The organism is Kluyvera sp. (assembly GCF_965301105.1).
In genome coordinates this window covers 1-57265 of the sequence record NZ_CBDKZX010000009.1, presented here as the reverse complement: position 1 = coordinate 57265, position 57265 = coordinate 1, and the positions used below count along the sequence as shown (strand labels likewise).

Below are 57265 nucleotides of genomic sequence, written 5' to 3'. Positions count from 1 at the left end.
ATTAAGTACAAGGGCAAGACCATCCACGAAGTGCTGGATATGACCATTGAAGAGGCGCGTGAGTTCTTCGATGCCGTGCCGGCGCTGGCGCGTAAGCTGCAAACCCTGATGGACGTGGGCCTGACCTACATTCGTCTCGGCCAGTCGGCAACCACCCTCTCCGGCGGTGAGGCCCAGCGCGTGAAGCTGGCGCGCGAGCTATCAAAACGTGGTACCGGTCAGACGCTCTATATTCTCGACGAGCCGACCACCGGCCTGCACTTTGCCGACATCCAGCAGCTGCTGGAAGTGCTGCATCAGCTGCGCGACCAGGGCAACACCATCGTGGTGATTGAACACAACCTGGACGTCATTAAGACCGCGGACTGGATTGTCGATCTCGGTCCGGAAGGCGGCAGCGGCGGCGGTGAAATCCTCGTTTCCGGTACGCCGGAAACAGTGGCGAACTGCGAAGCCTCGCATACCGCGCGTTTCCTGAAACCGCTGTTGCAGTAATTACGAGTACATCTGCTGCCGGACGGCTTCCGGCAGCAGATCCACCGCCAGCTGATAGGACGCGTCCACCAGATAGTAAATTTGCGAATTCGGCAACGAGCCGTCGAGATAAACGGTGCTCCAGTGCGCTTTATTGAGATGACGACTTGGGCGCACGTCTTTATGCTGCTGGCGCAGCAGTTCTGCCAGTTCGGGGCTGGTTTTCAGCGCCACCGCCGGGCGGTCTTCCACATCCTTTACCATTGCAAAAAGCACATCAGCGACTTTAATCTGCGTCGCTTTCCAGTCACTGTGCACGCTCTGTTCCGCGCCACGTTTAGCCATGCAGTACAGCAGAAGATCCGAACTGGTCATTGTTATACCCCTTAGTCTCGCGAGCCACCTTGTGCAGAAAAGCATCATCTCAGTGTGCAACAAGACGCCGAAAGGATAAACCTCTCAGCGCCTGATTTTGACTAAAAAAGCATCATTTATTGGTGCAAATGGTAGGCCGGATAAGCGAAGCGCCATCCGGCAGCATAGAGCAGATTGCCGGATGGCGGCGTAAACGCCTTATCCGGCCTACAACGGTTTGCCGTTAGTACTCGGAGTTAACGATCACTTCTTCGTTAAACGCACCGGCCTGCGGTAGAGGGCGGTATGTCGAGTTAGACGCGCGCAGGACGCGGATACCACGGGCGCCGACTTCACGCGCGGCGGTGATGTCGTTATCGGAATCACCGTAGAACACCCTGATATTCTTCTCTTTTAGCCACTGGGTCTTGGTGTTCTGGCCCGGTTGGTCGCCGGCAAAAATCACCGGATTCATGTTAACGCCCGGGATCAGGAAATCATCCTGCAGCGTTTTCGACACGGTTTCGGTTTTAGTCTGGCTGCGACCGGTCACGAAGTAAATGCTGTCGCCGCGCTTAACGTGCATGGCAATCAGCGAACGAGCGACCTCTTTCGGGATGCTGAATGCGTCCCAGCCGTTGTTCATTTTTTCCCAGAACTCTGGGTTTTTCAGGTAATCCTGGCTGTCCGGGGAGTAGGTTCTTTGCCCACGCCAGAAGCCAGGGCTTGAGAACAGCACGGTGTCATCGATATCAAAACCGACCGCCATTGGCGGATGCCCCATCAGGCTATTTTCAATCTGCGCCACGGAGACCCAGTGAATCGGCGCCTGTTCGGCCAGCTTCGCAACATCGGTTCCGGGGTAAAGTGGAGAAGGCGACGACGCATGGGCCGTCACCGTAGAATTCAGTGCAAATAACAAGCAGACGGCACTGAGAGCTTGCGTGATCTTGCGCATATTTTCCCTTAATTCGTCGAGTCGTTATTGTAATAAAGTGGGCGGTACTTCAAAGAAAGCCACTGGCGACCTTACCGTCTGAGGGGTACGAATGAAAGGGATTTCTAAGATTAATCCTGAAAAAACCAGGGGGATCACACTTTGCGTTGAAGAGTGACTCTGGCCCGGAATCGGCCTCCAGACCAGAGTGAGTGCTCGCTTACATTACAGCAGCAAAGGCTTTTGCCACGCGCTGAACATTGCGACTGTTCAGCCCTGCCGCACACATACGACCGCTGGCTATCAGGTAAACGCCAAACTCGTCGCGCAGGCGATCAACCTGTGCAGCGCTCAGGCCGGTGTAGCTAAACATCCCGCGCTGTTTGAGCAGATAATCGAAATTGCCGTCTGGCATCTCTTCTTTCAGCACATTCACCAGCGCATGACGCATCTCCAGAATACGCGTACGCATCCCTTCGACTTCCGCCAGCCACATCGCCTTCAGCTCAGCATCGCCGAGGACTGCCGCCACAATCTGCGCGCCAAAGTTTGGCGGGCTGGAGTAGTTACGGCGTACCGTCGCCTTCAGCTGACCCAGCACGCGCAGCGCGGTTTCATGATCTTCACAGATAATCGACAGGCCGCCGACGCGTTCGCCGTACAGTGAGAAGATTTTGGAGAATGAGTTGCTGACCAGTGCGGGCAGGCCCGCGTCGGCAATCGCGCGGATCGCATAGGCGTCTTCTTCCATGCCCGCGCCAAAGCCCTGATAGGCGATGTCGAGGAACGGAATCAGGTCGCGCGCTTTCAGCACCTCAACCACGCCGTCCCACTGGGCATTGGTCAGATCGGCACCCGTTGGGTTATGGCAGCACGGGTGCAACAGCACGATGCTGCGCGCCGGCAGCGTGTTCAGTTTCTCCAGCAGCGCTGCGTAACGCACGCCGTTGGTTTCGCTATCAAACCATGGATAGGTGTCGACGGTAAAACCTGCGCCTTCAAAGATCGCAATATGGTTTTCCCAGGTCGGGTCGCTGACCCAGACGCCGGAATCCGGGAAGTAGCGCTTGAGGAAATCCGCGCCCACTTTCAGCGCGCCGGAGCCGCCAAGCGTTTGGATGGTGGCCACGCGCTGCTGCTGGAGAACCGGGTGGTCCGCGCCAAACAGCAGCGGCGCCACGGTATGACGGTAGCTGTTCAGCCCTTCCATCGGCAGGTACAACGACGCGCCGTGCGGCTGCGCATTAAAGCGCGCTTCCGCTTCAGCGACCGATTTCAGCTGTGGAACAATGCCGTTTTCGTCATAGAACAGGCCGATGCTGAGGTTTACTTTGTCGCTGCGCGGATCTTCTTTGAAACGTTCCATTAATGAAAGAATGGGGTCGCCCGCATAGGCGTCAACTTTTTGAAACACGCGATGGTTCTCCGGGTTTACAGAAGGCAGGAAATAACACAATAAACCGGATGGGAAGGAAGATCGAGCGGTTGTTGCGGTTGGTGAAAAGATTGCCGGATGGCGGGGTAAACGCCTTATCCGGCACGCTACAGGCTTAATCGATATACTTCATCGCCACCCGCGAGGTCAGGCGCGTAATAAGTTCGTAAGCACTTACTTTCGTAATTTCCGCGATGCGTTCCACCGGCAGACCTTCGCCCCACAGAATGACCGTATCACCGGTTTTGTCCTGTGCCTGCGGGCCTAAATCGACGCAGATCATGTCCATCGCCACGCGGCCAACAATCGGCACTTCGCGGCCATTCACCAACACCGGCGTACCGGACGGCGCGGCTCGCGGGTAGCCGTCACCGTAGCCCATCGCCACCACGCCCAGACGGGTATCGCGTTCGCTGACCCAGGTGCCGCCGTAGCCAACCGGCTCACCCGCTTTGTGTTCGCGCACAGCAATCAGGCTGGAAGTGAGCGACATGACTGGCTGCATGCCGAAATCCGGCCCCCACGGTTTCTGCTCCAGCGGCGATACGCCGTAGAGGATAATGCCGGGGCGCGCCCAGTCGAAATGCGACTGCGGCCACAGCAGAATGCCGCCCGACGCTGCGATAGAGCGCAACCCCGGCTTGCCTTCGGTAAAGGTGGCGAAAATATCCAGCTGTCGCTCGGTGGCGCCACAGTCCGGCTCATCGGCGCGGGCAAAGTGGCTGACAATATTCACCGGCTGACGAACGTTTTTGCAGGCGCTCAGGCGCTGATAGAAGGCTTCCGCCTGTTCCGGGCGCACGCCCAGGCGGTGCATGCCGGTATCGAGCTTCATCCAGACGGTCACCGGCTCGCTCAACACGGCGGTTTCCAGCGCTTCAAGCTGTTCGATGTTATGCACGGCGGTGTGCAGGTGCTGCCCGGCAATCGTCGGCAGGTCGGTCGCGTTGAAGAAGCCTTCCAGCAGCAGGATCGGCTGAGTAATGCCGCCCTCACGCAGGCGCAGCGCCTCTTCAAGACGGGCAACGCCAAAAGCATCGGCGTCGGGGAGCGTTCGCGCGGTCTCGAGGAGGCCGTGTCCGTAAGCGTTCGCTTTCACCACCGCAACCAGCTTGCTGGCAGGCGCCAGTTCACGCAGACGTTGCAGGTTGTGTCGCAGAGCGCGGCGGTTAATGACTACAGTTGCCGCTTGCATTTGTGTTCCTTGATAAGTGTTTGCTTAATCGATGTTGTTATTCGTCGTCGTACTGCGGGCCCGCGTAATTATCGAAGCGCGACCATTGACCGTTAAACGTCAGGCGCACCGTGCCGATTGGGCCGTTACGCTGTTTACCGATAATGATCTCGGCGATGCCTTTTAAGTCACTGTTTTCGTGATAAACCTCATCACGGTAGATGAACATGATTAAGTCGGCATCCTGCTCGATGGAGCCGGATTCACGCAGGTCGGAGTTGACCGGACGCTTGTCGGCACGTTGTTCCAGAGAGCGGTTAAGCTGCGACAGCGCCACCACCGGCACGTGCAGCTCTTTAGCTAACGCCTTGAGCGAGCGGGAAATCTCTGCAATTTCCAGCGTACGGTTGTCGGAGAGCGACGGAACGCGCATCAGCTGAAGGTAGTCGATCATGATGAGACCGATGCCACCGTGTTCACGAGCGATACGGCGCGCGCGGGAGCGCACTTCCGTCGGCGTCAGGCCGGAGGAGTCATCAATGTAGATGTTTCGCTTTTCCAGCAGAATCCCCATGGTGCCGGAGATGCGCGCCCAGTCTTCGTCGTCGAGCTGGCCGGTACGGATGCGGGTCTGGTCCACGCGCGACAGCGACGCCAGGGAACGCATCATAATCTGTTCGGATGGCATCTCGAGACTGAAGATCAGAACCGGTTTATCCTGCAACATCGCCGCGTTTTCGACGAGGTTCATCGCAAATGTCGTTTTACCCATCGACGGACGCGCAGCGACGATAATCAGATCCGACGGCTGGAGCCCGGCGGTTTTCTTGTTGAGATCGTCATAGCCGGTGTTCACACCGGTCACACCGTCGTGCGGCTGCTGGAACAATTGCTCGATACGCGCGACGGTGGCGTCGAGCACTTCAGTAATGTTTTTCGGGCCTTCGTCTTTATTCGCGCGGCTTTCGGCAATTTTAAAAACGCGAGACTCCGCGAGATCCAGCAGGTCTTCGCTGGTACGCCCCTGCGGATCGAACCCCGCTTCGGCGATTTCGTTGGCCACGGCGATCATTTCGCGGACAACGGCACGTTCGCGCACGATATCGGCGTAGGCACTGATGTTCGCCGCACTTGGCGTGTTTTTTGACAGTTCTGCCAGATAGGCGAATCCGCCCACGCTGTCCAGTTGCCCCTGCCGCTCCAGCGATTCCGCGAGCGTAATCAGGTCAATTGGGCTGCCGCCCTCCTGCAAACGCCCCATCTCCGTAAAGATATGGCGGTGCGGGCGGGTATAAAAATCTTCTGCGACAACGCGTTCGGCGACATCGTCCCAGCGCTCGTTATCCAGCATCAAACCGCCCAACACCGATTGTTCCGCTTCAATCGAGTGCGGCGGTACTTTCAGCCCGTCTACCTGAAAATCGCGGACGCGAGGTTCGGCTTGCGGTTTGTTGAAGGGTTTATTTGCTGCCATAGTGAATGGTATTACCGAGATAAAGAGTGGGTCGAAAGATTACCACATAATTGTTCAGGAGGAAGCATGGCAACCCGTATTGAGTTTAGCAAACATGGCGGCCCGGAAGTGCTGAACGCCGTCGAATTCACCCCCAATGCACCTGCCGAGAACGAAGTGCAGGTGGAAAACAAAGCGATTGGCATCAACTACATCGATACCTACATCCGCAGCGGACTCTACCCGCCGCCGTCGCTGCCAAGCGGCCTGGGCACCGAAGCCGCGGGCGTGGTCAGCCAGGTAGGCAGCAACGTTAAACACGTTAAAGCGGGCGATCGCGTGGTGTATGCGCAGTCCGGCCTTGGCGCTTATAGCTCGGTGCACAACGTCGCGGCGGATAAAGTGGCCCTGCTCCCGGCGGCTATCTCCTTTGAGCAGGCCGCCGCCTCCTTCCTCAAGGGGTTAACCGTCTACTATCTGCTGCGCAAAACCTACGAAATCAAACCCGGCGAACCGTTCCTGTTCCACGCGGCAGCGGGCGGCGTAGGGCTGATTGCCTGCCAGTGGGCCAAGGCGCTGGGTGCGAAGCTCATTGGCACCGTCGGTAGCGCAGAAAAAGCGCAGCGTGCCCTACAGGCAGGTGCATGGCAGGTGATTAACTATCGCGAAGAGAACATCGCCGAACGGGTGAAAGAGATAACCGGTGGGAAAAAGCTGCCGGTGGTGTACGACTCGGTAGGCAAAGATACCTGGGAAGCGTCGCTGGACTGCCTGCAACGCCGTGGGCTGATGGTGAGCTTCGGTAACTCGTCTGGCCCGGTGACCGGCGTGAATTTGGGGATCCTCAACCAGAAAGGATCGTTGTTCGTCACGCGCCCTTCCCTCTACGGCTACATCACCACCTACGACGAGCTGAAGGAGGCCAGTCACGAGCTGTTCTCGCTGATCGCCAGCGGCATTATCAAGGTGGACGTCGCGGAGAGTCAGAAGTATCCGCTGAAGGAGGCGCGTCGCGCGCATGAGATTCTGGAGAGCCGGGCTACGCAGGGTTCAAGCCTGCTGATTCCATAACGTTCCGGTCGCACAAAAGACTAGGGCTTCCCGTAGGAAGCCCTTTCTTTTTTTAGTTCGGCTGTATGTAGGGTACAGCTCGATGAATTCGTTATCGGCGGCAATAGTGACAGATTTATTACGCGAATCCTACGGAGATTTATGCAAAATTATTGAGGTTGTGACACACCCCTCAATACCTCCGGTAATTGCCGCGGTACGGCGGATTTTTTGGCGCATTAATCGCCCGGATGATCCACACCGCCGCCACCGCCAGGATAAGCCAGGGCAGTAGTTTAAGCATAATAGCAAACAGGCCACCGACGAACATCAATACCGTCGCCACCACCAGCGCGGCGATAATGCCGAGCAGGGAAATCCCCGTCACCAACAGCATCACGAAAAATCCAATCACAAATAACAGTTCCAGCATGGTTGCTCTCTCCCGGAAATCACTTTTTCTCTGAGCAGACTATTACAAGAAACGTGCCAAAGTTAACTTATTGATTATCAATAAAAACGCCCCGCTACAATGAGCGAGGCGTGGTGAATTTGACCAGGTTTTAGCGAAATAATTAGCGCTTATCGGCCACCAGCTTGAGCGCGTGCTCCAGCACGTTGATATCAGCGCCCGCCTTATGGGCGTTTTCACTCAGGTAGCGACGCCACTGGCGCGCTCCTGGAATGCCCTGGAACAGCCCCAGCATATGGCGGGTGATATGGCCCAGATAGGTGCCGTTGCTCAGCTCGCGCTCGATGTACGGGTACATTGCCCGCACCACCGCCACCGGGTCGGCATCCACGTCGGTAGCGCCAAAGATCTCGCGATCCACGGAGGCCAGAATACCCGGGTTCTGATAGGCTTCGCGGCCCACCATCACGCCATCCATATGTTGCAAATGCCCTTTCGCTTCTTCCAGCGATTTAATGCCGCCGTTGATGGACATCGTCAGATGCGGGAAGTCTTTTTTCAGCTGATAAACGCGCGGATAGTCCAGCGGCGGAATTTCACGGTTCTCTTTCGGGCTCAGGCCGGAAAGCCAGGCTTTGCGGGCGTGGATAATAAACATCTCGCACTCGCCGCGGCCAGAGACCGTATTGATGAAATCGCAGAGGAATTCGTAGCTGTCCTGGTCGTCAATACCGATACGGGTTTTGACCGTGACCGGGATAGAGACCACGTCACGCATCGCCTTTACGCAATCAGCAACCAGTTGGGCGTTGCCCATCAGGCAAGCGCCAAACATGCCGTTCTGCACGCGGTCAGACGGGCAACCCACGTTCAGGTTGATCTCGTCATAGCCGCGTTCCTGTGCCAGCTTCGCGCAGTGCGCCAGCGCCGCCGGGTCGCTGCCGCCCAGCTGCAACGCCACCGGATGCTCCTCTTCGCTATACGCCAGATAGTCGCCCTTGCCATGAATAATCGCCCCGGTCGTGACCATTTCGGTATACAGCAGCGTGTGCTGAGACAGCAGTCGCAGGAAGTAGCGACAGTGCCTGTCGGTCCAGTCGAGCATCGGCGCGATGGAGAAACGGTGAGCAGCAAAAGCGGGAGTCGAAGATTCTGACAGCATGGCGATTATTTAAGCATCCGAAAAAAGGGCGGCCACTATAGCACAGACAAAGAGGGGATACGATCCACCTTGCCGTGATATCAAAAAATGATATCATCACCTTGTCCGGTGGCCAACATGACAAAGGATTAATTGGCATGAAATCACTTAATGCCAGGCACCAAAGAACGTTACGGATGATCTTCTCAATGCCCACACCAGCCACGCTGGAGTGGCGAAAAATTGAAGCATTATTTATTGCTTTAGGTGCAAAAGTTTCAGAAGGACAGGGATCCCGGGTACGATTCGAAATCAATCAGGTGGTGGCCTCGTTCCATCGCCCTCATCCTGACAAGGAAGCCAAGGTTTATCAGGTTCGCGATGCAATGGCATTTCTTATCGCAGTAGGAGTGACTCCATGATGAATACCATGACGTATAAAGGCTATGCCGCAAAAATCGATTACAGTGACGAAGACATGTGCTTTATCGGTCGCGTTGCGGGGATCAGAGATGTCATTGGTTTCCACGCCGATAACGTAGCAGATCTGCGTAAAGCCTTCGAAGAAGCGGTGGATGATTATATTGCTTACTGCAAAGAGCAAGGGCGTGAACCCTTACGTCCGGCCAGTGGCAAAATCAGCCTGCGCATCTCTCCCGAAGTGCATTCGGCCATCAATATCGCCGCAGAAGTTTCTGGCAAGAGCGTCAATCAGTGGATTAACGATACGCTTTCCAGAGCGGCCCACGGTTAGCCGATGTAGGCCTGATACGCGCAGCGCCATCAGGCCTACAAGGTCGAAGATTAGAACGTGACGCTGAGCTGCGCCCCTGCGCCCCAGGTTTGGTCTTCGCCGTACAGCCCCATCAGGTCGACGTGCACCCGGTTAAAGGGCGCAAAGCCGACGCCGCCGGTAAAGACGTTGCTGTCGTTATTTTTTACATCAGCACGGTAACCCGCGCGCACCGCCAGCCAGTCCAGCGGACGTACTTCCGCGCCAACGCCGACGTACTGCGACGTATCTTCACTTTTAAAGCCCTTGGTTTCCGTCAAATCACCATCGGCGCTTAAGGTCACAAGATCGGTATGCCAGGCCACGCCTGCGGTCACCAGCGGGCGAATCTGATACGTATCGCGTACGCCAGCCACCTCTTTGGTGTCGATATCGCGCGAGAAGAGGTTTTGTCCGCTTAAGCCCACCGTCCAGTTATCACCAAAATCAGCGGCCACCCCGGCGTCAACGTTAAAGCCGGTATCATCGTTGCGATAGCGGCTGCTGTTGATGTCGTCGCTGCTGAAGTTGTAGATCGACACGGTGTAGTTATAGAGCCAGGTTTGCTGCAGTTTTGGCGTCACGCCCAGCGAAACCGGTACGCCGCCGAGATCGAACTGGCGGGCAATCGCCACACCATAGTCGGACACGATAGCCGCACGGCCATAGCCCTGAGACTTTAAATCCTGCGGATTGACGCCAATCGCACTTAACGGCACCGCTTCAACGCCGCGCAGCAGGTTGATATCCCCCTGATCGATATAGGAACTGACCCGCGCTCTGGCGCTGGCTTTGGTGACAAAAGCAACGTCCAGCACATCGTTTGGAATGCTGATCGCCAACCCCGCACCGGCTTTAGCGTTCGCCGTCTTGCCCTTTAACGAGGAGAGCTGATCCGCCAAATCCCCCGCCGCGACCGAAACTTGCCGGGATGCCGCGCTATTGGGATTGAGAAGATCGACGGGATTCATCGTGCGCAGCACCCGCCGATAGTTGTTAACATCATCGCTGATGTCGTCGATTTTGTTGCGCAGGTCGTCCTTATCGGAGATCTGCGCGCCAATTGACGGCACAATCAGCGTGATATCGTCATCCGGTTTTGCCTTTGCCAGTAGCGCCGGGTTAATTAACACGCCGCTGCCATAGTTCGCAGAGGCCACGCCCGTGCCGCCCATCGCGTCGTTACGGGCTTCCGACCAACCATTTGCCGCGCCTGCCTGTCCCGCAACAAAAAAGGAGACAGCCACCCCCATCAGCGAAAATTTGTCTTTTTTATTCACAGTATGCTCGTCTTATTGTCTGTAATGAAACAACCCTCCACCCGTTATCACCTGGATGGAGACGAACTGTTGCTGTGAATAGCGAGGGAAAAAGCGTCTTGTTCCCCTAACTGAAATTTTCTTCGGTTATCTTTATTTTTAATAAGCGCTCTAATCTTTATAGAAGAAGAGGCTAATTTCGCCCAGGTTTTCCATCGTGCGGGCCAAAAAACTGCGGCGGATGGTCCACCCAGCGATCGTCGCGCGTGACGGCATACGAGGCATTTAGCGGGTAGTAAATCCGGTTGTGTTTCTTATTGGCTTCCCCCACCACCAGCAGCCGGACCTCTTCTGACGTGTTGTTAATAAAGGTATGGCAAACGCCGTTTCCTGCCGGAAAGCCCACGCTGTCGCCGGGTTCCAGCTTCCACAGATAGCCGTTAATCCATGCCTGCGGATAACCTTCCAGCACGTAGATAAACTCCTCTTCGTCGCTCTCGGCATGCGGGTAGGAAGTGCGTCGGCCTGGCGGCAAGCGCTCGTGGTGAATACCAAGATGTCTCAGCCCCAGCGCACGAGCTAGCGGCGCGCCGATGGAGAAGCGCTCATCGCTGTCGGGATAGGTAGAGTCATCCGGTCCTTCAACATCGTGCCAATGGCGAATACAGTCGGGTCTTTTCATCATTTTTCATCCTGAGTGTGAAGTGCACCTGCTATAACACAGCTATAGCACACCTGTGGAAACTCGGCGTTTCCGGCATAACATGGTAAAGTAGGGGTTTATTTCCCCGTAACCTGAGGACGCCAATGGATAAGACCACCACGCAAGAACTGTTAGCGCAAGCTGAAAAGCTGTGCGCGCAACGCGGCGTGCGCCTGACTCCGCAACGTCTCGAAGTGTTGCGCCTGATGAGTCTGCAGGAAGGGGCAATCAGCGCCTATGACCTGCTGGATCTGCTGCGTGAGAAAGAACCGCAGGCCAAGCCGCCCACCGTCTATCGCGCGCTGGAGTTTCTGCTTGAGCAGGGCTTCGTGCACAAGGTCGAGTCCGCTAACAGCTACGTGCTGTGCCACCTGTTCGATCAGCCGACCCACACCTCCGCAATGTTTATCTGCGATCGCTGCGGCGTGGTGAAAGAAGAGTGTGCGGAAGGCGTTGAGGACATCATGCATACGCTGGCAGCAAAGATGGGCTTTGCGCTGCGCCACAACGTCATTGAAGCGCACGGGCTGTGTTCCGCCTGCGTGGAAGTTGAAGCCTGTCGCGCGCATGAGCATTGCCATCACGACCATACGATTCATATTAAAAAGAAATCCCGCTAACGCGGGATTGATGGGGAGCGTACCTCCTTGTACGCATGGGCAGGAGGAGTGCGTTACCAGCGGTGATTGTGCCGTTTATCCCAGCTATCCACCTCTTTTTCCGCCTGATCTTTTGCGTATCCATAACGTTCCTGGATTTTACCGACCAGCTGATCGCGTTTACCTTCGATCACCGTGATGTCATCATCGGTCAGTTTGCCCCATTGCTCTTTCACTTTACCTTTAAGCTGCTTCCAGTTACCGCCGACTTCGTCTTTATTCATCATTGAATCCTCGATCGTCAGTGAATGAATAGCGAGAGAGTGTGAACTCTTTTTCGCTAAGCGTGAGGTTAATTGTAGTCAGTCATTCTGAGCATGATTCACTATTCGGAATCTTTAACCATCACATCAGGAAAACCAGCTGTCATTTCGCCAGTGGCGACGCCAGATATACGCCAGCGACAGGCCGCGCAGCGCGAGGAAAACGGCCAACGCCAGCCACAGCCCATGGTTGCCAAGCACCGGCAGTGCCAGCAGCGTCAGCGCAAAACCGGCGGCGGCGACCGCCATACTGTTGCGCATCTCGGCGCCTCGCGTGGCGCCGATAAACATGCCGTCCAGCAGATAACACCAGACGCCAATCACCGGCAGCACCACCTGCCACAGCACGTAACGGTCTGCCAGTTGCTGCAGTTCGGGCAGCGAGGTAAGTAAGGCGACGATATTTTCGCCAAACACGGCGTATACCAGCGCAAAAGCCAACGCCACCACCCCCGCCTGACGGCACGCAGCGCGCCAGACCTCAAGCAGTTTGCTGCCATCGCGCGCGCCATACGCCTGGCCGGAGTGGGCCTCCACCGCGTAAGCGAAGCCATCCAGCGCGTAGGCGGTGAAAGTGAGCATGGTCATCAGCACCGCGTTCACCGCCACCACTTCACCACCGAGCCGCGCGCCAAAGACGGTGACCGCGCCGAAGCACAGCTGTAACAGCAGGGAACGCAGCATAATGTCGCGGTTGAGCGCCAGCAGGCGGCGGATGTTGCCGCGCCAGGCGGTTTTCAGCATCGCCCAAGAGATGCCGCGCATCGCCATCACCTTGTGTACCATTCCCAGCCCGACCAGCAAGGTGGCATATTCGGCAATGCCGGTGGCGAGCGCCGCACCCTGCACGTTCATGTGCAGACCCATCACCAGCCACAGATCGAGCACGATATTCAGTACGTTTCCCACCACCAGCAGCACCACCGGCGCGCGGGCGTACTGCACGCCGAGCAGCCAACCCAGCAGGACCAGGTTCGCCAGAGAAGCAGGCGCGCTGAGCCAGCGAATGGCGAGGAAGCGACGCGCCTGCTCCAGCACCTCGCCGCTGCCGCCGACGATGGAGAGCGCCAGGTTAATCAGCGGCGTTTTGAACAGGATGATGAGCAGCCCGGCGCCCAGCGCCAGCATCAACGGTTGCACCAGCGCGCGGGCCAGCGCCTGCGGGTTTTTCGCGCCAAAGGCCTGCGCCGTCAGGCCGGTTGTACTCATGCGTAGAAACAGCAGCAGCATAAACAGGAAACTGGTCGCCGTTGCCCCGATAGCGACACCGCCCAGATAGACGGGGCTGTCCAGGTGACCGATCACGGCGGTATCGACCAGACCCAGCAGAGGCACGGTAATGTTGGAGAAGATCATCGGTAGCGCAAGGCGCCACAGCGCTTTATCAGCGGAAGTGAGTAGCGACATGGGTATCAACCAGAACGAAAAAAGGCTGCGATAGCGGATGTATCGCAGCCATTAGAGAGGGGGAGTTTTTACAGCCATTCGCCGTTGCGGATAACGCCAACGGCCAGCCCTTCAATGGAGAAATTCTGCTGACGCAGATCCACCACGATCGGCTTAAATTCGCTGTTTTCTGGCAGCAGTTCGACGACGTTACCCTGTTTTTTCAGGCGTTTGACCGTCACTTCTTCGTCGATGCGCGCGACAACGACCTGGCCGTTGCGTACGTCCTGAGTCTTATGCACCGCGAGCAGGTCGCCGTCCATAATCCCGATATCTTTCATCGACATGCCGCTAACGCGCAGCAGGAAGTCGGCGCTCGGTTTGAACAGCGACGGGTCAACCTGGTAATGGCCTTCGATATGCTGCTGCGCCAGCAGCGGTTCGCCCGCCGCGACGCGGCCCACCAGCGGCAGACCTTCTTCTTCTTCCACCAGCAGGCGGATACCGCGAGAAGCGCCGGAGACAATCTCGATGACACCTTTACGCGCCAGCGCTTTCAGGTGCTCTTCAGCCGCGTTTGGGGAACGGAACCCCAAGCGCTGAGCAATTTCCGCACGCGTCGGCGGCATGCCCGTCTGGCTGATATGATCCCGGATGAGATCAAACACCTCTTGCTGCCTGGTCGTTAACGCTTTCATTCCGCCCCCTGGGTGTATATACAGTTATGCTGTGAGTATATACAGCTAGTGTTTATTTTGAAACCATAAAACGCACGAAATCAGGCAGTTTTCACAGCTTTAGTGGAAATGCGCCCACAGCAGCGTGCCCCAGGTGATCAGCGCGACGAAAATCGCCAGCAGCACCGCCGCCGATCCCATATCTTTTGCCCGCCCGGACAGCTCGTGGTATTCGGAGCCGATACGGTCCACCACCGCTTCCAGTGCACTATTGAGAATTTCCACTATCATCACCAACAGGACGGAGCCGATGAGCAGCACGCGCGTAATCGCGTCGACATCCAGCCAGCAGGCGATAATAATCGCCAGCACCGACGCGACACCCTCCTGGCGGAACGCGGCTTCGTTGATCCACGCCGCGCGAAATCCTTTCCAGGAATAGCCCGCTGCTTTGATGATTCGGGTGAGCCCGGTGGTATTATTGGCCATCTCAAGAACCTTTTTTGTTATTACGTCAATGACAATGCGTGTTATGAAGCGGTAGAACAGAAATTCTGCTGACTTTCTGATATTCTTGCCGCGCATTTGCATGATTAACCAGAGGCTTTACATCGTTTATGTCCGGCTGGCCACGAATTTACTACAAATTACTGAATTTACCATTAAGCGTACTGGTAAAAAGCAAGTCTATTCCCGCAGAGCCTGCACAGGAATTAGGACTTGATACCTCGCGTCCGATTATGTACGTCCTGCCTTATAATTCTAAGGCCGACCTGCTGACGCTGCGCGCCCAATGTCTGGCGCACGATTTACCTGACCCGCTTGAACCGCTGGAAATCGACGGCACCCTGCTGCCGCGCTACGTGTTTATCCACGGCGGCCCGCGCGTGTTCACCTACTACACGCCGAAGGAAGAGTCGATCAAGCTGTTCCACGACTACCTCGATCTGCACCGCAGCAATCCGGATCTGGATGTGCAAATGGTGCCGGTCTCCGTGATGTTCGGGCGTTCGCCTGGCCGCGAAAAAGGCGAGGAAAACCCACCGCTGCGGATGCTCAACGGCTTCCAGAAATTCTTCGCTGTCTCCTGGCTGGGCCGCGATAGCTTCGTGCGTTTCTCGCCGTCCGTGTCGCTGCGCCGCATGGCCGACGAACACGGCACGGACAAAATCATCGCGCAGAAGCTGGCGCGCGTCGCGCGTATGCACTTTGCCCGTCAGCGTCTGGCGGCGGTTGGCCCGCGTCTGCCGGCGCGTCACGACCTGTTCAAAAAGCTGCTGGCGTCGAAAGCCATCGCCAAGGCGGTAGAAGACGAAGCGCGCAGCAAGAAAATCTCGCACGAGAAGGCGCAGCAAAACGCCATTGCGCTGATGGAAGAGATTGCGGCGAACTTCTCCTACGAGATGATTCGCCTCACCGACCGTATCCTCAGCTTTACCTGGAACCGTCTGTATCAGGGGATTAACGTCCATAACGCCGAGCGCGTACGCCAGCTGGCGCACGACGGCCATGAAATCGTCTACGTGCCCTGCCACCGTAGCCATATGGACTATCTGCTGCTCTCTTACGTGCTCTATCACCAGGGGCTGGTACCGCCGCACATTGCCGCCGGTATCAACCTGAACTTCTGGCCAGCCGGGCCGATTTTCCGCCGCCTGGGCGCGTTCTTTATCCGCCGTACCTTCAAGGGCAACAAGCTTTACTCCACGGTGTTCCGCGAATACCTCGGCGAGCTGTTTAGCCGCGGCTATTCCGTTGAATACTTTGTGGAAGGCGGGCGTTCCCGTACCGGCCGTCTGCTGGATCCAAAAACCGGCACACTGTCGATGACCATTCAGGCGATGCTGCGCGGCGGTACTCGCCCGATTACGTTAGTGCCGATTTACATCGGCTACGAGCACGTGATGGAAGTGGGTACCTACGCCAAAGAACTGCGCGGCGCGACGAAAGAGAAAGAGAGCCTGCCGCAAATGCTGCGCGGGCTGAGCAAGCTGCGTAATCTCGGCCAGGGCTACGTCAACTTCGGCGAACCCATGCCGCTGATGACCTACCTGAACCACCACGTGCCGGAGTGGCGCGAGTCGATCGATCCGATCGAAGCCGTACGCCCGGCGTGGCTGACGCCGACCGTCAACAAACTGGCGGGCGAGCTGATGGTGCGTATCAACAACGCCGGCGCCGCCAATGCCATGAACCTGTGCTGCACCGCGCTGTTGGCTTCGCGCCAGCGTTCGCTGACCCGTGAACAGCTGACGCAGCAGCTGGAATGCTACCTGGCGTTAATGCGTAATGCGCCGTACGCGCCGGATGCTACCGCGCCAAAAGCCTCCGCCAGCGAGCTTATCGACCACGCGCTGCAGATGAACAAGTTCGAAGTCGAGAAAGACACCATCGGCGACATCATTATTCTGCCGCGCGAGCAGGCGGTGCTGATGACGTACTACCGCAACAACATCGCGCACATGCTGATTATGCCATCGCTGCTGGCCACCATCATGACTCAACATCGCCAGATCTCCCGCGATCAGGTGTTGAGTATGATCGAAACGCTGTATCCGATGCTGAAAGCCGAGCTGTTCCTGCGCTGGACCCGTGAAGAGCTACCGGCAGTCATTGATACGCTGATCGCCGAAATGGCGCGTCAGGCGCTGATTACCGAGCAGAACGGCGAGCTGCGCATCAACGCGTCACACTCCCGCACGCTTCAACTGCTGGCGGCCGGGGCGCGCGAGACGCTGCAACGCTACGCGATCACCTTCTGGCTGCTGAGCGGCAACCCATCGATGAACCGCAGTACGCTGGAGAAAGAGAGCCGTACGCTGGCGCAGCGTCTGTCGGTGCTGCACGGCATCAACTCGCCGGAGTTCTTTGATAAAGCGGTGTTCTCGTCGCTGGTGCTGACGCTCCGCGATGAGGGCTATATCAGCGACAGCGGCGACGCCGAGCCGGAAGAGACGATGAAGGTTTACCAGATGATGGCGGGCCTGATCACCTCGGACGTGCGCTTGACGATCGAGAGCGTGACGCAGGAAGAGGCGGCACAGTAAAAACAAAAATCCCCGGTCTGTACCGGGGATTTTTTTATTCGCTTATTGGGTGCCGGCCAGGCGACAGTTTCATGCCAAACTCAGAACTGCCAGTAGCTCATCGCCAGTCCAATAAACAGCACCAGACCCACGTAGTTATTGTTCATAAACGCCTGGAAGCACGGCCCACGCTCGCGGTGGCGGATCAGCTTCTGTTGGTAGACGAACAGCGCGCCGGCAATCAGGATTGACCAGTAAAACTCCCAGTTCAGGCCGTTCAACCAGCCGATAAGCGCCATCAGTGCCAGCACGCACGCCTGCAGGATACCGATAATCAGACGGTCGTTATCGCCGAACAGAATCGCCGTGGATTTGATGCCAATCTTCACGTCATCATCGCGGTCAACCATCGCATACTGGGTATCGTAGGCCACCGCCCACAAAATATTGGCCAGCAGCATCAGCCAGCAGCTCAGCGGCAGTGACTCGCTGACCGCCGCGAAGGCCATCGGAATTGACCAGCCAAACGCCGCCCCCAGCACCACCTGCGGCAGGTGGGTATAACGCTTCATAAACGGGTAAACCCAGGCCAGCGCCAGCGCCGCCACCGACAACAGAATGGTCATCGTGTTGAGCGTCAGCACCAGCAGGAAAGAGAGCGCCACCAGCACGATAAACAGCGTACGGGCCTCTTTCTCCGTGACCGCGCCGCTCGGCAGCGGACGGTTGGCCGTGCGTTTCACGTGGCCGTCGAATTTACGATCCGCATAATCGTTGACCACGCAGCCTGCGGCGCGCATCAGCCAGACGCCCGCCACAAACACCGCCAGGATCCACAGCGGCGGTACGCCCGGTGAGGCGACCCACAGTGCCCACAGCGTCGGCCACAGCAGCAGCAGCGCGCCGATCGGTTTATCCGTACGCATCAGTCGATGGTAAGCCAGTAGCTTGTTCTGCTTCAGACTCCACTCCATTCTTCTTCTTCCTCTTAGTACAGCGGCGATGCCAGTAAAAACAGCTCGGTTAACAGCAGCGGTTTACCGCTCAGGCGGAGACGGGAACGACGCCCCCACAGCGCATCATGACGGCCTATCTCAATAAAGTCTCGCGTCAGCGTCGACGACGTAAACAGATAACGACCCAGCGGCGTCTGCCCCAGGTTTTGTAGCGCCAGCTCCGGCCCACAGAGGGTCGACTCTGGCACCACGGTGCGCCCGGCAAGCCACGGCTCACCGCCGACGCACAATAATATTTCTCGCAACCAATAGCGAGACTCTTCTGGCAACAGGTGTTGTTCTTCTACCAGCGCATCGCGGCTGACAAACGCTTCGTTTAAAAGCGTTACGCTAACCGGTTTCCCAAACTGCTCAAACCGTTTGGTCATCGAATCTTCCAGCATCAGCCAGTCGCGCTGAGTGGGTTCAAGCGGGGGAATGACGTCAAAATAGCGCAGCGCGCGCAGTTGCGTCAGTGCAGGGTGCGACATGCCTGTCTCTCCAATACAAAGCGTTTCGCCATTGTATCGCAGAAAGCCGCGGGAGGGGGTGCAGTAATGGTCAAATACGATCATTAGCGCAACAGCAGTGCAACAGTTTGCTTTGCGCTATATGCCGTTCATCATCGCAACCTGAAGGATGAAGCGTATAAAAAAGGTGTGCCCGACAGGGCACACCGAAAGGCTTCGCCTAAACATCGGCGCTGCGGGGAGAACTTACCCCTTGCCTTTTACAGCGCCGATAAAGGTGGAACGAGCAGATTTAGATCCCAGGCGTTCGGCTTCATTCATCAGTTTCAGGGCTTTGTCGATATCCCCTTTCGCCACGGCCTGTTTAATCCCGTTGTTGAAGTAGCTTTCCGTATCGTCGAGCATCGGTTCAGTTTTCGCTGCCGGAGCCGCAACTGGCGCCACGACCGGGGCCGCTGCGGGTGCGCTGGCAACCGGTGCCGCCGTGTTACCGACAGTGACCGGAGCCGGGCCGGAAGAGCCAAACAGCGGGCCAACCAGAACGCTGGAGCTGCTGTTGGTTTTCACCTTCAGCTTCACCAGACCATCGGTGGTGTGTTTAGCGATCGGGTCAGGAATATCCGGCACCGCGTTACCGGTGCCTTTGGCGTAGGCTTTTGCCGGATCCAGCAGCGTTGTGGTTTGCTGGAGATCTTTCTCGGTGGTAAAGACCAGAACATAGAGTTTTTGCTGGCCCAGCGCCGGCGTCAGGCGCATCACCCCTTCCAGACGGTCGGCGCTCATCACGCCAGGCTCCTGGTAGGTGAAGTAGCTGCTTGGGAAGAACGCAGAAGGCGTCATATTCTGGTCAAGAATCAGCACATTCGGCGCAAATACGCTGGTTTGTTTGTTCACTTCGCTGGTCAGCGTCAGCGTCAGCTCGCCAATGTTGGCGGGAACGCTGTAGGCTACGACGTTGCCGGTGATTCCCGGAACGTTCAGGCTTTGACCACCGGTGGAAATTTGGGTGGATTGAACTTTAGATTGATCGACCGGCGTCCAGGTCAGCTGCTGGAGGGCAGCGGTCGGGATGGTCGGCGCGGCGCTGGTGTTTTGCGGCACGTAGTTGACGTCAGCGAGGCTAATGCCCGGGACGCTCGCCATTAATCCAGCGGATAAGCAGAGAGCAACGAGACTTTTTTTCATTTTCATTATGATGACCTCAGAAAGCGTGGTTCTAGCGGTAGCCAGGCAATAGCGCGCTAAACCTCAAGGAACAGAGGGGCTTGCGCCCCTCGTCGGTTGTTACGTCAGGTTAATGCTGAATTACCACCAGATTTCCATCTGTGCACCGAAGGACCACTCATCGTTGTCGCCGCGGCTGTAGGTTTTCGCGCTGGTATCTTTGTAAGCGATACCGTTGTCGTAACCCCATTTCTCATCCCACTTCGCATAGGTTGCGAATACGCGGATAGCCGGACGGGACCAGATGCTGTCGCCAGCCTGCCACTGTTGCGCCAGGGTGATTTTGTACTGGTTGTTGCGATCGCCAGTCTGCTGAGATTTGACGTTGTCGTAGCCGACTTCCATCAGGGTGCTCATGATTGGCGTCCATTTGTACATAGGACGCACACCGACGGTCCACCACTTGGTGCCGTTGCCATCATCGCGGTCGATATTCTGGTACATACCGACGTACATCAGATCAACTTTCTCACCGAGGGAGATTGCGCCGTGATCAAGTACACGCCACATGTCGCCGTTGTTATTGATCTTGTTATCTACCGCACCGATTTCTGCGTCTTTGTCATAGTCGTTGCCGGTGAAAGAGCCCTGAGACAGACCTTTACCCTGCGTGGTCATGGCGTCAGTGGCGTACTGAACAACAAACTTGTTGTAGCCTTTCAACATGCTCTGGGTATGTTCAGCGGTGAACATCCAGCCGTCTTTGGTTGCGCCGTCAGCAAAGCTGTAACCGTCGGTTTTGTTAGCACGACCGTAGTCAACACCCAGCTCCAGCACGCCGTCCGGGTTGGTTTCCAGACCGGCTAAACGGACGTCGAATACGTCGTTCGCTGTGTCTTTGTATTTGCTGTAAATATCATTGCTGGTGAAGATGTAAGAACCACCCGCTTCCTGAGAACGGGTTGCTGCCAGAGACAGTTTACCGAAGCCCAGGTCGATGTTTTCGATACCGGCACCAGGACCCGAGATATCCCAGTAGTAGAAGTCGATCATGTGAACGTCATGACGCTGATAGAAGCGCTTACCGGCCCAGATAGTGGAGCCTGGCAGCCATTCGATCAGGTTTTTACCCTGGACGTTCGCTTCACGGAACGCCGGGTCGGTTGCTTCCCAGTCGTTCTGCTGTGCAACGGAGTAAGCCACGTTGGTGTCGAAGTAGAAGCTCTTATCGCCCTCTTTCCACACTTCCTGACCTAATTTAATTTCAGCATAGGTTTCACATTCGTTACCAAGACGGTATTTACTTTGTGCACCGGTTGCCTGGAAACACTGTTGTTCGCCACCGCTACCCGTCCAGCCAATGCCGGAACGCGCGTAGCCATGAAAATCTACGGCCATTGCCTGAGCAGACATAATGCCTGCTGCGACGGCAACCGCCACGGGGAGTTTGCGCAGAGTAATCATCATTCTATCTCCTGAGATCATTGCTTTTCTTTTCAACATTTCGCCCCTGTATCGCCTTATCGCTGGCGGCGTGGGGGCTGCCTGTTTGCTTTGTTATGGGACGTTTAAACGCCGAGCTCTTTATGCAGCCGACGACATGCGGTGCCATCTTCACGGAACAGATGGCAGCGCTCTGGCGGCAAGCCGATGGCGAATGTGGCTCCCTCTTCGACCAACACCACGTCGTTCTGGCGGTAAACCAGGTTTTGACGGATGGCAGGGATCTGGATATGAATTTGTGTTTCGTTGCCCAGCTGCTCGACAACATGCACCACACCTTCCAGCGTCACATCGGCGATGTGGCTCGGCATCAGGTGCTCCGGGCGAATGCCCAGCGACATGTTGGCGCCAACCTGCACGTTGTTACTCTCGACCGGCAGCCAAATCTGCTGATGGTTCGGCAGCTCGACCTGCACCTGATCGATGGCGGTGGCAGTAACTTTCACCGGCAGGAAGTTCATCTTCGGCGAGCCGATAAAGCCCGCGACGAAACGGTCAGCCGGGTAGTGGTACAGCTCGAGAGGTTTACCGACCTGCGCCACGCGGCCGGCGTCGAGCACCACGATTTTGTCGGCCAGCGTCATGGCTTCGACCTGATCGTGGGTGACGTAAATCATCGTGCGGCCCAGACGTTTGTGTAGGCGGGAAATTTCAATACGCATCTGTACGCGCAGCGCAGCGTCGAGGTTAGAAAGGGGTTCATCGAGCAGGAATACGCGCGGTTCGGCAACCAGCGTACGACCAATCGCCACGCGCTGACGCTGGCCGCCGGACAGCGCCTTCGGTTTACGTTCCAACAGGTGGGCTAACTGCAGTACTTCAGAAACCTGGGTCACGCGCTGGTTAATCACGTCTTTTTTCGCGCCAGCCAGCTTCAGGCCAAAGGACATATTTTCAGCAACGGACAGATGGGGATATAACGCGTAGGACTGGAACACCATCCCCACGCCGCGCTCGGCTGGCGGTACGTCGTTCATGCGGGTATCGCCGATCATCAGATCGCCGCTGGTGATGGTTTCGAGGCCTGCGATCATACGCAGCAGCGTAGATTTACCGCAGCCTGATGGCCCGACAAACACCACGAACTCCCCTTCCTGGATATCAAGGTTGATATCTTTTGATACCACCACGTCGCCCCAGGCTTTCGTTACATTGCGTAGCTGTACGTTCGCCATGCCCTTCTCCCTCGTTACAACTTGTCACCAACAGACACATTCAAGATGGGCTGACTATGCCTTACACATCATTGAGGGGAATCCTCCACCCCCCTTGTTTTTTATGGGGGAGGAGACGGGAGGATGAGAAGGCGCGCTCTGCCCCCGATGACATCGGGTCAGGACTAAAATCGTGATGGGGGCGACAAAAAACGGCGCTTTTTTTTGTGCGCCAGGACGCATAACTGGGATTTATGTTATGGCGATCACACTAATAGCCCCGAGGGCGTAGAGGTCAGGAGGATGGAAAGGGGTTGCTAAAAAAGGAAACTCATCGATGTTAAACCACCTCTGTGTATCCACAAGTACATCACCTGGAAAGGACGGGATATATGAAAATCAAAACTGGCGCTCGCATCCTCGCGCTGTCCGCATTGACTACGATGATGTTTTCCGCCTCGGCTTTGGCAAAAATCGAAGAGGGAAAACTGGTTATCTGGATTAACGGCGACAAGGGCTATAACGGCCTGGCCGAGGTCGGTAAGAAATTTGAAAAAGATACGGGCATTAAAGTGACCGTAGAACACCCGGATAAGCTGGAAGAAAAATTCCCGCAGGTTGCGGCAACCGGCGACGGCCCGGACATCATCTTCTGGGCGCATGACCGTTTCGGCGGCTACGCGCAGTCTGGCCTGCTGGCGGAAGTGACGCCGGACAAAGCGTTCCAGGACAAACTCTACCCGTTCACCTGGGATGCCGTGCGCTATAACGGCAAGCTGATTGCTTACCCAATCGCGGTCGAAGCGCTGTCGCTGATTTACAACAAAGACCTCGTACCGAACCCGCCGAAAACCTGGGAAGAAATCCCGGCGCTGGATAAAGAGCTGAAGGCGAAAGGTAAATCCGCGCTGATGTTCAACCTGCAAGAACCGTACTTCACCTGGCCGCTGATTGCTGCCGACGGCGGCTACGCGTTCAAGTTTGAAAACGGCAAGTACGACGTGAAAGATGTCGGCGTTGATAGCGCTGGCGCGAAAGCGGGCCTGACCTTCCTGGTTGACCTGATCAAAAACAAACACATGAACGCGGATACCGACTACTCCATCGCTGAGGCAGCCTTCAACAAAGGCGACACTGCGATGACCATCAACGGTCCGTGGGCGTGGTCCAACATCGATAAGAGCAAGGTGAACTACGGCGTAACGCTGCTGCCAACCTTCAAAGGCAAGCCGTCTAAACCGTTCGTTGGCGTTCTGAGCGCCGGCATCAACGCCGCGAGCCCGAACAAAGAGCTGGCGAAAGAGTTCCTCGAAAACTACCTGCTGACCGACCAGGGTCTGGATGCAGTGAACAAGGACAAACCGCTGGGCGCCGTGGCGCTGAAATCCTTCCAGGATCAGTTAGCGAAAGACCCGCGTATCGCGGCCACCATGGATAACGCCCAGAAAGGCGAAATCATGCCGAACATCCCGCAGATGTCTGCATTCTGGTATGCCGTTCGTACCGCAGTGATCAACGCCGCCAGCGGTCGTCAGACCGTCGATGCTGCGCTGAAAGATGCACAGGGTCGTATCACCAAGTAATACCTGTCGTTCCCTCTCCCGGTGAGAGGGAAACACTCCCCCTCTCCCTCAGGGAGAGGGACGGGGTGAGGGTTGTTTAAATCGCTGTAGAGGAAGATCCCCATGGATGTCATTAAAAAGAATCATTGGTGGCAAAGCGACACGCTGAAATGGTCAGTGATTGGTCTGCTGGGCCTGCTGGTGGGTTACCTTGTAGTTTTAATGTACGCACAAGGGGAGTACCTGTTTGCCATCATGACGCTGATCTTAAGCTCAGCGGGCCTGTACATTTTCGCCAACCGTAAGACCTACGCCTGGCGCTACGTTTACCCTGGCATGGCCGGGATGGGGCTGTTCGTCCTGTTCCCGCTGATTTGTACCATCGCCATTGCCTTTACCAACTACAGCAGCACTAACCAGCTTACCTTTGAGCGCGCCCAGCAGGTCCTGATGGACCGCAGCTATCAGGCGGGCAAATCCTATAATTTCAGCCTCTTCCCGGCGGGCGACGAGTGGCAGTTGGCCCTCACCGACGGTGAAAGCGGGAAAAACTACCTCTCCGACGCCTTTAAATTTGGCGGCGAACAGAAACTGCAGTTAAAAGAAACCGAAGCGCTGCCGGGCAGTGAACGTGCGCAGCTGCGCGTGATTACCCAGAACCGCCAGGCGCTGAACCAGCTGACCGCCGTTCTGCCGGATGAAAGCAAAGTCACCATGAGCTCGCTGCGCCAGTTCTCCGGCACCCAGCCGCTCTACACGCTGGCCGACGATGGCTTGCTGACCAATAACCAGACTGGTGTGAAATACCGCGCCAACAACGACATTGGTTTCTACCAAACCGTTAACGCCGACGGCAGCTGGGGCACCGAGAAGTTAAGCCCAGGCTACACCGTCGGTATCGGCTGGGATAACTTCACCCGCGTCTTTACCGACGAGGGCATCCAGAAGCCGTTCGTCGCCATCTTCGTCTGGACGGTGGTCTTCTCGGTGCTGACCGTGATCCTGACCGTCGCCGTCGGCATGGTGCTGGCCTGCCTGGTACAGTGGGAAGCGCTGAAGGGCAAAGCCATCTACCGCGTCCTGCTGATTCTGCCGTACGCTGTGCCGTCGTTTATCTCGATTCTGATTTTCAAAGGGCTGTTTAACCAGAGCTTCGGTGAAATCAACATGATGCTGAGCGCGCTGTTCGGTATCAAACCGGCCTGGTTCAGCGACCCGACCACCGCGCGTTCGATGATTGTTATCGTCAACACCTGGCTGGGCTACCCGTACATGATGATTCTGTGCATGGGCCTGCTGAAGGCGATTCCGGACGACCTGTATGAAGCCTCGGCAATGGATGGCGCCGGTCCGTTCCAGAACTTCTTTAAGATTACGTTCCCGCTGCTGATTAAGCCGCTGACGCCGCTGATGATCGCCAGCTTCGCCTTTAACTTTAACAACTTCGTGCTGATTCAGCTGTTGACCAACGGTGGCCCGGACCGTCTCGGCACCACCACGCCAGCCGGTTATACCGACCTGCTTGTGAGCTACACCTACCGCATCGCCTTTGAAGGCGGCGGCGGCCAGGACTTCGGTCTGGCGGCGGCGATTGCCACGCTGATCTTCCTGCTGGTAGGCGCACTGGCCATCGTGAACCTGAAAGCCACGCGTATGAAGTTTGATTAAGGGAGACAACGAACATGGCTATGGTACAACCCAAATCTCAGAAACTGCGTCTCTTTACCACGCATCTGCTGCTGCTGATTTTTATCGCGGCGATCATGTTCCCGCTGCTGATGGTTATCGCTATCTCGCTGCGTGAAGGGAACTTCGCCACCGGCAGTCTTATCCCGGAACAGATCTCCTGGGAGCACTGGAAACTGGCGCTGGGCTTCAGCGTTGAACACGCCGATGGCCGCGTCACTCCGCCGCCGTTCCCGGTGCTGCTGTGGCTGTGGAACTCGGTGAAAATCGCTGGTATCACCGCGATTGGCATCGTGGCGCTGTCCACCACCTGCGCCTACGCTTTTGCCCGTATGCGCTTCCCGGGCAAGGCCACACTGCTCAAAGGGATGTTGATTTTCCAGATGTTCCCGGCGGTGCTGTCACTGGTTGCCCTGTACGCGTTGTTTGACCGTCTGGGCCAGTACATTCCGTTTATCGGCCTGAACACCCACGGCGGCGTGATCTTCGCCTACCTTGGCGGCATTGCGCTGCACGTGTGGACGATTAAAGGCTATTTCGAAACGATTGACGGCTCGCTGGAAGAAGCGGCCGCGCTGGACGGCGCGACCCCGTGGCAGGCATTCCGCCTGGTGCTGTTGCCGCTGTCCGTACCGATTCTGGCGGTGGTGTTTATCCTGTCGTTTATCGCCGCCATTACCGAAGTACCGGTTGCATCGCTCCTGCTGCGCGATGTGAACAGCTACACCCTCGCCGTAGGTATGCAGCAATACCTCAACCCACAAAACTATCTGTGGGGCGACTTTGCCGCTGCGGCAGTCCTTTCCGCCATCCCTATTACCGTGGTCTTCCTGCTCGCGCAGCGTTGGCTGGTAAACGGCCTCACGGCCGGCGGCGTGAAGGGCTAAGTTTCATCAGCAATGCCACTGCTATTATCCTCAACTTGAACGAACCCTAACTTGTGACTGTTTGGCGCTCTACGGAGCGCCCTTTTTTTTGCCTACCGTATGACCTGATAAGGCCTACTCTCGCTTCAGACGTTTGGAGTTACACAGCCATAGCGTAATCACCAGCAGCAAAATCGCGGCAGAGTAAATCAGCACATCCAACGGCGACTTATGGTCGACGATAATCAACCGCACAATCGCAGTAATGCCGATGTAGACAAAGTAACGCAGGGGAAAATGGAAGCCTGACTGAAAGTACTTCACAATCAGAGCGATAAATTCGAAATAGAGGAAGTAAACCACCAGCCCCTCCACCAGCTCATACTTGCTGGTGCGTTCCGGCGCGAATAGCACATCGGCCAGATGAACCGTCTCTTTACCGAGAAAAACGATCAGAATCAGACCAAGGCTGAGCAGACCCAAATTCAACACGGTCTGCAAAATGGTGGAGATAAACTCTACGCGTGGGCGAGTCAGTGACGTCATAGCTAGCACCTCTTTCGCTGGGCCGAGATTCCTGTATAGCGCAAAAACGTGATCCAGATCTAGTTTTTATCGCCACCTTTTCGCTGTTTTCCCCAGCAACAGATAAAAATGAGTCTGATAAAGAGGGGAAATTTTTCGACTCTATGCTTATCAGTAGCGCTTCTTCCTGCCGCGCTACACTTAAGGAGAACGTTTTTTATCAGAGGGATACTATGCAATCACTCCGCCAGGTCGCCATCCGCAATGTGGTACGCGGCGACAACGTCGTCATTTATGAACCTGCCAATCTTTACGACTGCACGCTGGGTAACAACGTGTTCGTCGGTCCGTTTGTCGAAATCCAGGGCAACAGCTGGATTGGCGACGAGACTAAAATCCAGTCGCACACCTTTATCTGCGAATATGTCACCATCGGGCGAGGCTGTTTTATCGGCCACGGGGTCATGTTTGCCAACGATATGTTTCGCGAGGGAAAGCCAAACGCAGACCGTGAAAGCTGGGGACGGATCGCTATCGGCGACAATGTCTCCATCGGCAGTGGCGCAACGATTCTCTCGGTGTCGATCTGCGATGGCGTGGTCATTGGCGCAGGCAGCGTGGTGACGCGTTCAATCAGTGAGAAAGGCGTGTACGCCGGGAACCCCGCGCGGTTGCTGCGGAGGTTATAAGCGTAGCCCGGACAAGTGGCTTATCCGGGCTACGGAAGCGTTAGCGGAAGTTCAGACTCTTATCGCCGGTCATGTTATACAGCTCGAACTTGCGCCCCAGCATCTGCCCGCCGTCGCGGGTCAGCGGCGTCCAGCCGACGGCTGCACGACTGCGGGTTGGGCCGGAGGTGAAGAGATCCATCGGTATGTTCACGTACACTCCTTTGGTGAATTCCCCCTCGCCGTACTCATCCGCCGACACGTTGGTAATGGTGGCATAAGCGCCCACCACAATGCCGCTGTCGAAGTGTTTGGAGATATCCAGCGTGCCGCCCTTGTCTCCCGCCAGATACTGCCCCACGCTGGCTTTCACCAGCACGTCCTGGGCGAACGACGGCGTCCAGTAGGCGGTCAGGTGGCCGGTCTTCACGCTGTAGTCGGTGAACTTCATCATGTCCTGCGCGCTACGCCAGTCACGCTGCTTCACGTAGTTGGCGTTCAGGCCGAAGGCCCAGTTGCTATCAACCGGGCGATACAGCACTTCCGCCCCCGCGCCGCCGTACATGGTTTCCAGATAGCCGCCGTAAACCTGGCCATAGAAATCGTTGCCCAGATACTGGAAGTAGTTAGCTTGCAGGTTGTTAACATAGACATCGTTTTCTACATAATCACGAATATGAGTTCGTACACGCGGCAGCGCCGAATCCTTTGGCGGGTTGGTGTAGTTAAACTTGTCATAGTTGTTGGCGATGTTGGCGAACAGGCTGCCGCTGGTCAGCAGATGATCGGTTACCCACCAATCCGCCGTGCCCATCACCCCAACCTGGTACATGTAGAAGCTTTCCGGGCCGCCAATAGACTGGCTCAACACCGGATCGAGATGGAAATCAAAACGCGATTTGTCGATATACCAGCCTTGCTCGGTTTTCTCCGGCACGATCGGCGCCACGCGTTTTTGCGCCAGCGGCGTCTCCTGCCCGAGCGGCTCCCCTTCCAGATGACGCTTCAGGCTGGCGACATCGGTTTCCGTGGTCACCTCAGGCAAATTGAGGCGCGTTTCGGTAATGCGGATCGTGCGGATCCCTTCCGGAAGATCGTTCATGACGATCCGATTGGCGCGCTCGATCCCTTCCCGCGAATCACGGTATTTCACCTGTTCGCCGGTCACGTAGAGGGTATCGCCTTTTACCTGCATATTCGGCGCGGCGAACCCGGCATTGTACTTCAGCTGTGTCAGCTGATTGGCCACCACCGAGTGCTGAAGAATGGCATCCTGCGGCTGTGGCCGGTAGGCCGGACGCGCGTTGTCGTTATACGACGGACGCAGATCGTTGAAGTTGGTGCGCAGGGTAAAGCCGAACATCACGGTATTGCCGCGTTCATAGCTAAGGTTGACGTCGGCCCAATCGGTAACGCGATAAATGGCGCCGACGTTAACCTTGCTCTTTTGCTCAATTTTACCGGCGAAATCCTGCTGGTAGTTGTTGCCTTCATACTCCAGTTTTAAACGCAACGGCTGCCACGGAGTCTGATATTCAATCCCGCCAAACCAGGCCGCCGGGCCGTGGAACATCTGACTGCCGTCGATCGAACCTGCTTTGCGATAGCTGTTATCGCGATAGCAATATTTATCGCTGTACGAGCAGAACGGGTTAGTGGCGTTGCCGCTGGTGCCCAGGTAACCCCAGCCTAAACCCAGCGTGAAATCAAACGGCCCCCAGGCTTTGCTGGCCACAACATATTCCGAATCGAACAACCCGGTACCGCCGATATCCCGCGCGCCGACGGCGACCTGCGGCAACCAGTAGCTCTCTTCCCACAGGCGCAGCTTCACGTCAAAGGCTTTATCTTTGTATGTTTGCGAACCGGAAAACGCTTCAACGTCGCTGTATTTTTTGGTGCGCACGTCGGTGTAGCGCAGGGTCGTTTCCAGCCACGGGAACAGCTGCGCTGAAGCGGAGTAGTAGCGATACTGGTCGTTATCGCGATAGTTAAGACTGAATTCACCCTCACGCGCCATGCGCGCCGTGGGCGTTTGCAACAGCCCTACGCCGCCGAAATCTGACTGCGATGGGCCAATCGGCGCGGGGTAGGTTTCAGCATGGCAGGCCGCGCTAACCGCGAGCGCCAGCAGGCTATAGAGACATTGTTTAGGCATTATTCAGGTCTCCGCTGCGACAGGGAGCGAAGAATGTCGGCGTTGAGCGCCTCATACTTGTTCGTCCACAACGCGTCGGCAAAACCGACAAAAATAAGACTACCGGGCATGGGTTCGATATGGCGTTTATTCCAGTACGCTACCGGCGCTTTCTGTGTACGTCCGTCCGGATAAATCACCCAGGCGTAGCTACGGTCCGCGCCGCTCAGCAGGCTGATATCCTCGAGGTAGCTGGCCACATCGCGTCCCGGCGTAAAGGTCATCGTTCCAGGTTTATCCACCATCCCTACCAGGGTGATGGTCGACGGCTCGTGCCTTAGCCACAGGGTATAGTTCCCCTGCAGCGGTGGATTCTTTTCGCTGTGTACGCGAACCGTATCCGGGTCCAGCGGCACCAGCAGGCGGCCTGTTACCGGCATAGCCTGGAGTTGATTTCGCAGGGCGTTGATCGCGCCAGCGGTACTTCCCCCTTCATCTGCCGCCAGCGCTGCAAGCTGCGCCAGCAGTGCCTGGCGTTCACGTTCCGCTTTGGCGGTTGCCTGCGGCGTGGCAATGACCGCGCCGGGCCACCAACTTCCGGCCAGCCGCGGTTGGCCCACCAGGTCTACCAGGCGCTCGGCGTTGGTTAATGTCAGCGGTTTTGCCACCCCTTCCTGATGGACTTCAATGGTGCCCGCCGCCTGCGCGGCGGAGATAACGCTCAGTAACACGGCGGCAATTAACGTTTTTTTCATGATTTTGCCGCCTTGATAAGCGTGGTTTTCACCGGGAAAGTGCCTGCGCCAAGGTATTGCTCCGACTGGCGAATCTGCCCGTCGCTGTCCACCCAATAGCGGTTACGCCAATGAGCTTCGGAGGTGGTTACCTCTTCTTCCAGCACGCGCACCGCCGTGCTCTCGCTGCCCATCGTCAGCGTGTCGCTGCCGTCCCAGCGGAAGGTGGACGTCGCGGTGGCATAGCGTACCTGTTGGTGTTCCGTCCAGCCCATCGTACGGGCCCAGCGCGTGCCATCGGTTATTTGATTGGGATGCGCCAGCGGATCGTTATCGAGGTTATTCACCGTCAGCAGGTTATCGCCCGCGAGCTGCGTTTTCACCAAACGACCATGCTGAGTCACCAGCATCGCCTGGTCCTGCGTGAGCCATTTCTGCTGACCGTTTTCCGAGAAGGCCAGCACGACAAAAATCTGCGGGCCGCCGTTCAATTGCATGTACTGGCTGGCGTAGGGCATATTCTGGATGTCATCGTCGGTCAGCTGCACGCCCGACGTACCAAACATACTGCTCCATAACGATTGCCCCAGCCCCTTGGTGCTGGGTGAACACGCCTGAAGCAGCAGGCAAAAAAGAGGAATCATAAGTCGCTTCACGGCGCTTCTTCTCCAGGGGCAAAATAACCACACCGAAGTGTGGTTAGCATTAAAGTACCATGTGTTACTGGGTACTGGTGGTCGTGCTGGTTGTGGTCGTGGTTCCGGTATTGGAACCGTCACCGCCAGCCGCTGCCAGCGCCATACCGACCGCAGAACCTACGGTGCTGGCGCTGGTGGCGGTTGAACTCCCGGCAGACACAGACGTTGCCGCTACGCCAGCCGCTTCGCCGGTTTCAACCGGCGCCGCGCTGACGCTTGCCGCAGCAAACGCCGAAATGGCAAAAATGCCATAGAGGATTTTCTTCATACGTATTCCCTTCATTAGATGAATGGAGATATACCTGAAATAATTCAGGCGTCATCGAGTATACACAACCAAATGAACGGAATTCGCACGCCGGAAATAAGAGAAAGGTTTTTCAGATAATAAGAAAACAGGAATTAACAAATAATAATTACCATATAAAACAGCAAATTAAATGACATTTGAAAAATAGCAATATACGGAAAATCCGAAAGGAAAGGTAAGTTAATGGGATATTTAGGATTATGCTCAATATAAATATAATGCGGAATTTCAGGATATACAGAATTATCTGACAAAAAAATGCCGGCAGGATGCCGGCATTGAGAATATATAACCTTACGCGCGCCAGGATTTATAGCGGTTGATCAGGCCATTGGTCGAGCTGTCGTGGCTGTCGATCGCGCTATCATCGTTCAGCTCCGGCAGGATGCGGTTAGCCAGCTGTTTGCCCAGCTCAACGCCCCACTGGTCGAAGGTGAAGATGTTGAGGATTGCGCCCTGGGTGAAGATTTTGTGTTCATACATGGCAATCAGCGCCCCCAGGCTGTACGGGGTGATTTCGCGCAGCAGGATGGAGTTGGTCGGACGGTTGCCTTCGAACACTTTGAACGGCACCACGTAGTCCAGGGTTGCCGGATCTTTACCCTGATCGCGGTATTCCTGCTCAACCACTTCGCGGGATTTACCGAACGCCAGCGCTTCAGTCTGGGCGAAGAAGTTAGACAGCAGCTTCGGATGGTGGTCGGACAGCGGGTTGTGGCTGATGGCCGGAGCGATGAAATCGCACGGTACGATTTTGGTGCCCTGGTGAATCAGCTGATAGAACGCGTGCTGGCCGTTGGTACCCGGTTCGCCCCAGATGATTGGGCCGGTCTGGTGTTCAACCTTGTTGCCGTTACGGTCGACGTACTTACCGTTAGACTCCATGTTGCCCTGCTGGAAGTACGCCGCGAAGCGGTGCATATACTGGTCGTACGGCAGAATCGCTTCAGTTTCGGTGCCGAAGAAATTGTTGTACCAGATGCCAACCAGCGCCAGCAGTACCGGCAGGTTTTTCTCCGCCGGGGTGGTGGAGAAGTGCTGATCCATCGCGTGCGCGCCGGACAGCAGCTGCACGAAGTTGTCGAAGCCGACAGACAGGATAATCGACAGACCGATCGCCGACCACAGAGAGTAACGGCCGCCGACCCAGTCCCAGAACTCGAACATGTTCGCGGTATCGATACCAAACTCACCCACCGCTTTACCATTGGTGGACAGCGCCGCAAAGTGTTTAGCCACGTGTTTCTGGTCGCCTGCGCTCGCCAGGAACCAGTCGCGCGCGCTGTGGGCGTTGGTCATGGTTTCCTGAGTTGTGAAGGTCTTAGACGCCACCAGGAACAAAGTGGTTTCTGGGTTCAGCGTTTTCAGGACTTCAGCAATGTGGGTGCCGTCAACGTTGGACACGAAATGCATGTTGAGGTGATTTTTGTACGGGCGCAGCGCTTCAGTCACCATGAACGGGCCAAGGTCGGAGCCGCCGATACCGATGTTCACCACGTCGGTAATAGATTTACCGGTGTAGCCTTTCCACTGACCAGAGATGATGGCTTCGGAGAACGTCTTCATCTTCTCCAGCACCGCGTTCACTTCCGGCATCACGTCTTTGCCGTCAACGATAATCGGGGTATTGCTACGATTACGCAGCGCCACGTGCAGCACGGCACGGTCTTCGGTGCGGTTGATCTTTTCGCCGGAGAACATGGACTTAATCGCGCCGCTCAGATCGGTCTCTTTTGCCAGATCCAGCAGCTTCGCCAGCGTTTCCTCGGTGATGCGGTTTTTGGAGAAGTCCACCAGCATCTGATCGTCGAAGGTTGCGGAAAACTTGCTAAAACGGTCGCCATCTTTGGCGAACAGTTCCGCAATGGTAACGTCCTTCATTTCATCGAAGTGTTTCTGTAGTGCCTGCCACGCAGCGGTCTGCGTTGGGTTGATGTTTTTCATTAGCAATACCCTTCTGATTTAAGAATCGAAACTGTCCTCGATTGTAGCGCCTGCCACAAAAAATTGTGATGGTTTTAATGTTATCCCCCCTCTGGGGGACCAAATCGTACACAAAACAGACAAAAGTATAGCCTTTATAAGCCCCATTTCTGGGGCGCCTGCCTGCATGAAAAATCCGCATAACCCCGGCGTTGACAAGCGACCTGCTAACCCTTTATTTATAAATGTACTACCTGCGCGTGCGCAGGCCAGAAGAGGCGCGTTGCCCAGGTAAACGGTGTTGGAGGAACCCATCCTGTGAAAACACCTGAGGGGGAGCAACGCCGAGATGAGTGAACAACAGGTTGCGTTCCTCATCGGCTACAGGGGCTGAATCCCCTGGGTTGTCACCAGAAACGTTCGCAGTCGCGCGTTTCACAAGTGGTGGAGCACTTCTGGGTGATATCGTAGTCGTCTAGTGCTCTGCGCCCACCCGTCTTCCGCTCTTCCCTTGTGCCAAGGCTGAATAATTTGGTCCGGTTTATATCAACCCGGCCTCCCCTGACACGAGGTTATTTATGACAGCATTAGTAGTCGCCAAATTTGGCGGAACCAGTGTAGCCGATTTTGACGCTATGAATCGCAGCGCCGACGTGGTGCTCTCCGACGCTAACGTGCGTCTCGTGGTGCTGTCTGCCTCGGCGGGCATTACCAACCTACTGGTGGCGCTGGCCGAAGGGCTGGAGCCCGCGGAACGTCAGGCGAAGCTGGACGCTATCCGCGCCATTCAGAACGCCGTACTGGAACGTCTGGCCAATCCGGCCGTGATCCGCGACGAAATTGAACGTCTGCTGGAAAATCTCGCCGCACTGGCGGAAGCCGCCTCGGCAGAAACCTCAACCGCGCTAACTGACGAGCTGGTCAGCCACGGCGAGTTGATGTCGACCCTTTTATTCGTTGAAATTCTGCGTGAACGTCAGGTTGCCGCACAGTGGTTTGACGTGCGTAAAGTCATGCGCACCAGCGACCGCTTTGGCCGCGCCGAGCCGGACGTTGCCGCGCTTTCAGAACTGGCGACCCAGCAGCTGGCACCGCGTCTGAGCGAAGGACTGGTGATTACCCAAGGCTTTATCGGCAGCGAGAGCAAGGGCCGTACCACTACGCTTGGCCGCGGCGGCAGCGACTACACCGCTGCACTGCTCGGCGAAGCGCTGCACGCGACTCGCGTGGATATCTGGACCGACGTCCCCGGCATCTACACCACCGACCCGCGCGTGGTACCGGCTGCCAAACGTATTGATGAAATCGCTTTTGAAGAGGCCGCCGAGCTGGCGACCTTCGGCGCGAAGGTGCTGCACCCGGCCACGCTGCTGCCCGCCGTGCGCAGTGATATCCCGGTGTTTGTCGGCTCAAGCAAAGACCCGAAAGCAGGTGGCACATTGGTGTGCAACGAAACCGCTAATCCACCGCTGTTCCGCGCGCTGGCGCTGCGTCGCAAGCAGACGCTGCTGACTCTGCACAGCCTGAACATGCTGCACTCACGCGGTTTCCTCGCTGAGGTATTCGGCATCCTGGCGCGCCATAATATTTCGGTGGACCTGATCACCACCTCGGAAGTCAGCGTCGCGCTGACGCTCGATACCACGGGTTCCACCTCAACCGGCGACACGCTTCTGACTCAGTCACTGCTGATGGAGCTGTCGGCGCTGTGCCGCGTCGAGGTAGAAGAAAATCTGGCGCTGATCGCGCTGATTGGTAACGACCTGTCGAAAGCCTGCGGCGTGGGTAAAGAGGTGTTTGGCGTGCTGGAGCCGTTCAACATCCGCATGATCTGCTATGGCGCTTCCAGCCATAACCTGTGTTTCCTGGTGCCGGGCGCCGAAGCGGAACAGGTGGTGCAGAAACTTCACCATAATTTGTTTGAATAACAAAAGAGCCGGATAGCAAAGAGCCAGTCCGGCTTACCGTTGTTGATACCCGCCCGATCGCGTTGCGCCATCGGGCTGTATCCCACTCATCGCATCACCGTAGTCATCAGCAATTGATCTAACTCGCTGATATCACCTTCACGGCTATCAGGCAGCGCCGGCGGCGTTTCACCGCGCGCCAGTTCAGCCAGGATAAACGCATGTAGCAGCGGTCGACGCGGACCATACATCGCTTCACCCGCACGCTGTTTACGCTCAAGCAGTTCATCTATCTCCTGGCGCAGCGACGCATCCAGCTCGCTTCCCGCCAGCAAATCTGCAAAACGCATTGGCGGAACCCCCTTCCCCGCTTCAACCCAACGCACGGCCAGCAACGGACGCAGTACGTAGAAGTATTTTTTTAGCCTGACTTCTCCGCCCTGCAGATAGCCACGGAAGTTCTTTCGCGCCATCGAATAGTAGTGCCAACGTGCTCGCAGCGGAGAGAACCATTTTGGTACCAGCGCTTTTAACGCATCAATCGTTGCCTCATCCTGCTGGTAGACGATCGGAGAGTCCAGCCACTCGATCAGCGTTGGGTTAGCTCCTTTGAGTAAGCCCAGCGCTTTACGCCACTCCCAGCCGCAGACATCCAGTTCATCATCGATGGGCAGCTCAATAACATCCCGTGGAGCCTCAACGCGCAGGTACCATTCAGGCGGATGGACGTACAAAAATCGAACGTCATAATCGCTGTCTGGCGAGGCAAATCCCCACCCGCGGCTCCCGGATTCACACGCGTACAGCACCCTGACATTGTCGCGCTGCTCCACCGCTTTTAGCTGCTGCAACACGCGCTCGCGCATCGTCGCATCAACGCCATTTTCTCGCATCATTGTTATTATCCTTTTATGTTCACAAGGCCATGGAGAACCTGGTCAAGACCACCGAATACCGAGATTTTATCAATGCGCTCCGCCACTCTTTCGAGGGTTTCCAGCTCTTTTAAACGTAGCGCAACCGGGTTGTTTTCCATCACCTTCGCCGTGTTCAGCAACGAGCGTGTGGCGGCCGTCTCTTCGCGTCGACGTATCACGTTGGCCTGCGCCGATTTTTCGGCTTCAACCAACTGCGATAAAATGGTCTTCATATCGCCAGGCAGTACGATATCCTTCACGCCCAGCGACGCCACCTCAATACCAAACGGCGCGACGCGTTTTTTCACCTGCGCACTCACCACATCATCAATAACCTGCTTATCTTCCAGCAGCGCATCCAGCGTTCGGGTACCAACCGCTTCACGCAGCGCAAACTGTAGTTCGCGGTACAAGTGCTCTACCGGTTTAGTCAGTTGCCCAAACGCCTGCAGCACATCGTGATACCGCCAGTTTGCCGCCAGATTAAGGCGCAGGTTGACCTTATCTTTGGTCAGAATCTCCTGCCCACTCACTTCCAGTGCCTGCAAGCGAGTATCGACCGTTTCCGCGTCAATCAGATGGTTCACCTTCCAGTATGCCGTCAGACCCGGCGGCAGCAGCGCCTGCGTCTCGCCGTCAATTTTGAGGACCCCCACATGCCATGCCGGAACCTGAACCGTTAATATCGCTTCGCGCCCTTTTACCGTACCGCTTCGGCGAGGTTGCAATACCGCATTCATAATCTCCGTTGGCACCTGCACCTGACGTGTATCCAGACGAACCAGCGCTAATGCCTCATCGGCACGCCAGTAAAGCCGACGCGTAGCGGGCGGCAATATCTCGTGCAAGATATCGTTGATATACAACGCACCGGCTTCTGTGTCGTTTAAATCTACCGCCAGGCAGTAATGGGCTACCCACTCAGGCTGGAATCGGCGTAAATAGGTCGCCAGTGCCTCCGGTACTTCACTGCCATCGGTGTTCACCACTAGCACATCGGGCGTGTTAAACCACGGTAAACGGTGCTCACCAGCTTCCAGCACCCGCTGGTAATCGCCGTTATGGGATACCAGGCCGAGCTGTCCTTTACGGATGGTTATTTTCTTCATCATGCTTTTCTTCCTTACTGTGAGTCAGGCGCGGGTGCTGGGGCGAAGCGGCAGGGGAATTCCTTTTTGCCTGTCGCACGGCATCATTACCGGCAGCCTGTTTTGAGGTGGACGAACGACATACCACCTCGATTTATACCTATGATTAACAACCAGTTTTCATTTGGAGGATGAAATTGGGAATCGAACCCACTGTGTGTCTTCGGCTGACGGAACGCGTCGGAAATACAGCCACTGCCGTTTCCGAAGCGCCGGCGAGGCTTAACCCCCTGCGTTTTCAGCGTTGTTGACATATCAGGTATTGCCAGAAGCGTGCCAGAAAGAGACATTAACGAAATTATTTTCTAACCATTTGATTAACAATCATTTTATTTTTATTACCTGTATTGGTGATTGCCAGACTTACGCTGGTTTTTTATCTTTAGATATCGAAGCTTATTCTTTTGGATAAATCATGAAAAAACGGCGGGTAGTCATTGGCGTGCTGGGAACGGTGCTGGATAAGCGCGGTAAACGGGCAAATCGGTTCAAAAAATGGCGCCCCACGGTCGGGATCTGCCAACAGCCGGATTTCCCCATCGACCGGCTGGAGCTACTCTATCAACCGCGCGATGAGACCATGGCGCAAAGGCTGATGGAAGATGTTGCCTTGCTATCTCCTCATACCCACGTACGGCCTCACGCCGTGACGATTAACGATCCATGGGATTTTGAAGAGGTTTACGCCGCATTCCTCGACTTCGCAACTCGCTATAAGTTTGATACCGAAAACGAAGAGTACCTGGTGCATATCACTACCGGTACCCACGTGGCGCAGATTTGCTGGTTCCTGCTCACGGAGGCTCGCTATCTTCCGGCCTGCTTGTTGCAATCCAGCCCGGCACCGAGTGGTTCATCCGATGAGGCCGTCGCCGCAGGAGTCTGTTCGGTTATCGATCTGGATTTAAGCCGCTATTCCACCCTGACCAGCCGCTTCCAGCGTGAACAAGCGCAGTCGATCTCTTTTCTGAAAGACGGGATTGATACCCGCAACGCGACCTTCAATAAACTCATCGACCGCATCGAACGGGTGGCGCTTCGCTCCACCGATCCGATTCTGCTGACCGGCCCCACCGGGGCGGGGAAATCTTTCCTCGCAAAACGGATATTCCAGCTACGTCAATCGCGCCATCTCGTCGCGGGAAAACTAGTGGCGGTCAACTGCGCCACCCTCCGCGGAGACAATGCGATGTCGACGTTATTCGGGCACGTCAAAGGGGCGTTTACCGGGGCGCTAACCCCACGCAGCGGGCTATTACGTGAAGCCGATGGCGGCGTGTTATTTCTGGATGAGATCGCCGAATTGGGGCTGGATGAACAGGCAATGCTGCTGAAAGCCATTGAGGAAAAAACCTTTTTCCCCTTTGGCAGCGATAAAGAGGTTCACAGCGATTTCCAGCTGATCGCCGGTACACATCGCGATATGCAGCAATGGGTGGCAGAAGGCCGTTTCCGGGAAGATCTCTACGCACGTATCAATATGTGGCGCTTTACCCTGCCCGGCCTGGCAGAGCGGCGGGAAGATATTGCCCCCAATATTGAGTACGAACTACAGCGCTTCTCCAGCCTCAAACAGACGCAAATTCGCTTTGATAAAGAGGCCCGCGAGCGCTATCTGGCCTTCGCCTGTTCAGCTCAGGCGCAGTGGCGCGGCAACTTCCGTGAGCTCAGCTCCTCCATCGCGCGCATGGCCACACTAGCCGAGCAGGGGCGCATCACGCTAGCGCTAGTTGAAGAAGAGATCTTGCTCTTGCGGGAGAGCTGGCAGATAGCGGTATCGTCCCCAGCGCTGGAAAGAGAAATTGACCTGTTTGACCGACGCCAGTTAGAAACTGTGCTCGACGTATGTCGCCGTAGCGCATCGTTATCCGAAGCGGGTCGCGAGCTGTTTGCCGTCTCCCGGCAGAAAAAAACCAATCCGAATGACGCTGACCGCTTACGCAAATATCTGGCGCGTTTTGGGCTGAGTTGGGAAAGCCTGCATTCTGGAACATGAACATAATTTGTTTGAATAAAATTCGAACACACGATAAATAATAACTATAGCCGGGCTCGAACCCGGCTTTTTTATAACAACACAACACGACTAGTTCGCAAGGAATACAATATGCTCGCCGCTATCACCCGGCTGTTCCCGTTATGGGCGCTGCTGCTCTCTGTTATTGCCTACTTCACGCCAACCACCTTTACGCCGATTGGCCCGCTGGTGCCGTCGCTGCTGATGCTGATTATGTTCGGCATGGGCGTGCATCTTAAGGTCGACGATTTTAAGCGCGTACTGTCACGCCCCGCGCCGGTGGCGGCTGGGATCTTCCTGCACTATCTGGTGATGCCGCTCGCCGCATGGCTGCTGGCGCTGATTTTTCATATGCCGCCGGAGCTGTCTGCCGGGATGGTGCTGGTCGGCAGCGTCGCCAGCGGAACGGCGTCTAACGTGATGATCTATCTGGCGAAGGGTGACGTGGCGCTGTCCGTCACCATCTCGTCGGTCTCCACGCTGGTTGGCGTGGTCGCCACGCCGCTGCTGACCCGGCTGTATGTGGATGCCCATATTCAGGTCGATGTCATGGGTATGCTGCTGAGCATTCTGCAAATTGTGGTGATTCCAATTGCGCTCGGTCTGGTGATTCATCACCTGTTCCCGCGCGTGGTGAAAGCGGTAGAGCCCTATCTCCCCGCCTTCTCAATGGTCTGTATTCTGGCCATCATCAGCGCGGTCGTTGCCGGTTCCGCCTCGCATATTGCCTCGGTTGGTTTCGTGGTGATTATCGCGGTGATTCTGCACAACACCATTGGCCTGCTCGGCGGCTACTGGGGCGGGAAACTGTTTGGCTTCGATGAGTCCACCTGCCGCACGCTGGCGATTGAAGTCGGGATGCAAAACTCCGGGCTGGCCGCCGCGCTGGGTAAAATTTACTTCGGGCCGCTGGCGGCGCTGCCTGGCGCGTTGTTCTCGGTGTGGCATAACCTGTCGGGTTCGCTGCTGGCGGGATACTGGTCCGGGAAGCCTATCGAGAAGAAAAAGCAACAATAACCGCTGTAGGTCCGATAAGCGTAGCGCCATCGGGCACACTGCAAGCGCATTGCCGGATGGCGGCGTAAACGCCTTATCCGGCCTACACAGCCTTCGCCCTTTGCCGTACACTGGTTGCACCATCCGACAGAGGGCACCCCTATGGCACTCCCCCGCATTACGCAAAAAGAGATGACCGAGCGCGAACAGCGCGAGCTGAAAACGCTGCTCGACCGCGCGCGCATTGCGCATGGTCGTCCGCTGACCAACGCAGAGACCAACAGCGTGAAAAAGGAGTACATCGATAAGCTGATGGTGCAGCGTGAAGCAGATGCAAAAAAAGCCCGCCAGTTGAAGAAACAGCAGGCTTATAAACCGGATTCCGAAAGTTCGTTCTCCTGGTCGGCGAATACGCCGACGCGCGGCAGACGTTAACGCCCTTTCTTTTTACGTCCCGGCGCGGTGAAGCGTTTACCATTACCCGCCGGGCGAGCTGGCTTATCGCTGGTTTTTTCCATCTTCACCACCGGGCGCTTAATACCCGCCGTTTTCGGTTTAGCTTTCGCTTTTGGTTTGGCTTCGGAAGAAGAGTTTTCAATCAGTTTAAAGAGATCGATAAGCTCATCGTCCGTCAGGTCACGCCACTCGCCCAACGGAATCCCCGTCAGGCTAACGTTCATAATGCGCGTACGCTCAAGCTTAGTGACTTCATAACCAAAGTGTTCGCACATGCGGCGAATCTGCCGGTTCAGCCCCTGCACCAGGGTGATGCGGAAGACAAACGGCGCCTCTTTCTTCACCTTACATTTCTTCGTCACGGTGCCAAGAATCGGTACGCCCGCACCCATGCCGCGAATAAAATCATCGGTGACGGGCTTATCGACCGTCACCAGATACTCTTTTTCGTGGTCGTTGCCAGCACGCAAGATCTTATTGACCAGGTCGCCATGGTTGGTGAGGAAAATCAGCCCCTGGGAGTCTTTATCCAGACGGCCAATCGGGAACACGCGTTTGCTGTGGTTGACGAAGTCGACGATGTTGTCACGCTCGCCGTCTTCGGTGGTGCTGACGATACCGACAGGCTTATTCAGCGCAATCAGCACTAAATCATCCGCTTCACGCGGCTCAATCAACCGACCGTTGACTTTCACAACGTCGCCCGGCTTCACCTGATCGCCTATCGTGGCACGCTTACCGTTGATAAAGACGTTGCCTTGTTCAATAAAGCGATCCGCCTCGCGGCGCGAGCAGATACCGCTTTCGCTGATATATTTATTTAATCGGGTTGATGAGTCTGTCAGCATAAGTTCTCCTTTGGCAGCGAAATATACCTCACCTTGCGGGTGAGAAAAAATAGCTCACTGCAAATCGTTGGGATATCGCGCCCCCAGTGGACCAGCGGCGTTTGCCAGAGCAGATGCCAGGGGCTTAGCTAAAGCTGACTTTCAGCGATCCATGCTCAACGCTGTTTTTCCCCACCACGATCTCGACATCACGTCCGAGTTTTACCAGGCATTCGAGCATTTTTGCTTCGCTGATCCCACGAAATTGACCACGCAGCAGATTAGAAAGCTTAGGCTGCGTCATACCGAGTATTTTCGCCGCCTGCTGCTGGGTCAGTTTTTTACTTTGTAGGATCTCGCTGATAGCTAACGCAAGCTGTGCCTTCAGCAACATCTCATCGGCATCATCTGCGCCGAGATCGGCATAGATATTGCCGCGACTCATTTTGACTTCATGTGCCATTAAAACTCTCCTGCGCGTGTCGCTGAGCGGCCTTTAGCCGTTGGTAAATAAGATCGATGTCAGGCTTGGGCGTTGCTTTACCCGACGAAGACTTTTTCTGGAAAGCGTGCAGTACGTATACCGCTCCTCTGAATTTTATGGTGTAAACCGCGCGCCAGGTATTACCGTGAAAATCCTCGACAACCTCGATCACGCCTGCGCTACCAAACCCTTTCAGAGGTTTACTTTGGGGATGTTGTTTCCCCTGCTGAGCAAGCCATAACGCAAAACCGAACGTATCCTGTACATGTTCGGGCATCATTCGCAGATCCTTTCTGGACTGCCCAACCCAATAAAGCGGTTTTGCCATCCCGCCTCCTGATTATATCCATATAGGTATAAATAGCCATTGTTTAGCAGGAGAATAAATCAACGATCCAGGTACGGCATGGGTCACAATGACAATCTGCGAGGCGTCTTCCAGACTATCTACTGCAACATCGTGAACTGCATCAGTAAGCGATCGGGCTCAGGATGGTAACATCCTGCGTCGATTGATAATTTTCTAATGAATGGGAGAAATGATGGAACTGCTTCTGCTGAGTAACTCAACGCTGCCGGGCAAAGCCTGGCTGGAACACGCGCTGCCGCTGATTGAGGCGCGGCTCAATGGCCGCCGTCGCGCGGTGTTTATTCCGTTTGCTGGCGTGACGCAAACCTGGGATGAATACACCGCTAAAACCGCGGCCGTGATGGCGCCGTTGGGCGTATCGGTCACCGGCATTCATACCGTGGCCGATCCGGTTTCAGCGATTGAAAACGCCGAACTGGTCATTGTCGGCGGCGGCAACACCTTCCAGTTGCTCAAAGAGAGCCGTCAGCGCGGGCTACTGGCTCCGATTGTCGACGTGGTCAAACGCGAGGCGCTGTATATCGGCTGGAGCGCGGGCGCTAACCTCGCCTGTCCGACCATTCGCACCACCAACGATATGCCCATTGTCGACCCGCAGGGCTTTGACGCGCTCGGTCTGTTCCCGCTACAGATTAACCCGCACTTTACCAATGCGTTGCCCGAAGGGCATAAAGGCGAAACCCGCGAACAGCGTATTCGCGAGCTGTTGGTTGTCGCGCCGGAGTTAACGGTGATTGGTCTGCCGGAAGGCAACTGGATTGAGGTGGCTAACGGCGAGGCGACGCTTGGCGGGCCGCGCACGACCTACGTATTTAAAGCGGGTGAGGAAGCCGTAGCGCTGGAGGAAGGGCACCGCTTCTGAGCCATAAACCCGGGGTCGGCGTAAACGCCTCGCCCGGGCTACAAACCATAGGCCTGATAAGCGCAGCGCCATCAGGCTATTCGGCGCACATTGCCGGATGGCGGCGTGAACGCCTTATCCGGCCTACAAGGTCGCCCAGCCGAGGCCGGGTTTACGCTAGTAATCGTCGCGCTCATCGTCTTCATCCGGCTGCTCCAGCACGCTGTAAGCCACCGAACAGAACAGCGAGTTCAAACGCTGCATATCCCCCAGCAGCGCCAGATGCAGGGTGCTGGTTTCAATACTTTGTACGTTCTGCTGATGCAGACGATCGACGTGCGCGTGCGCGTAGCGGCGGTTCAGAATACGGAAACGGTGTTTACTGCGACGCAGACGGCGGGCGCTGGTGACATCGCCGGAGAAGAACACCGACATCGCCAACTGAAGGTTGCTCAGCAGCAGTTCATAGAGCGCTTCCAGCTCTTTCAGCCCCTCAACCGAGAAGGCGCGGCGCGCGGCCAGCGATTTGTCGGCAATCTCGCTGCCCATCCGTTCAATGATATCGGAGGCCTGTTCAAGGTTGAGCGACATCTCGATAATCTCCGCCCAGCGCCGGGACTCCTCTTCCGCCAGCTCGTCTTTCGGCATTCGCGCCAGGTAGAGCTTGATGGCGGTGTAGAGCACGTTGATATCATCCGCCTGTTTGCGCAGGTTTTTCTCTTCGCGCGGTTCGCCGTGCATCACCTTCTTTAGCCCGTCCAGCATCTGCTCGGTGGCATCACCAATGCGCAGCGTCTCACGTGCGGCGTTAGCCAACGCCAGCGTGGGGGTATCAAGTGCGGTAACATCCAGATGTTTGGGCTTCAGGTGCGCTTCCAGCTCTGGCTCATCGCGGATCAGGCGTTTACAGAAACGCGCCATGGGCTCGGCAAACGGCACCATCGCCACACAGCGGATCAGGTTGTAGAAAACGTGGAAGTAGATAACCAGTTCGGATTCCGCCAGCGGCAGCTTCTGCATCGTGGTCGCCAGCACGTGGACGAACGGCAGAATAATCAGGCTACCCACCAGCTTAAACAGCAGGCTACCCAGCGCCACACGGCGGGCGGCGGCGTTAGCGGCGCTGTTGTTGAGCATGGCCAACAGGCCCGAACCCAGGTTGGCGCCAATCACCAGACACAGCGCCACCGGGAAGGAGATGACCCCGGCGGTGGTCAGCGTGGCGGTCAGCAGCACGGCGGCCAGGCTCGAGTAGCTGATGATGGCGAACACGGCGCCAATCAGCGCATCCAGCAGAATATCACCGGTCAGCGAAGCAAAAATGACCTGCACGCCGTTGGCCTGAGTGATTGGCGTGACCGCCTGCACAATCAGCTCCAGCGCCAGCAGAATCAGCCCCAGACCGATACCCACGCGGCCCAACTGCCCTTCGCGGGTTTGCTTGCGGCCCAGGAAGAAGGTGACGCCGATAAAAATCAGCAGCGGCGACAGCCACGAGAGATCGAAGGTCAGGATACGCGCCATTAGCGCGGTCCCCACGTCGGCGCCAAGCACGATCACCAGCGCGGGCGTCAGGGCCACAAGATCCTGGGCAACAAAGGATGTCACCAGCATAGTGGTGGCATTGCTGCTTTGTACCAGCGCGGTAACGCCGATACCCGCACAGAAGGCGAGCGGCTTTTTCTCCACGCTGCGGCTGAGCACGGTACGCAGACGCGCGCCAAATACACGCATCACGCCGGTGCGCACAATATGGGTACCCCACACCAACAGCGCGACGGCGGAAAGCAGGTGTAGCAGAGTTAACACGGAATCAGCTTCTCCTTATCGTTATAGGTTCCTGAGGTTCGTTAGACTGACATCATGCCAGATGGCGCTGCGCTTAACAGGCAAACCGCGCTCGCGAACCTTCTTCCAGTATAAGGGTTTACGCGCAATAAAGAGACAGGGCGCTCATAGAGCGCCCTGTTAGTTGTAAGGAAAGATGACGATTCTGTGAATCAGTCGGCATCGTAACCCAGGTTTGGTGCCAGCCAGCGCTCCACTTCCGCTACGCTCATCCCTTTACGCTGCGCGTAGTCCTCAACCTGATCGCGTTGAATCTGCGCGACCGCATAGTACTTGCTATCCGGGTGGCTGAAATACCAGCCGGAAACCGATGCACCGGGCCACATGGCGAAGGATTCCGTCAGCTTCATGCCGGTGTGGGCTTCCACGTCCAGCAGTTCCCAGATGGTGCCTTTTTCGGTGTGCTCCGGACAGGCCGGGTAGCCCGGCGCCGGGCGAATGCCCTGGTAGTTTTCGCGAATCAGCTCTTCGTTGCTCAGGTTTTCGTTCGGCGCATAGCCCCAGTAAACCTTACGCACGCGCTCGTGCAGGTACTCGGCAAAGGCTTCCGCCAGGCGGTCGGCAATCGCCTTCACCATGATCTTGTTGTAATCATCGTGCTGCGCTTCAAACGCCTCGGCCAGCGCATCTTCTTCCAGCCCGCCGGTGACGGCGAAGGCACCGATATAGTCCGCTTTGCCGGAGGTTTTCGGCGCCACGAAGTCCGACAGACAGTAGTTGGCAAAACCCACTTTCTCGGTCTGCTGGCGTAGATGACGGCTCACGGTCAGCACCTGCGTGCGCGTTTCATCGCGATAGATTTCCACGTCATCGCCGACGCGGTTAGCCGGGAACAGGCCAACGACGCCGCGTGGGTTGAGGGATTTCTCGGCGCTCAACTGGTCCAGCATCTCATTGGCGTCTTTGAACAGGCGCTTCGCCTCTTCCCCCACCACTTCATCTTCAAGAATGCGCGGATACTTCCCGGCCAGCGACCAGGTCATAAAGAACGGCGTCCAGTCGATATAGTTGCGCAGCGTTTCGATGCTGGCCTCGACTTCCTGCACGCCTAAACGATGTGCGACCGGCGGGGTGTAACTTTCCCAGTCAAACGCGAGATCGTTTTCCCGCGCCGCGGCTAACGTGACCGGCGGGGTACGCGGTTTCTTACGCCCGTGCTGGATACGTACGGTTTCGTATTCTTTGCGCGTACGGGCAACAAAATCGTCGCGCTGAGTGTCGGAGAGCAGCGCCGCTACCACGCCGACGGTACGCGAAGCGTTCTGCACGTAAACCGTCGGGCCGCTGTAGTTCTGCTCAATTTTCACCGCGGTGTGCGCTTTCGACGTTGTCGCGCCGCCAATGAGCAGTGGGATGGTGAAGCCCTGACGCTCCATCTCTTTTGCCACGTTGACCATTTCATCCAGCGACGGCGTAATCAGGCCAGAGAGACCGATCAGATCCGCGTTCACCTCTTTCGCCGTTTTGAGGATTTTATCCGCTGGCACCATCACGCCGAGATCGATGATTTCGTAGTTGTTGCACTGCAGCACCACGCCGACGATATTTTTACCGATATCGTGCACGTCACCCTTCACCGTGGCGATAACCATCTTGCCGTTGCTGGAACCTTTCTCTTTGCTGGCCTCAATGTACGGTTCGAGGTAGGCCACCGCCTGCTTCATTACGCGGGCCGATTTCACCACCTGCGGCAGGAACATTTTGCCCTCGCCAAACAGGTCGCCGACCACGTTCATGCCGTCCATCAGCGGCCCTTCGATCACTTCAATCGGGCGTTCAGCCTGCTGGCGCGCCTCTTCGGTGTCGAGTTCGATAAATTCGGTAATGCCTTTTACCAGCGAGTATTCGAGACGCTTTTTCACGTCCCAGCTACGCCATTCCGCCTGCTGGGCGTTGGCAGCTTCGTCGGTTTTGCTGCCGCGGTATTTCTCGGCCAGCTCCAGCAGACGTTCGGTGCCGTCTTCACGGCGGTTGAGGATCACGTCTTCAACCGCATCGCGCAGTTCGGCGGGAAGGTCGTCGTAGATAGCCAGCTGTCCGGCGTTGACGATGCCCATGTCCATGCCGTTGCGAATGGCGTAGTAGAGGAATACCGCGTGGATAGCTTCACGTACCGGGTCGTTGCCGCGGAACGAGAAGGAAACGTTAGACACGCCGCCGGAAATCAGCGCGTGCGGCAGCTCGCGTTTGATGTCCTCACAGGCGCCGATAAAGTCCTGCGCGTAGTTGTTGTGCTCTTCAATACCGGTGGCGACGGCAAAGATATTCGGGTCGAAGATGATGTCTTCCGGCGGGAAGCCCACCTCTTCAGTCAAAATCTTGTAGGCGCGACGGCAAATCTCAATTTTGCGTTCGCGGGTGTCGGCCTGGCCCACTTCGTCAAAAGCCATCACCACCACGGCTGCGCCGTAGCGGCGGACTTTTTTCGCATGCTCAATAAACGGCTCTACGCCCTCTTTCATTGAGATGGAGTTCACGATGCCTTTACCCTGAATGCACTTCAGCCCTTTTTCGATAACTTCCCATTTGGAGGAGTCGATCATAATCGGCACGCGGGCGATATCCGGCTCGCCGGCAATCAGGTTGAGGAAGCGCACCATCGCCGCTTCAGCGTCGAGCATCCCCTCATCCATGTTGATATCGATAATCTGCGCGCCGCTTTCCACCTGCTGACGGGCGACATCCAGCGCTTCGCTGTATTTCTCTTCTTTGATCAGGCGCTTAAACTTCGCCGAACCGGTGACGTTGGTACGTTCGCCGACGTTAACAAACAGGCTGTCGTCGCCAATATTCAGCGGCTCCAGGCCGGACAGACGGCAGGAGACCGCAATCTCTGGCAGCTTACGCGGTGGCAAGCCATCAACCGCCCGGCTCATCGCCGCAATATGTTCCGGCGTAGTGCCACAGCAACCGCCAACCACGTTGAGGAAGCCCGCTTCGGCCCATTCGCGGATTTGCATTGCCATGGTGTCGGCATCGAGATCGTATTCACCAAAGGCATTCGGCAGGCCGGCGTTCGGGTGCGCGGTGACGTAGCATTCGGCAATGCGCGACAGCTCCTGCACGTACTGGCGCAGCTCGTCCGGGCCCAGGGCGCAGTTGAGGCCAAAAGTCAGGGCATCGGCGTGACGCAGGGAGTTGTAGAACGCTTCCGTGGTTTGGCCGGAGAGCGTACGGCCAGAAGCGTCGGTAATGGTGCCGGAAATCATGATCGGCAGATCAACGCCCAGCGCTTCAAACTCTTCTTTCACCGCAAACACCGCCGCTTTGGCGTTGAGGGTGTCGAAGACGGTTTCAATCAGGATCAGGTCGCTGCCACCTTCCACCAGCGCTTTGGTGGATTCGCGATAGGCGGCCACCAGCTGATCAAAAGTAATGTTGCGATACGCCGGGTCATTGACGTCGGGCGAGATAGACGCCGTACGGTTGGTTGGGCCGAGCACGCCCGCGACGTAGCGCGGTTTGTTCGGCGTACGCGCCGTCCATTCATCGGCCGCCGCGCGCGCCAGCTTCGCCGCCGCAAAGTTGATTTCCGCCGACAGCGATTCCATCTGGTAATCGGCCATGGCGATAGTGGTGGAGTTGAAGGTGTTGGTTTCGATGATATCCGCCCCCGCCTCGAAGTAGGCGTGATGGATAGCCGCGATCACCTCCGGCTTGCTGAGCACCAGCAGGTCGTTGTTTCCCTTCAGGTCGCAAGGCCAGTCGGCGAAGCGTTCGCCGCGGAAGTCCTGCTCGCTCAGACGATAGCCCTGGATCATGGTGCCCATGCCCCCATCCAGAACCAGAATACGTTCATTTAACTGCGCACGCAGTTGCTCCACTTTGCTGCTCACAGGCACTCCCGACACCGCTCTACGAAATCCAGACCCAAATAGGCAATAGACCATACTGGCATAAAGCGGGGTGGCGGAAAAGAGAACAACGGTCTACATGAGACATGTTCAGCATGACTCATCGGAGCAGTAAGACGAACGGTTGTATTATAATCAATAAAAACGAAAATAATTTCCACGATACAGAAAGGAGTCGCGATGGTCGCCAACGTTCCTGCAAAACGCGGTAGAAAACCCGCCCCGGCAACTGCCGCCGCCGCAACGGGCCAGGTGCAGTCGCTCACCCGCGGCCTCAAACTGTTAGAGTGGATCGCCGAATCACACAGCAGCGTGGCGCTCACCGAGCTGGCGCAGCAGGCTGGCCTTCCTAACTCCACCACGCACCGTTTACTCACCACCATGCAGCAGTTGGGCTTCGTGCGTCAGGTTGGCGAACTCGGCCATTGGGCGGTGGGCGCGCATGCGTTTATCGTCGGCAGCAGCTTCCTGCAAAGCCGTAATCTGCTGGCGATTGTGCACCCGATTCTGCGCCAACTGATGGAAGACTCTGGTGAGACGGTCAACCTTGCGGTGCTCGATAAAAGCGATCATCAGGCGATTATTATCGACCAGGTGCAGTGTACGCAGCTGATGCGCATGTCCGCGCCGATCGGCGGCAAGCTGCCAATGCACGCCTCCGGCGCCGGCAAAGCGTTTTTATCCCAGTTGAGTGAAGAAGAAGTCACCAGTCTGCTGCACCGCAAAGGGCTGCACGCTTATACGCATGCGACGCTGGTGTCGCCGCTGCATCTGAAAGACGATTTGGCCCAGACGCGCAAGCGCGGCTATTCGTTTGACGATGAAGAGCATGCGCTGGGCCTGCGCTGCGTGGCGTCATGCATTTATGATGAGCACCGCGAGCCGTTTGCCGCTATATCGATTTCCGGGCCGATTTCCCGCATTACCGATGACCGCGTGACCGAGTTTGGCGCGATGGTGATTAAAGCGGCGAAAGAGGTGACGCTGGCCTACGGCGGGATTCGATAAACAAAATGCCCCGTTGGGGCATCCTCGGTAGGCCTGATAAGCGTAGCGCCATCAGGCAGATCGGCGCACCTCGCCGGATGGCGGCGAAAGCGCCTTATCCGGCCTACGGTCGGTTTCATAGCGCACGCTGAACCGCTGGCGACGTCGGTAGGCATAAACATCCTCCACGTGCCCATTTTTAATGCGCGTCTGTAGGCCACGCCAGTAGTCGGCGCTAAACAGGTCGGCGTGCATCTCTTCAAACAGCGGCCCGATGCGCGGGTCGGCGCACAGCCAGTGGCGAAACTCTTCCGGGAACACATCGCCCGGCGACACGCTGTACCAGGGCTCGCTCGCCAGCTCGTCCTCCGGATAGCGCGGCGGCGGTATATCGCGGAAGTTTACCTCCGTCATATAACAAATCTCGTCATAATCGTAGAACACCACGCGTCCGTGCCGGGTGACGCCGAAATTCTTAAACAGCATGTCGCCAGGGAAGATATTGGCGGCAGCAAGCTGGCGGATAGCGTTGCCGTATTCTTCAATCGCGTCGCGTAGCTGTTGCCCTTCTACCTGTTCCAGCCAGAGATTGAGCGGCACCATCCGCCGTTCAATATACAGATGGCTAATGGCAATTTTATCGCCCATGTCGACGATCTTTTCCGGCGCTTCCTGCAACAAAAGCGCCATCAGCGCCGGATCTATCTGCCGTTTTTCCAGCACGAAATTTTCAAACTCCTGAGTATCAGCCATCCGCCCGACACGGTCATGTTCCTTCACCAACTGGTAGCAGGCCCGGACGTGCGCGGCGGACATCTCTTTTTGCGGGGCAAACTTGTCTTTTATGACTTTAAAGACCCGGTCGAAGCCCGGCAGCGTAAACACCAGCATCACCATGCCGCGAATGCCCGGCGCTTCAATAAATTGTTCATTGGCGTTAGCGATGTAGTTCAGGTATTCACGATAGCTTTCGGTTTTGGCGTGCTTCTGACAGCCAATCGCCATATAGAGCTCGGCGGTGGTTTTGCCCGGCAAAATTTCGCGCAGCCATTCCACCAGAGCCGCAGGCAGCGGCGCGTACACCATAAAGTAGGAGCGGGCAAAACCGAAGACGATGCTGGCCTCAACCGTGGTGGTCAGGCAGGTATCGACGAACAACTCGCCTTCATCGGTGCGGTGAATGGGTATGAGAAACGGCAGCGTGCCGGTCGGCGTGATGAGCTTGCCGATTAGCCATGCGGCTTTGTTGCGATAAAACAGCTCATTAGCGATTTGCAGGTGCGACTGACGTAGCGTCTCGACGTCCAGCGTTTCGCTCAGATGCGCCATGATATAGCCCACGTCGCGAAACTTATTCTGCCAGGGCAGACGCAGGGGTAAATCGCTGAGCATTTTGAAAATCACCGCTTCCCAGCCAGCGTCCGGGAAAAAATCCTTCGCGAGCGGTCGGGGAATCGCGCGAAAACGACGCTCGGGCTGCGAGCTGAAAATAAATAACCGCTCGGGACTCAGCGAGCGGTGGTCAAATAACCGGCAATAGACGGAATTAAAAAAGCTCTCCGCAATCTCGAAGCGAGGGTAATCCGGCAACAAACGGGTGTACTGCGCCTTTACGCGCAGCAAAAAATCGGCGTCAGTACTTTTGCCATCGGTAATGCAGCGCAGCTGTTCGACCACCAACCCCACGTGATGGTCGTACAGATGGATACGGCTTTTCATCGCCTGCTGCACGGCATGCCAGTCGGCCTGTTCAAACCGCTGCTGTGCGCCTGAAGTCACTTCCAGAAAACGTCCGTACTGGGCGTCAAATCCCTGCAAAATGGTCTGCGCAATCAGTAATTCCAGGCCTCGCGTCATTATTTATCCCCATCCGGCACCGAGTCATGCCGGATGGCGCCTTCGCTTATCCGGCCTACATTGCGTTGTAGGCCCGGTTAGCGCAGCGCCACCGGGCATAAATCAAAACTGCGATTCTTCGGTCGAACCGGTCAGCGCGGTCACCGAGGAGGTTCCGCCCTGGATAATGGTGGTGACATTATCGAAGTAGCCGGTGCCCACCTCTTGCTGGTGAGAAACGAAGGTGTAGCCATCTTTCGCCGCCGCGAACTCGGCCTGCTGAACCTTCTCAACGTAGTGCTTCATCCCCTCGCCCTGCGCGTAGGAGTGCGCCAGGTCGAACATGTTGAACCACATGCTGTGGATACCGGCCAGCGTGATGAACTGGTATTTGTAGCCCATGTCAGACAGCTGCTGCTGGAAGCTGGCGATGGTTTTGTCGTCCAGCTTTTTCTGCCAGTTGAACGACGGCGAGCAGTTGTAGGCCAGCAGTTTGCCAGGGTATTTCGCGTGGATAGCATCGGCAAAGCGCTTTGCCAGCGCCAGGTCCGGCGTGGAGGTTTCACACCACACCAGGTCGGCGTACGGTGCGTACGCCAGGCCGCGGCTAATCGCCTGCTCAATGCCTGCGCGAGTACGGTAGAAACCTTCACTGGTGCGCTCGCCGGTAATGAAGTCGCTATCGTACGGGTCGCAGTCGGAGGTGATGAGATCCGCCGCATCGGCATCGGTACGCGCAATCAGCAGCGTCGGTACGCCCATCACGTCGGCCGCCAGACGTGCGGCGACCAGTTTCTGAACCGCTTCCTGCGTGGGCACCAGCACTTTGCCGCCCATATGACCGCATTTCTTCACCGACGCCAGCTGATCTTCAAAGTGTACCGCCGCTGCACCGGCCGCAATCATCGATTTCATCAGTTCAAAGGCGTTCAGCACCCCGCCGAAACCCGCTTCCGCATCGGCAACGATCGGCAGGAAATAATCAACGTAGCGCGGATCGTTTGGCTCGATACCGTTCGCCCACTGGATCTGATCCGCACGGCGGAAAGTGTTGTTGATCCGATCGACCACCGCAGGCACTGAGTTCGCAGGATAGAGCGATTGATCCGGGTACATGCTTGAAGCCAGGTTCGCATCCGCCGCGACCTGCCAGCCAGAGAGGTAAATCGCCTCAATGCCCGCCTTCGCCTGCTGTAACGCCTGGCCGCCGGTCAGCGCGCCAAGGCTGTTAACGTAGCCCTTTTTCGCTTCACCGTGCAGCAGGCGCCACATTCTGGCCGCGCCCAACTGCGCCAGCGTACACTCCGGGTTGACCGAACCGCGCAGTTTCACCACTTCCTCCGCGCTGTACGGGCGCTTGATACCTTCCCAACGTGGCTGCGTCCATTCTTGTTGTAATGCTTCGATTTGTTGAGTACGAGTTTTCATGTGCAGATGCTCCATATTGTTATGTGGTGAATTACGCCAGCAGGCGGTAGCCCGGCAGGGTCAGGAAGTCGATCAGTTCGTCGGAAGTGGTGATTTGCTCCATCAGGCGCGCGGCATCGTCAAAACGGCCACCGTTGAAGCGGGCTTCGCCCAGCTCGCCTTTAATCACCTGCAGTTCTTCCGCCAGCATCTGGCGGAACAGCGGCTTGGTTACCGGTTTGCCGTTGCTGAGGGTTTTCTGGTGATGGATCCACTGCCAGATAGAGGTACGGGAGATTTCGGCGGTGGCCGCATCTTCCATCAGGCCATAAATCGGTACGCAGCCGTTGCCGGAGATCCACGCCTCGATGTACTGGACCGCCACGCGAATATTGGCGCGCATCCCCTCTTCAGTGCGTTCACCGTCGCACGGTGCCAGCAGCTGTTCGGCGGTAATCGGCGCGTCGGTGGCGCGGGAAACAGAAAGCTGGTTCGGGCGATCGCCCAGCACCTCGTTAAACACCGCCATGGCAGTATCAGCAAGACCAGGATGGGCAACCCAGGTACCGTCATGGCCGTTATTGGCTTCCAGTGATTTATCCGCCTTCACCTTATTCAGCACCTGCGCGTTGCGCTCGGCATCTTTGTGCGGGATAAACGCCGCCATGCCGCCCATCGCGAACGCGCCGCGTTTGTGACAGGTTTTAATCAACAGCCGTGAATAGGCGCTGAGGAACGGTTTATCCATGGTGACGACCTGACGATCCGGCAAAACGCGGTCCGGGTGGTTCTTCAACGTTTTGATATAGCTGAAGATGTAATCCCAACGACCACAGTTCAGGCCAACAATATGGTCGCGCAGGGCGTGGAGAATTTCGTCCATCTGGAACACGGCCGGCAGGGTTTCAATCAGCAGCGTGGCTTTGATAGTCCCGCGCGGCAGGTTGAAGCGATCTTCGGCATAGCAGAACACATCGTTCCACCAAGCCGCTTCCTGCCACGCCTGGGTTTTCGGCAGGTAGAAATAGGGACCGCTGCCTTTGGCTAACAGCGCTTTGTGGTTGTGGAAAAAGTACAGCGCAAAGTCAAACAGGCTGCCCGGAATGGCTTCACCGCGCCAGGTGACGTGTTTTTCCGGCAGGTGCAGGCCGCGTACGCGACAGACCAGCACCGCGGGGTTCGGCTTGAGCTGATAGATTTTTCCCGCTTCGTTGGTGTAGCTGATGGTGCCATTGACCGCGTCACGCAGGTTTATCTGCCCTTCGATCACTTTGTTCCAGTCCGGCGCTAATGAGTCTTCAAAATCGGCCATGAACACTTTGACGTTAGCGTTCAGGGCGTTGATCACCATTTTGCGTTCAACGGGGCCGGTAATTTCAACGCGGCGGTCCTGCAGATCGGCTGGAATGCCGCGTATCTGCCAATTGCCATTACGAATGGAATCGGTTTCCGAAATAAAATCTGGCAGCTTGCCGTCGTCAATATCCTGTTGCTGCTGAATGCGCGCTGCCAGCAGCTTATTGCGTTTTGGCGTAAATCGGGTCACGAGTTCGGTCAGAAATTCCACCGCTTCCGCAGTTAAAACCTGCTGTTCCTGCTCGCCATAAGGCTTCAGAAAAGCCAGTTCATCGGTTGTTGTGGCTTGTTGTGTCATGGTGCAGCTCCTCGTGAGTGATCCGAATAGTTTCCCCGTCAGGTGAGCGGACGATCGTTGTGTAGTTTTCGCTCAACGTTTTTAAGCCTAATCAATAAAAATAAAAAAACAAAAACAATTTCCATTTTTAAATTAAAATAATCACAAGGCATTGATTAGATTAGAATTAAAAATTTATGGTTGTATGGGGTGTATTTCGGAAACAAAAAAGGCACCCGAAGGTGCCTGATTGAGCATGCTGAAACGCTTTAGGATCGTGAAGAGTAGCGGATCAATCCAACGTTGGATTCATATTCCGCAGATCGTATGGCGTGATCTGGTAGACGTAGTAGTTGAGCCAGTTCGCAAACAGAAGGTTACCGTGGCTACGCCAGGTGGCACGCGGTTTGTTTTGCGGGTCATCTTTGGGGAAGTAGTTATAGGGCACTTCCGGACTCAGGCCGGCATCCACATCGCGGAAATATTCACTCGCCAGAGTATGAGCATCGTATTCCGGATGGCCCGTTACGAAGGCAATGCGTTTATCTTTGCTGGCAAACAGATAGGCGTCGCCGTCAGCGGTTTCCGCGAGGATTTCCAGGTCGGTAAAATCACGAATCAGCTTCGCAGGGAAGTCGGCGTAGCGCGAATGGGGCGCCAGGAAAGAATCATCAAAACCGCGGGTTAGCAGGGCATGAGGATGCAGAATATGATGCTCATAGACACCGGAAAGCTTGTCGTCGCGGGTTTGCTTAGGAATCCCGTACAGAATATTCAGCGCGGCTTGTACCGCCCAACAGACAAACAGCGTCGATGTGACGTGATCTTTAGCCCACTCCAGCACCTGCTGAATCTGCGGCCAGTAGGCAACATCATTAAATTCGACCAGGCCCAGCGGTGCGCCGGTGACGATCAGACCATCGAAGTTCTGGTCGCGAATGTCGTCGAAATTACAGTAAAAGTTGTTCAAATGCTCAGTTGGCGTATTACGCGATTCACGCGCATCAATACGCAGTAGCTGAATATCCAGCTGTAGCGGAGAGTTTGACAGCAGACGTAAGAACTGGTTTTCTGTCTCTATCTTCTTTGGCATCAGGTTCAGGATCAGCACCTTCAGAGGACGAATTTCCTGACCTGTAGCACGCGACGTGGTCATCACAAAGACGTTCTCATCACGCAAGAACTTGACGGCTGGTAGCTCGTCCTGCACCCGAATCGGCATAACCTTATTACCTCACAGCATACGTATAAACGTTTAGACATCCAGACACCTAACGATACCCAGAATTCAGTGAAATGTCGAGTCTGCATGTTAAAGGTGAGAAAGTTTCAATTACGATTGCGGTAGAATGCGGAAACGATTCGAAAGGGAGTAAATGAAGTGATTATTCGACGTTCTCAGCGCCATGAAGGCGAACGATTAGTGGAAATATGGTGTCGTTCGGTGGATGCGACGCATGATTTCTTGTCCGCGCAGGATAGAGCGGAGATTGAGGTACAGGTACGGACATTTTTACCTGAAGCGCCGCTTTGGGTGGCGACAGACGCAAATGATGTGCCTTTAGCATTTATGCTGCTGTCAGAGCACCATCTGGAGGCACTGTTTGTCGATCCGGATGCTCGGGGTACCGGGGTGGGACGAAAGCTGGTTGAACATGCGTTATCGCTGATCCCCGACCTGACCACCGACGTGAACGAGCAGAATGATCAGGCGGTAGGGTTTTACCAGAAGATGGGGTTTGTTGTGACCGGGCGGTCAGAGACGGACGATCATGGGAGACCTTATCCACTGCTGCATTTACGTTATTGTGGTGCATCAGCGGAGTCGGCGTAACACGCCTCATCCGGGCGACCAGAGCAGCTGTCGCCCGGGATTTCACTGCATTTTCATTTCGCACAGACGCAAAAAAGCCCATCCGTCAGGATGGGCTTCTTCACTTATTTGATGCCTGGCAGTTCCCTACTCTCGCATGGGGAGACCCCACACTACCATCGGCGCTACGGCGTTTCACTTCTGAGTTCGGCATGGGGTCAGGTGGGACCACCGCGCTACAGCCGCCAGGCAAATTCTGTTTATCAACACACCTCCCGGGCATGTCGATGTAATCTGTAATCAGGCTGAAAATCTGTCTCTTCGCCAAAACATCTTCGGCGTTGTAAGGTTAAG

Annotated in this window: 52 protein-coding genes, 1 rRNA gene and 1 riboswitch (1 of these 54 cut by a window edge); of the genes, 17 read left to right on the top strand and 36 right to left on the bottom strand. The window is 56.3% G+C overall.

Annotated features, from left to right (window positions below):
- On the top strand, positions 1-495 hold the 3' end of the coding sequence (gene uvrA, locus ACW14G_RS06145) for an excinuclease ABC subunit UvrA (protein ID WP_163447534.1). Its footprint begins 2331 nt before the window's first position; the window shows 495 of its 2826 coding nt (coding positions 2332-2826); the start codon falls outside the window, past its left edge; its stop codon occupies positions 493-495.
- Here uvrA and ACW14G_RS06140 read toward each other — a convergent pair whose 3' ends face one another.
- The 5 genes from ACW14G_RS06140 to dnaB form a co-directional block, all read right to left on the bottom strand.
- On the bottom strand, positions 496-849 hold the full coding sequence (locus ACW14G_RS06140) for an MmcQ/YjbR family DNA-binding protein (protein ID WP_065357794.1): 354 nt from the start codon (positions 847-849) through the stop codon (positions 496-498). It abuts the gene before it with no gap.
- Positions 850-1072: 223 nt separating this feature from the next.
- Positions 1073-1786, bottom strand: coding sequence for an acid phosphatase AphA (aphA, locus tag ACW14G_RS06135; RefSeq protein ID WP_064546671.1), 714 nt, complete (start codon positions 1784-1786; stop codon positions 1073-1075).
- A 199-nt stretch (positions 1787-1985) separates the two neighbouring features.
- Positions 1986-3179 carry an aromatic amino acid transaminase gene (tyrB, locus tag ACW14G_RS06130; RefSeq protein WP_223803482.1) on the bottom strand — a complete coding sequence of 398 codons (1194 nt, stop codon included), beginning with the start codon at positions 3177-3179 and terminating at the stop codon, positions 1986-1988.
- 136 nt (positions 3180-3315) lie between these two features.
- Positions 3316-4395, bottom strand: coding sequence for an alanine racemase (gene alr, locus ACW14G_RS06125; RefSeq protein ID WP_249022466.1), 1080 nt, complete (start codon positions 4393-4395; stop codon positions 3316-3318).
- 37 nt (positions 4396-4432) lie between these two features.
- Positions 4433-5848: a replicative DNA helicase gene (gene dnaB / locus ACW14G_RS06120; protein ID WP_064546665.1), complete on the bottom strand. Its 1416-nt coding sequence runs from the start codon at positions 5846-5848 to the stop codon at positions 4433-4435.
- Between the two features lie 66 nt (positions 5849-5914).
- Here dnaB and ACW14G_RS06115 point away from each other — a divergent pair, with 66 nt between their 5' ends.
- Positions 5915-6898 carry a quinone oxidoreductase gene (locus ACW14G_RS06115; protein WP_163447537.1) on the top strand — a complete coding sequence of 328 codons (984 nt, stop codon included), beginning with the start codon at positions 5915-5917 and terminating at the stop codon, positions 6896-6898.
- A 172-nt stretch (positions 6899-7070) separates the two neighbouring features.
- Here ACW14G_RS06115 and pspG read toward each other — a convergent pair whose 3' ends face one another.
- Both pspG and dusA read right to left on the bottom strand, forming a co-directional pair.
- The gene (gene pspG / locus ACW14G_RS06110; protein ID WP_163447538.1) at positions 7071-7310 is read right to left on the bottom strand and encodes an envelope stress response protein PspG; all 240 of its coding nucleotides are present in this window, start codon (positions 7308-7310) and stop codon (positions 7071-7073) included.
- Between the two features lie 142 nt (positions 7311-7452).
- A complete protein-coding gene (gene dusA / locus ACW14G_RS06105) occupies positions 7453-8451 on the bottom strand; it encodes a tRNA dihydrouridine(20/20a) synthase DusA (protein WP_249022467.1) in 999 nt (332 codons plus the stop codon).
- Between the two features lie 137 nt (positions 8452-8588).
- On the opposite strand from dusA, the gene ACW14G_RS06100 reads away from it, so the two are divergent.
- Complete coding sequence (locus ACW14G_RS06100) at positions 8589-8852, top strand: type II toxin-antitoxin system HicA family toxin (RefSeq protein WP_163447540.1); 264 nt, start codon at positions 8589-8591, stop codon at positions 8850-8852.
- Positions 8849-9184, top strand: coding sequence for a type II toxin-antitoxin system HicB family antitoxin (locus ACW14G_RS06095; protein ID WP_223803487.1), 336 nt, complete (start codon positions 8849-8851; stop codon positions 9182-9184). The genes ACW14G_RS06100 and ACW14G_RS06095 overlap by 4 nt, the downstream gene beginning before the upstream one ends.
- A 50-nt stretch (positions 9185-9234) precedes the next feature.
- Here the strand turns inward: ACW14G_RS06095 and ACW14G_RS06090 are convergent, their stop codons facing one another.
- Entirely contained in the window at positions 9235-10482 is a 1248-nt protein-coding gene (locus ACW14G_RS06090) for a conjugal transfer protein TraF (RefSeq protein WP_163447541.1), read from the bottom strand.
- Positions 10483-10654: 172 nt separating this feature from the next.
- A complete protein-coding gene (locus ACW14G_RS06085) occupies positions 10655-11143 on the bottom strand; it encodes a cupin domain-containing protein (RefSeq protein ID WP_455648545.1) in 489 nt (162 codons plus the stop codon).
- A gap of 125 nt (positions 11144-11268) precedes the next feature.
- Here ACW14G_RS06085 and zur point away from each other — a divergent pair, with 125 nt between their 5' ends.
- A complete protein-coding gene (gene zur, locus ACW14G_RS06080; RefSeq protein WP_163447542.1) occupies positions 11269-11784 on the top strand; it encodes a zinc uptake transcriptional repressor Zur in 516 nt (171 codons plus the stop codon).
- Positions 11785-11837: 53 nt separating this feature from the next.
- Here the strand turns inward: zur and ACW14G_RS06075 are convergent, their stop codons facing one another.
- The 4 genes from ACW14G_RS06075 to ACW14G_RS06060 form a co-directional block, all read right to left on the bottom strand.
- Entirely contained in the window at positions 11838-12047 is a 210-nt protein-coding gene (locus ACW14G_RS06075; protein WP_064546650.1) for a CsbD family protein, read from the bottom strand.
- Between the two features lie 126 nt (positions 12048-12173).
- Complete coding sequence (gene dinF / locus ACW14G_RS06070; RefSeq protein ID WP_249022468.1) at positions 12174-13493, bottom strand: MATE family efflux transporter DinF; 1320 nt, start codon at positions 13491-13493, stop codon at positions 12174-12176.
- A 68-nt stretch (positions 13494-13561) separates the two neighbouring features.
- Positions 13562-14170, bottom strand: coding sequence for a transcriptional repressor LexA (gene lexA, locus ACW14G_RS06065; protein WP_064546646.1), 609 nt, complete (start codon positions 14168-14170; stop codon positions 13562-13564).
- A 99-nt stretch (positions 14171-14269) separates the two neighbouring features.
- Positions 14270-14638: a diacylglycerol kinase gene (locus tag ACW14G_RS06060; protein ID WP_064546644.1), complete on the bottom strand. Its 369-nt coding sequence runs from the start codon at positions 14636-14638 to the stop codon at positions 14270-14272.
- 128 nt (positions 14639-14766) lie between these two features.
- Between ACW14G_RS06060 and plsB the strand changes: the two genes are divergently transcribed.
- On the top strand, positions 14767-17196 hold the full coding sequence (plsB, locus tag ACW14G_RS06055; protein ID WP_167577118.1) for a glycerol-3-phosphate 1-O-acyltransferase PlsB: 2430 nt from the start codon (positions 14767-14769) through the stop codon (positions 17194-17196).
- An 80-nt stretch (positions 17197-17276) separates the two neighbouring features.
- On the opposite strand, the gene ubiA is transcribed toward plsB, so the two are convergent.
- From ubiA to malK, 5 genes are all read right to left on the bottom strand, one after another.
- Complete coding sequence (gene ubiA, locus ACW14G_RS06050; RefSeq protein ID WP_163447545.1) at positions 17277-18149, bottom strand: 4-hydroxybenzoate octaprenyltransferase; 873 nt, start codon at positions 18147-18149, stop codon at positions 17277-17279.
- A 14-nt stretch (positions 18150-18163) separates the two neighbouring features.
- Entirely contained in the window at positions 18164-18661 is a 498-nt protein-coding gene (gene ubiC, locus ACW14G_RS06045) for a chorismate lyase (protein WP_249022469.1), read from the bottom strand.
- A 225-nt stretch (positions 18662-18886) separates the two neighbouring features.
- Positions 18887-19831 carry a maltose operon protein MalM gene (gene malM, locus ACW14G_RS06040; RefSeq protein ID WP_167577121.1) on the bottom strand — a complete coding sequence of 315 codons (945 nt, stop codon included), beginning with the start codon at positions 19829-19831 and terminating at the stop codon, positions 18887-18889.
- A gap of 114 nt (positions 19832-19945) precedes the next feature.
- Positions 19946-21271, bottom strand: coding sequence for a maltoporin (locus ACW14G_RS06035; RefSeq protein WP_455648542.1), 1326 nt, complete (start codon positions 21269-21271; stop codon positions 19946-19948).
- Between the two features lie 101 nt (positions 21272-21372).
- Positions 21373-22482, bottom strand: a complete 1110-nt coding sequence (gene malK, locus ACW14G_RS06030) for a maltose/maltodextrin ABC transporter ATP-binding protein MalK (RefSeq protein WP_064546630.1) — start codon at positions 22480-22482, stop codon at positions 21373-21375.
- A 371-nt stretch (positions 22483-22853) separates the two neighbouring features.
- Here malK and malE point away from each other — a divergent pair, with 371 nt between their 5' ends.
- The 3 genes from malE to malG all read left to right on the top strand — a co-directional run bounded on the left by malE (position 22854) and on the right by malG (position 26596).
- Complete coding sequence (gene malE, locus ACW14G_RS06025; RefSeq protein WP_163447549.1) at positions 22854-24044, top strand: maltose/maltodextrin ABC transporter substrate-binding protein MalE; 1191 nt, start codon at positions 22854-22856, stop codon at positions 24042-24044.
- Between the two features lie 102 nt (positions 24045-24146).
- Complete coding sequence (gene malF, locus ACW14G_RS06020; protein ID WP_163447550.1) at positions 24147-25691, top strand: maltose ABC transporter permease MalF; 1545 nt, start codon at positions 24147-24149, stop codon at positions 25689-25691.
- Between the two features lie 14 nt (positions 25692-25705).
- The gene (malG, locus tag ACW14G_RS06015) at positions 25706-26596 is read left to right on the top strand and encodes a maltose ABC transporter permease MalG (protein WP_064546624.1); all 891 of its coding nucleotides are present in this window, start codon (positions 25706-25708) and stop codon (positions 26594-26596) included.
- Positions 26597-26710: 114 nt separating this feature from the next.
- Here the strand turns inward: malG and psiE are convergent, their stop codons facing one another.
- Entirely contained in the window at positions 26711-27121 is a 411-nt protein-coding gene (gene psiE, locus ACW14G_RS06010) for a phosphate-starvation-inducible protein PsiE (RefSeq protein WP_064546622.1), read from the bottom strand.
- A 212-nt stretch (positions 27122-27333) separates the two neighbouring features.
- Here psiE and ACW14G_RS06005 point away from each other — a divergent pair, with 212 nt between their 5' ends.
- On the top strand, positions 27334-27789 hold the full coding sequence (locus ACW14G_RS06005; RefSeq protein ID WP_163447551.1) for an acyltransferase: 456 nt from the start codon (positions 27334-27336) through the stop codon (positions 27787-27789).
- 40 nt (positions 27790-27829) lie between these two features.
- Here ACW14G_RS06005 and ACW14G_RS06000 read toward each other — a convergent pair whose 3' ends face one another.
- From ACW14G_RS06000 to pgi, 5 genes are all read right to left on the bottom strand, one after another.
- Positions 27830-29926, bottom strand: a complete 2097-nt coding sequence (locus ACW14G_RS06000) for a YjbH domain-containing protein (protein ID WP_249022470.1) — start codon at positions 29924-29926, stop codon at positions 27830-27832.
- Positions 29926-30663, bottom strand: coding sequence for a capsule biosynthesis GfcC family protein (locus tag ACW14G_RS05995; RefSeq protein ID WP_249023381.1), 738 nt, complete (start codon positions 30661-30663; stop codon positions 29926-29928). Before ACW14G_RS05995 ends, ACW14G_RS06000 begins: the two co-directional genes overlap by 1 nt.
- Positions 30657-31283: a YjbF family lipoprotein gene (locus tag ACW14G_RS05990; protein WP_419057142.1), complete on the bottom strand. Its 627-nt coding sequence runs from the start codon at positions 31281-31283 to the stop codon at positions 30657-30659. The genes ACW14G_RS05995 and ACW14G_RS05990 overlap by 7 nt, the downstream gene beginning before the upstream one ends.
- 76 nt (positions 31284-31359) lie before the next feature.
- Positions 31360-31605 carry an exopolysaccharide production protein YjbE gene (yjbE, locus tag ACW14G_RS05985; RefSeq protein WP_163447554.1) on the bottom strand — a complete coding sequence of 82 codons (246 nt, stop codon included), beginning with the start codon at positions 31603-31605 and terminating at the stop codon, positions 31360-31362.
- A gap of 336 nt (positions 31606-31941) precedes the next feature.
- Positions 31942-33591, bottom strand: a complete 1650-nt coding sequence (pgi, locus tag ACW14G_RS05980; protein WP_419057141.1) for a glucose-6-phosphate isomerase — start codon at positions 33589-33591, stop codon at positions 31942-31944.
- Between the two features lie 244 nt (positions 33592-33835).
- A riboswitch (Lysine riboswitch) is annotated at positions 33836-34033 on the top strand.
- Positions 34034-34148: 115 nt separating this feature from the next.
- On the opposite strand from pgi, the gene lysC reads away from it, so the two are divergent.
- On the top strand, positions 34149-35498 hold the full coding sequence (gene lysC / locus ACW14G_RS05975; RefSeq protein WP_223803493.1) for a lysine-sensitive aspartokinase 3: 1350 nt from the start codon (positions 34149-34151) through the stop codon (positions 35496-35498).
- Between the two features lie 86 nt (positions 35499-35584).
- On the opposite strand, the gene ACW14G_RS05970 is transcribed toward lysC, so the two are convergent.
- Positions 35585-36370 (bottom strand): nucleotidyltransferase domain-containing protein, encoded by a 786-nt coding sequence (locus tag ACW14G_RS05970; RefSeq protein ID WP_249023382.1) that lies wholly within the window; start codon positions 36368-36370, stop codon positions 35585-35587.
- 8 nt (positions 36371-36378) lie between these two features.
- On the bottom strand, positions 36379-37506 hold the full coding sequence (locus tag ACW14G_RS05965; protein ID WP_163447557.1) for a slipin family protein: 1128 nt from the start codon (positions 37504-37506) through the stop codon (positions 36379-36381).
- 451 nt (positions 37507-37957) lie between these two features.
- Between ACW14G_RS05965 and rtcR the strand changes: the two genes are divergently transcribed.
- The 3 genes from rtcR to ACW14G_RS05950 all read left to right on the top strand — a co-directional run bounded on the left by rtcR (position 37958) and on the right by ACW14G_RS05950 (position 40990).
- Positions 37958-39538 carry an RNA repair transcriptional activator RtcR gene (rtcR, locus tag ACW14G_RS05960; RefSeq protein ID WP_249022473.1) on the top strand — a complete coding sequence of 527 codons (1581 nt, stop codon included), beginning with the start codon at positions 37958-37960 and terminating at the stop codon, positions 39536-39538.
- A gap of 111 nt (positions 39539-39649) precedes the next feature.
- Entirely contained in the window at positions 39650-40576 is a 927-nt protein-coding gene (panS, locus tag ACW14G_RS05955) for a ketopantoate/pantoate/pantothenate transporter PanS (protein WP_167577129.1), read from the top strand.
- A gap of 141 nt (positions 40577-40717) precedes the next feature.
- The gene (locus tag ACW14G_RS05950) at positions 40718-40990 is read left to right on the top strand and encodes a DUF3811 domain-containing protein (protein ID WP_064546605.1); all 273 of its coding nucleotides are present in this window, start codon (positions 40718-40720) and stop codon (positions 40988-40990) included.
- On the opposite strand, the gene rluF is transcribed toward ACW14G_RS05950, so the two are convergent.
- From rluF to ACW14G_RS05935, 3 genes are all read right to left on the bottom strand, one after another.
- Positions 40987-41859, bottom strand: coding sequence for a 23S rRNA pseudouridine(2604) synthase RluF (gene rluF / locus ACW14G_RS05945; RefSeq protein WP_167577130.1), 873 nt, complete (start codon positions 41857-41859; stop codon positions 40987-40989). The genes ACW14G_RS05950 and rluF overlap by 4 nt on opposite strands.
- Before the next feature lie 124 nt (positions 41860-41983).
- Positions 41984-42301, bottom strand: a complete 318-nt coding sequence (locus ACW14G_RS05940; protein WP_163447561.1) for a helix-turn-helix domain-containing protein — start codon at positions 42299-42301, stop codon at positions 41984-41986.
- Positions 42291-42650, bottom strand: a complete 360-nt coding sequence (locus tag ACW14G_RS05935; RefSeq protein WP_249022474.1) for a type II toxin-antitoxin system RelE/ParE family toxin — start codon at positions 42648-42650, stop codon at positions 42291-42293. The genes ACW14G_RS05940 and ACW14G_RS05935 overlap by 11 nt, the downstream gene beginning before the upstream one ends.
- A 214-nt stretch (positions 42651-42864) precedes the next feature.
- Here ACW14G_RS05935 and pepE point away from each other — a divergent pair, with 214 nt between their 5' ends.
- Positions 42865-43554 carry a dipeptidase PepE gene (gene pepE, locus ACW14G_RS05930; RefSeq protein ID WP_249023383.1) on the top strand — a complete coding sequence of 230 codons (690 nt, stop codon included), beginning with the start codon at positions 42865-42867 and terminating at the stop codon, positions 43552-43554.
- A 156-nt stretch (positions 43555-43710) separates the two neighbouring features.
- Here the strand turns inward: pepE and ACW14G_RS05925 are convergent, their stop codons facing one another.
- Together ACW14G_RS05925 and metH are read right to left on the bottom strand one after the other, a co-directional pair.
- Positions 43711-45342: a Na/Pi cotransporter family protein gene (locus ACW14G_RS05925; RefSeq protein ID WP_167577131.1), complete on the bottom strand. Its 1632-nt coding sequence runs from the start codon at positions 45340-45342 to the stop codon at positions 43711-43713.
- Positions 45343-45533: 191 nt separating this feature from the next.
- The gene (gene metH / locus ACW14G_RS05920) at positions 45534-49217 is read right to left on the bottom strand and encodes a methionine synthase (protein ID WP_249022475.1); all 3684 of its coding nucleotides are present in this window, start codon (positions 49215-49217) and stop codon (positions 45534-45536) included.
- A gap of 198 nt (positions 49218-49415) precedes the next feature.
- Here metH and iclR point away from each other — a divergent pair, with 198 nt between their 5' ends.
- A complete protein-coding gene (gene iclR / locus ACW14G_RS05915; RefSeq protein ID WP_223803497.1) occupies positions 49416-50243 on the top strand; it encodes a glyoxylate bypass operon transcriptional repressor IclR in 828 nt (275 codons plus the stop codon).
- Between the two features lie 51 nt (positions 50244-50294).
- On the opposite strand, the gene aceK is transcribed toward iclR, so the two are convergent.
- From aceK to metA, 4 genes are all read right to left on the bottom strand, one after another.
- Positions 50295-52079 (bottom strand): bifunctional isocitrate dehydrogenase kinase/phosphatase, encoded by a 1785-nt coding sequence (gene aceK, locus ACW14G_RS05910; RefSeq protein WP_167577134.1) that lies wholly within the window; start codon positions 52077-52079, stop codon positions 50295-50297.
- Between the two features lie 102 nt (positions 52080-52181).
- A complete protein-coding gene (gene aceA / locus ACW14G_RS05905; protein ID WP_249022476.1) occupies positions 52182-53486 on the bottom strand; it encodes an isocitrate lyase in 1305 nt (434 codons plus the stop codon).
- A 31-nt stretch (positions 53487-53517) separates the two neighbouring features.
- Positions 53518-55119, bottom strand: coding sequence for a malate synthase A (aceB, locus tag ACW14G_RS05900; RefSeq protein ID WP_163447567.1), 1602 nt, complete (start codon positions 55117-55119; stop codon positions 53518-53520).
- A gap of 271 nt (positions 55120-55390) precedes the next feature.
- Positions 55391-56320, bottom strand: a complete 930-nt coding sequence (gene metA, locus ACW14G_RS05895) for a homoserine O-acetyltransferase MetA (RefSeq protein WP_163447568.1) — start codon at positions 56318-56320, stop codon at positions 55391-55393.
- 159 nt (positions 56321-56479) lie between these two features.
- On the opposite strand from metA, the gene ACW14G_RS05890 reads away from it, so the two are divergent.
- Positions 56480-56932, top strand: a complete 453-nt coding sequence (locus tag ACW14G_RS05890; RefSeq protein WP_249022477.1) for an acetyltransferase — start codon at positions 56480-56482, stop codon at positions 56930-56932.
- A 113-nt stretch (positions 56933-57045) separates the two neighbouring features.
- Here ACW14G_RS05890 and rrf read toward each other — a convergent pair.
- A 5S ribosomal RNA gene (gene rrf, locus ACW14G_RS05885) occupies positions 57046-57161 on the bottom strand.
- Positions 57162-57265: the final 104 nt, after the last annotated feature.

What these genes read in the sequence shown, in the direction of transcription:
- ACW14G_RS06140 (WP_065357794.1), bottom strand. Translation starts at nt 849, where the DNA reads ATGACCAGTTCGGATCTTCTGCTGTACTGCATGGCTAAACGTGGCGCG.
- aphA (WP_064546671.1), bottom strand. Translation starts at nt 1,786, where the DNA reads ATGCGCAAGATCACGCAAGCTCTCAGTGCCGTCTGCTTGTTATTTGCA.
- alr (WP_249022466.1), bottom strand. Translation starts at nt 4,395, where the DNA reads ATGCAAGCGGCAACTGTAGTCATTAACCGCCGCGCTCTGCGACACAAC.
- dnaB (WP_064546665.1), bottom strand. Translation starts at nt 5,848, where the DNA reads ATGGCAGCAAATAAACCCTTCAACAAACCGCAAGCCGAACCTCGCGTC.
- ACW14G_RS06115 (WP_163447537.1), top strand. Translation starts at nt 5,915, where the DNA reads ATGGCAACCCGTATTGAGTTTAGCAAACATGGCGGCCCGGAAGTGCTG.
- pspG (WP_163447538.1), bottom strand. Translation starts at nt 7,310, where the DNA reads ATGCTGGAACTGTTATTTGTGATTGGATTTTTCGTGATGCTGTTGGTG.
- dusA (WP_249022467.1), bottom strand. Translation starts at nt 8,451, where the DNA reads ATGCTGTCAGAATCTTCGACTCCCGCTTTTGCTGCTCACCGTTTCTCC.
- ACW14G_RS06100 (WP_163447540.1), top strand. Translation starts at nt 8,589, where the DNA reads ATGAAATCACTTAATGCCAGGCACCAAAGAACGTTACGGATGATCTTC.
- ACW14G_RS06095 (WP_223803487.1), top strand. Translation starts at nt 8,849, where the DNA reads ATGATGAATACCATGACGTATAAAGGCTATGCCGCAAAAATCGATTAC.
- ACW14G_RS06085 (WP_455648545.1), bottom strand. Translation starts at nt 11,143, where the DNA reads ATGAAAAGACCCGACTGTATTCGCCATTGGCACGATGTTGAAGGACCG.
- zur (WP_163447542.1), top strand. Translation starts at nt 11,269, where the DNA reads ATGGATAAGACCACCACGCAAGAACTGTTAGCGCAAGCTGAAAAGCTG.
- ACW14G_RS06075 (WP_064546650.1), bottom strand. Translation starts at nt 12,047, where the DNA reads ATGAATAAAGACGAAGTCGGCGGTAACTGGAAGCAGCTTAAAGGTAAA.
- dinF (WP_249022468.1), bottom strand. Translation starts at nt 13,493, where the DNA reads ATGTCGCTACTCACTTCCGCTGATAAAGCGCTGTGGCGCCTTGCGCTA.
- lexA (WP_064546646.1), bottom strand. Translation starts at nt 14,170, where the DNA reads ATGAAAGCGTTAACGACCAGGCAGCAAGAGGTGTTTGATCTCATCCGG.
- ACW14G_RS06060 (WP_064546644.1), bottom strand. Translation starts at nt 14,638, where the DNA reads ATGGCCAATAATACCACCGGGCTCACCCGAATCATCAAAGCAGCGGGC.
- plsB (WP_167577118.1), top strand. Translation starts at nt 14,767, where the DNA reads ATGTCCGGCTGGCCACGAATTTACTACAAATTACTGAATTTACCATTA.
- ubiA (WP_163447545.1), bottom strand. Translation starts at nt 18,149, where the DNA reads ATGGAGTGGAGTCTGAAGCAGAACAAGCTACTGGCTTACCATCGACTG.
- ubiC (WP_249022469.1), bottom strand. Translation starts at nt 18,661, where the DNA reads ATGTCGCACCCTGCACTGACGCAACTGCGCGCGCTGCGCTATTTTGAC.
- malM (WP_167577121.1), bottom strand. Translation starts at nt 19,831, where the DNA reads ATGAAAATGAAAAAAAGTCTCGTTGCTCTCTGCTTATCCGCTGGATTA.
- ACW14G_RS06035 (WP_455648542.1), bottom strand. Translation starts at nt 21,271, where the DNA reads ATGATGATTACTCTGCGCAAACTCCCCGTGGCGGTTGCCGTCGCAGCA.
- malK (WP_064546630.1), bottom strand. Translation starts at nt 22,482, where the DNA reads ATGGCGAACGTACAGCTACGCAATGTAACGAAAGCCTGGGGCGACGTG.
- malE (WP_163447549.1), top strand. Translation starts at nt 22,854, where the DNA reads ATGAAAATCAAAACTGGCGCTCGCATCCTCGCGCTGTCCGCATTGACT.
- malF (WP_163447550.1), top strand. Translation starts at nt 24,147, where the DNA reads ATGGATGTCATTAAAAAGAATCATTGGTGGCAAAGCGACACGCTGAAA.
- malG (WP_064546624.1), top strand. Translation starts at nt 25,706, where the DNA reads ATGGCTATGGTACAACCCAAATCTCAGAAACTGCGTCTCTTTACCACG.
- psiE (WP_064546622.1), bottom strand. Translation starts at nt 27,121, where the DNA reads ATGACGTCACTGACTCGCCCACGCGTAGAGTTTATCTCCACCATTTTG.
- ACW14G_RS06005 (WP_163447551.1), top strand. Translation starts at nt 27,334, where the DNA reads ATGCAATCACTCCGCCAGGTCGCCATCCGCAATGTGGTACGCGGCGAC.
- ACW14G_RS06000 (WP_249022470.1), bottom strand. Translation starts at nt 29,926, where the DNA reads ATGCCTAAACAATGTCTCTATAGCCTGCTGGCGCTCGCGGTTAGCGCG.
- ACW14G_RS05990 (WP_419057142.1), bottom strand. Translation starts at nt 31,283, where the DNA reads ATGATTCCTCTTTTTTGCCTGCTGCTTCAGGCGTGTTCACCCAGCACC.
- yjbE (WP_163447554.1), bottom strand. Translation starts at nt 31,605, where the DNA reads ATGAAGAAAATCCTCTATGGCATTTTTGCCATTTCGGCGTTTGCTGCG.
- pgi (WP_419057141.1), bottom strand. Translation starts at nt 33,591, where the DNA reads ATGAAAAACATCAACCCAACGCAGACCGCTGCGTGGCAGGCACTACAG.
- lysC (WP_223803493.1), top strand. Translation starts at nt 34,149, where the DNA reads ATGACAGCATTAGTAGTCGCCAAATTTGGCGGAACCAGTGTAGCCGAT.
- ACW14G_RS05970 (WP_249023382.1), bottom strand. Translation starts at nt 36,370, where the DNA reads ATGCGAGAAAATGGCGTTGATGCGACGATGCGCGAGCGCGTGTTGCAG.
- ACW14G_RS05965 (WP_163447557.1), bottom strand. Translation starts at nt 37,506, where the DNA reads ATGATGAAGAAAATAACCATCCGTAAAGGACAGCTCGGCCTGGTATCC.
- rtcR (WP_249022473.1), top strand. Translation starts at nt 37,958, where the DNA reads ATGAAAAAACGGCGGGTAGTCATTGGCGTGCTGGGAACGGTGCTGGAT.
- panS (WP_167577129.1), top strand. Translation starts at nt 39,650, where the DNA reads ATGCTCGCCGCTATCACCCGGCTGTTCCCGTTATGGGCGCTGCTGCTC.
- ACW14G_RS05950 (WP_064546605.1), top strand. Translation starts at nt 40,718, where the DNA reads ATGGCACTCCCCCGCATTACGCAAAAAGAGATGACCGAGCGCGAACAG.
- rluF (WP_167577130.1), bottom strand. Translation starts at nt 41,859, where the DNA reads ATGCTGACAGACTCATCAACCCGATTAAATAAATATATCAGCGAAAGC.
- ACW14G_RS05940 (WP_163447561.1), bottom strand. Translation starts at nt 42,301, where the DNA reads ATGGCACATGAAGTCAAAATGAGTCGCGGCAATATCTATGCCGATCTC.
- ACW14G_RS05935 (WP_249022474.1), bottom strand. Translation starts at nt 42,650, where the DNA reads ATGGCAAAACCGCTTTATTGGGTTGGGCAGTCCAGAAAGGATCTGCGA.
- pepE (WP_249023383.1), top strand. Translation starts at nt 42,865, where the DNA reads ATGGAACTGCTTCTGCTGAGTAACTCAACGCTGCCGGGCAAAGCCTGG.
- iclR (WP_223803497.1), top strand. Translation starts at nt 49,416, where the DNA reads ATGGTCGCCAACGTTCCTGCAAAACGCGGTAGAAAACCCGCCCCGGCA.
- aceK (WP_167577134.1), bottom strand. Translation starts at nt 52,079, where the DNA reads ATGACGCGAGGCCTGGAATTACTGATTGCGCAGACCATTTTGCAGGGA.
- aceA (WP_249022476.1), bottom strand. Translation starts at nt 53,486, where the DNA reads ATGAAAACTCGTACTCAACAAATCGAAGCATTACAACAAGAATGGACG.
- aceB (WP_163447567.1), bottom strand. Translation starts at nt 55,119, where the DNA reads ATGACACAACAAGCCACAACAACCGATGAACTGGCTTTTCTGAAGCCT.
- metA (WP_163447568.1), bottom strand. Translation starts at nt 56,320, where the DNA reads ATGCCGATTCGGGTGCAGGACGAGCTACCAGCCGTCAAGTTCTTGCGT.